The organism is Nocardia sp. NPDC049220, from assembly GCF_040647855.1.
Classification (GTDB): domain Bacteria; phylum Actinomycetota; class Actinomycetes; order Mycobacteriales; family Mycobacteriaceae; genus Nocardia.
In genome coordinates, this window is record NZ_JBEZDA010000002.1 from 460,823 (window position 1) to 517,271 (window position 56,449).

Consider the following 56,449-nt stretch of genomic DNA (forward strand, 5'->3'; position numbering starts at 1 on the left):
AAAGTTACGGCGTGTCGGCCAAGTTGAACAGCCGGGCGTGTTGGGTTAACGGAAGATGGACACGCTATGAGCTGGATCACAGTGTATCCGGGTGGTCGCGGCGGTAATCCACAGGCCGCGCCATCGAGGACTCCGCGGCGGGCGACGATTTCCGGAGGATGTCCCAGTGGGCATTCGAGCCCCAAAGCTGATAGTTGGCTAACTATTGGGCGGGTAGTTCAGCGGCGAACGAAAGCCACTCCCGTCTCGGGTACGGGAGTGGTCTTCGACGTGCTGCCGAAATCAGCTGGCAGTGACCGTCAGGTCGAACTTGGCCACCACATCCGGGTGCAGGTGCACCGCGATGTCGTGCTTGCCGGTCGACTTGATGTGTGCCTTCGGCAGATCGATACTGCGCTTGTCGACGACCGGGCCGCCCGCAGCCTTGATGGCCGCGGCGACGTCAGCCTGGGTTACCGAGCCGAACAGCTTGCCGGTACCCGCCGTCTTCACGGTCAGCGTGACAGACTCCAGGCCCTCGAGGGCCTGCTTCAGCTCATTGGCGTGGCCAAGGTCGCGAACCCGGCGGGCGTCCTGCGCCCGGCGGATGCCCTCGACCTGCTTCTGCGCACCACGGCTCGCCGTGATCGCCAAGCCGCGCGGCAGGAGGTAATTGCGGCCGTAGCCGTCCTTGACCTCCACGGTGTCGCCGGGAGCGCCGAGGTTGTCCACATCAGCAGTCAGAATCAACTTCATTGTGTGCCTCCCTTTCAGCGCGCCGTCGACACGTAAGGCAGCAGCGCCACCTCACGCGAGTTCTTCACCGCAACCGCGACATCGCGCTGGTGCTGGACGCAGTTGCCGGTGACGCGGCGAGCGCGGATCTTGCCGCGGTCACTGACGTACTTACGCAGCAGCGCCGTGTCCTTGTAGTCGATCGAGACGATTCCGGTCTTGCTCTCTTTGCAGAACGAGCAGGCCTTCTTCTTGAGCACCTTTTCGCGCGCGGGCGCTTTAGGCATGGTGTTGTACTCCGTAATCATTGATGGCCCGGATCATGCGGGCCGATGTGGCCGTTCTCAGAACGGCGGTTCGTCATCTGTGCGGCTGCCGCCCCCGAAGGAGCTCGCCGCGGGCGCATTGCCCCAAGGGTCGTCGTCGGCACCGCCGGAACGCCCACCACCACCACCGGAGGAGGCGAAGTTGCCACCGCCGCCCCCAAAGCCGCCGCTCCCACCGCCGCGGTTGGCCTTGTTGACCTTCGCGGTGGCGTAACGCAGCGAGGGGCCGACCTCATCGACCTCGAGCTCGACTACCGTGCGCTTCTCACCCTCGCGGGTTTCGTAGGAGCGCTGCTTGAGTCGTCCGCTCACGATGACACGGGAACCCCTGGTCAGGCTTTCCGCGACGTTTTCCGCAGCCTCGCGCCAGATGTTGCAGCGCAGGAAAAGCGCTTCGCCGTCTTTCCATTCGTTCGAATTACGGTCGAACACTCGAGGTGTCGACGCGACGGTGAAATTCGCCACCGCCTGTCCTGCCGGCGTAAATCGAAGCTCGGGGTCGGCCGTCAAGTTTCCGATGACGGTGATGACCGTGTCGCCTGCCATGTGGTTCCTCCTGCTCGGTGTGCAGTCCGCATCTCGCTGTCGCGCTAGAGCCTAGGCACAGGCTCCGACGCAATCGAGGTGTGCGGAACTACTTGTCGTGGCGCAGAACCTTGGTGCGCAGCACCGACTCGTTGAGACCCAGCTGGCGGTCGAGCTCGCTCACAGTGGCGGGCTCGGCGGTCAGATCGACCACGGCGTAGATGCCTTCGGCCTGCTTCGAGATCTCGTAGGCGAGCCGACGGCGGCCCCAGATGTCGACCTTGTCGATCTTGCCGCCCTCGGTGCGAACAACACTGAGCATGGTGTCCAGCGACGGACCAACAGTGCGCTCGTCCAGGCTCGGATCGAGGATGACCATCACTTCATAATGACGCACGGACCAATCACCTCCTGTGGACTAGGAAACGGCCACGGACGGTCCGTGGCAGGAGGGTCGTTGCGTCAGCAACCCGACAAGGCTACCTGACCGGTCGGCGAGCAACGAAATCACCATGCCCGTTCGCGTTTGTGCTGGTGGTCAGGTGTTTGACGTACCGTTGCCAGCTACCGTTCGGGTTCGCGGCGTGCCCGGCGTGTTGCCGATGGACGCGGAACGGCAATCGTTGCGAGCGGAGTTCGCGGGGGGAAACGGACAGCGTTTCGACGGGCCGCTTAGGGTGTCTTCATGTCGACCGGATTCGCCGCCAGCGACCTGTTCGCAGGCCGTGTGCGACGACGCGTGGCACTGACCGCGGTGGTAGTGCTGCTGTGCGGGCTCACCCTCGTGCTGGCGTATATGAACAAGGCGCGGTGCGCGGGCCCGCCGTTCGACGCGGACGGTCGCAGTACGGTTTTCGACATCGCCAAGGACTCGGACGTCTGCTATTCCGATATTCAGTTCCTCTGGCTCGGCCGCGATATCAACGAGCACGTCTTTCCCTATGTGGGGGGTGGTATCACCGACGATGGCGCGCTGGTGGGCGGCGCGGTGGAGTATCCGGTACTCAGTGGCGTTCTGATGTGGCTCGGCGCGCTCGGCGCGGACAACGATGCCGAATTTCTGCGACACTCCGCCTTACTGCTGGCGCCATTCGCGCTGCTGACCGCGTGGATGCTGGCCCGGCTCGCCGGGCCGGCCGCCCTGCTGTGGGCGGCGGGACCGCCACTGGTGCTGTACGCCTTCCACAACTGGGAGCTCCCGGTGGTGTGTATGGCGGTGGCGGCCGTCTACATAATGGGCTGCTCGACCCGATACTCGTTGCGCACCAGGGGCATCGTGGCAGCGGTGCTGCTCGGGCTCGGGTTCTGCCTCAAGCTGTATCCGGGGATTTTCCTGCTGCCACTGCTGGCTTATGTGCTCACGGGGGGCGACGAAGGCGATCGGGATCGGGATCGTGGTCTCGACGTCCGCGGCGCACTGCTCACCGCCGGCGCGGCCATCGGCACCGTAGTCGCGGTGAATCTGCCGTTCGCGTTGGCCGGCTATGAAGGCTGGCGCGCGTCGTTCACCTTCCAGCAGCTGCGTCAGGCGGATATCACCACCAATTCCATCTGGTATTGGGGTCTGCGGCCGATGTTCGGGCAGGGCGCCGAGGGGGAGACGGCATTCCAGCAGGTGGTGTCGGTTATCTCCCCGCTCTTGGTGATCGCCGCGTTCGCCCTGGCGATGTGGCTCGGCGGCAAGCGGTACCTGAGAACCGGGGTGTTTCCGTGGGTTGGGGTGAGTGGCGCGATGCTGTGTGGATTCCTTGTGTTCCACAAGGTGCATTCGCCGCAGTACACGTTATGGCTGGTGCCGTTCCTTGTGCTGCTTCAGGTGCCGTGGTGGCTGATCGGGAGCTACCTGGTGGCCGATGCGGCCATCGGAATCGGCGTGTTCCGATACTTCTACTCGATGGGGTCGGGCACCTCGGTCGCCCTGATGGAGAACGTCGTCCAATTCGGAGTGTGGGGCCGGGCCGGCCTGCTGGTGGTGCTGTTCTTTGTGTTCCTGTGGCCGCTGCCGCGCGAGTATCGCCGGGTGCCGCCGGTGCCGCGGTGGGATCCCGATGGCCTGATTCCAGTGATCTAAGGGCCGTTGTGTCTGGCGCGGAAGGCGGCGCTCTTCGCGCGGTTGCCGCACAGCGTCATGTCACACCAGCGGCGGGAGCCGCCGCGGGAGGTGTCCACGTACAGGCGGGTGCACTCGGCGCGACCGCATTCCTTGATCACGGCGGGTGCGCCCAGCAGTTCTACCGCGGAGCGGGCGATGGCGGTGAGTGCGGCGTCGGCATCGCCGGTCCGGGTGATCGTTCCGTCGGCGCGCAGGGCGACCGCGGGGAGTTCGCCGCCGGCCAGGTCGTTGATCGCCCGGCGGTCCGTGTCGGTGAACGCCGCGCCGTGCGCCGCGGCCAGCGCCATGCGGTAGGTCGCCTCGCGCAGGCGCACCGCGCGTATGAGCGTGTCCGCGTCGCAGCGCGGGGCTTCACCGAGTAGTTCGGCGGCGACGGCCCACGCGCCGAACATGGCCGGGGTGTCGAGGAGATCGTCGAATGTGGTCGATCGCGCTTGGGCGGTGCCCGCGAAGTCCAGTGCGAGGTTTCCGCTCACAAAGGTGAACATCTTGCCATGGTAACCGCCTTGACAGGTTAGTTGGGGAGATGTCACGGTGATAACCACCCAAGGCGGTTGTTTCAGGAGGGTTCGTGAAGGCTCAGGTCATGCCGGTGCTCGCGCAGCCGCTGTTCGTTCTGTTGTGGAGCAGCGCGTTCATCGCGGGGATCATCGGGGTCGGCGCCGCGCCGCCGATGCTGGTGCTGTTCACGCGCTTTTCCGTCGCGGCTGTTCTGCTCACGGCGTATGCCTGTGCCGCGCGGGTCACCTGGCCGCACCGCGACCAGCTGTGGCACGTGCTCATCGCCGGGCTGCTGATGCAAATGGTGCAGTTCGGCGCCTTTTACACGGCGATGGCCGAGCATGTCTCGGCAGCGGTGATCGCGCTGGTGCAAGGTTTGAACCCGGTGGTCATCGCACTGTTCGCCGGGGTGCTCGGCGAAACCGTCACGGCGCGACAGTGGTTCGGCTTCGGTATCGGCGGAATCGGGGTCACCCTCGCGGTGCTCGACCAGTCCCGCTTCTCGCTACCCGGTCTGCTGCTGTGCGTGGTGGGCCTGCTAGGCCTCAGCATCGGCACGGTGTACCAGAAGCGGTTCGTCCCGACGGTCGATCCACGAGCGTCCACCGCACTGCATGTGGTGGTGAGCGCGCCGATCGCGGGATTGTCGGCCTGGCTGACCGGTCAAATCCACATATCGGAGGTGAGCCGGTTCGCCGGATCGCTCACCTGGATGGTTCTGGTGAACTCGATGGCCGCGTTCCTGCTGCTGAACGCGATGCTACGGCGCTGGGACGCGACCAGGGTGGGCAAGCTGTTCTTCGCGACACCCGTGGTGACCGCGATCCTGGCCTGGATGCTGATCGATCAGCCGCTGCGGGCGTTGACGATCGCGGGACTCGGTATCGGCCTCGTCGGTCTCGTGTTCGCGGCGCGCGGGTATTCGGTGGCCGCCGGCACAGTCGTGGCGCGGCGGCCCGCGGCGATGGCGCCGCGCTGATCTACGCGCCCGTGCTGTGCCACGGCATCCCCCAGCGGTAGGTCTGGTCGATCTCGCGCTCGGCGCCGTCGATGTAGTACATCTCGCGCTGCACGATGATTCCGGCGCCCTGGTTCTGCATCAGAGCGATGGCACAGCAGCGGGCGCCTGCCACGGGGGAGTCGAGGCGGACCTCTACCTGCGGACCTGCGGTGGGATACAGCGTCACGACGCCGTCAGCGGCAGCCCAGTTCGGGACGCCCTCGCTGCTGACGGCGTAAATCAGGATGCGCCGGAACAATTCGGGGCGGGCGAGGTCGATGCGCAAATTCTCGCCATCGGACACTGACCCGGCGCCGTCCAACTCGATATAGGGTTGGTCCTCCAACGCACCGAAGTTACGCCCGGTCGCCTGGATGACGCCCTTGGCGCCGTTGGACAACTCGTAGAGGCAGCCGAGGTCCAGGTCGACGGGCTTGGTCCGGCGGAAGAATCCCTTCGGCCCGCTCGACCAGGTCAGATTCACCCGCATGATCCCCTGCTGCTCACCCGGCTTGGTGAGATTGATGGTGGGCGTCGCCTTCGACAGGGTCACCTTGGCCAGGTTGACGCCGGGGTGGTCGTTGATCGCCATGACGCGATCCCCCCTCAGGAGAAACGAGAGCGGCAGCGGCCATCCGACGGGGATGGGGCCGCTGCCGCAACGGGTCTTCGGCTGCATGCCGGGAATCAGCCTACCGGCGCCGGTTCTCGTTCGCTGTCCAGTTCTTCGTCGTTTTCGCGCCGGTTGCGGACGATGCTGGTGATGAACGCCGCACCGATGAACGCGACGCCGACCAGGCCGGTGATGATTTCGTTGATGTGCACGCCGATCGAGATCAGCAAGATCACGGCGAGCGCGCCGATCGCCCAGTGTGCGCCGTGCTCCAAGTAGACGTACTCCGACAGGGTGCCCCTGCGCACCAGGTACACCGTGATCGACCGGACGAACATGGCGCCGATCAGGCCGAGGCCGAGCGCGATGATGATCGGGTCGGAGGTGATGGCGAACGCGCCGATCACGCCATCGAAGGAGAACGACGCGTCGAGCACCTCCAGGTAGAGGAACAGGAAGAAGCCGGCCTTGCCGGTCGCCTTGACCAACGCTGACGGGCCCTCGGCCTGCTCCTCGGTGTGGAACATCGAGCCGAGTCCGTCGACCGCGATGTAGGTGATCATGCCGAGCAGTCCCGCCACCAGAACGGTCGAGCGGTGCGCCTCGTCGGCGATGTACTCCGCGGTGAGGATCAGGCCCACACCGGCGACGACCACCGAGAGCATGTCCAGCTTGCCCGCCTTGGCCAGCGGCCGCTCCAGCCAACCCAGCCAGGTGATCTCGCGCTCTTCGAAGATGAAGTTGAGGAACAGCAGCGCGAGGAACATGCCGCCGAAGGCGGCGATCTGCGGGTGTGCGTCGGTGAGCAGTTTCTCGTAACTCGCGCTGCCGTCCGGGAAGGTCAGCGCGTTGTCGGCGGGCGGGTTGAGCGCGAGGTCGAAGGCCCGCACCGGATCCAGTCCCGCGGTGATCCACACGATCGCGAGCGGGAAGACCAGGCGCATGCCGAATACGGCGATCAACACGCCGATCGTCAGGAAGATCTTCTGCCAGAACTCGCTCATCCGCTCGAGGACGGTGGCGTTGATCACGGCGTTGTCGAAGGAAAGCGATACCTCGAGGATGCCCAGAATCGCGGCGAGCGCGAGGGCGGTCGGGCCGCCGTAAAGCAGCGCCACGACGAGTGAGACCGCCGTGACGAGGAACGACATGCCGAATATGCGCAGGACCACGCTGGGACCTTTCGTAAAGTGAATAACGAGTCGGCGACAGTCCTACCAGCGTGGCTGTTGAATCGCCGGTTGTCCAACCCCGCTTTTCCGCGACGCAGGAATGCCGGTCGCACGACGAGGGGGCCCGTTGCCGAGCCCCCTCGAACCGCGAAGTGCCCTTTAGACGTTCACGCCGTAGTCACGAGCGATACCGGAAAGGCCCGAGGCGTAGCCCTGGCCGATCGCGCGGAACTTCCATTCCGCACCGTTGCGGTACAGCTCGCCGAAGACCATGGCTGTCTCGGTCGAGGCATCCTCGGACAGGTCGTAGCGGGCGAGCTCTTCGCCGTTGCTGCGGTCCACCACACGGATGTAGGCGTTGCGCACCTGACCGAACGACTGCGACCGGGAGTCGGCGTCGTAGATCGAGACGGGGAAGAAGATGCTGTCGATCGTGGGCGGGGTGCCGGCCAGGTCGACGTTGATGACCTCGTCGTCGCCCGCGCCCTCGCCGGTCCGGTTGTCGCCCGCGTGCTCGATCGAGCCCTCGGGTGAACGCAGATTGTTGAAGAACACGAAGTGCTGGTCCGACACGACCTTCTTGTCCGCGCCGGTGGCGATGGCACTCGCGTCCAGGTCGAAATCGGTGCCGGTGGTGGACCGCACATCCCACCCGAGGCCGACCGAAACGGCGGTCAGGTTAGGCGCCGCCTTGGTCAGTGAGACGTTGCCGCCCTTGGACAAACTGACACCCATGCGGGATTCCCTTTCAATAGTCCGTCATTGGTTCCCAGCATGTCCGGATCGCCGGGTACGTCATACGACAGTAGTAGGTTTCCGCGAACTTCGTAGGAACCCGCGTAGCGCCGACGAACAGGAATATCTCCTACCATCGGGGCGTGGCAGGCCGAAGGCGTGGATGGTTCCGGTCGTCCGGGAACGACGAGTGGATCGAGCAGGCCCGGACGAGTTCGGCATCGGCTTTTCTCGATATGGATCGCCGCCAGAGCGCGGCCGACGCGGCAGTGCTCGCCGCCGATCAGGTCTTCCCGGAGCGGCGGACCGGTGAACGCTGGGAACCGGTGCGCGCCAAGTGCTATGACGCCGCGGGCGGATACCTCGCGCTGAGTGCGGAATTGGAGGCCGCGCAGCGTGACGGCACGCCGCTGCCGCAGGGACGAGAGCGAACCGACGTCACGGTTCGACAGCTGACCGACGCGGCTCGCGCCGTCGACGAGTTCTATCGCGCCAACCAGGCCGAACTGGAACACGCGTTCGCCGTGCACGGTATGGTGCCTCGGCTGGTGCGGCAGGTGAAGATCGCGTCGGCGAACGTGCGCGGGCAGGCTGCCGACTCCGAGTTCGCGAACTATCCGTCGGTGCGCGACCGCGCTGCCGCGGTGGATGAGGCGCTGGCCACTCTCGAATCGGCGGATGTCGCCGCGCAGGCGGGCGCGGCGCGGGAGGCCGCGAACCGGCTGGACGCGGCGACCAAGGAACTCGCGGAGGCGCTGCGGGCGGCTCCGTCTCGAACCGGTGCCGCCACCACCGCCATCTCCTCGGTGACAACCCGCCTTTCTGCCGTCCGGACCAGGGCGGAAGGGGTCGCGCCGGCGTTCTCGGCGCTACTGCGTGAGTTCAATGCTGCGAGTTCGGCGGATCTGGCCGACAATGAGCGGGAAAGCCAGCGAGCCATCGAGGCCGCGGACGTTGCCCTCGGCAGGGCGCGCGCGGCAACAAGAGAGAACAATCCGGAGTTTGCACTTGATCTGACCACATCCGCGCGCGGATTCCTCGCCGATGCCGAGCAGAAGGTCGATGCCGTCACCAAACGGCTCGCCTTGCTGCGCGACGTCCGGTCCGATCCGCAAGAGAAGGCCAAGGCCGTACGATTCCGGCTACGGGATGCGCAAATGCTCGCGGTAAGCCGTGGCCTTGTCGCCGAATGGGGGTCGGTGCTCGACGCACAGGCCGCACGGATCGACCGAACCAGCGAAACACTGTCGGGGCGGCATCCGGACTACTTGGCCTACGTGGCGGAACTGGATGCCGTCACCGAATTCATCGCCGGGGTAGTCGATCGAATGAGAAAACAAGCAGGACCACGACAAGAATGAGGATGGGCAAGAATGACCGCTGGCGTCGCCGTCCAGCAGGAGGTTTCCCTGCGGAAGCGAATGCCGCTACGTCACTTCCGGCAGTTGCACGGCCCGGAGGCGAGGCGTCTCTTTCACCGTCAACCCGAACCGTTCGGTGATGACCATACCGACCGGGAACTGCTGGCGGTCGGGCTCGGTGCGACGCTGTACGCGCCCGCGACCAGGCCGGACCTCGCGCTGACGATCGGTAAACGCGCCGAGCGCGGCGTGTGCTCGATGGTGATCGATCTCGAGGACGCCGTCGCCGATCACGAAGTGGAGTTCGCCAAACGGCAAACGGTCGCGGCGCTCGATCTGCTCGCGGCGAGCCAGGACGCCAATCCGCTGCTGTTCGTGCGGGTGCGCGATGCGGACACCATCACCGAGATCGTCGAACAGCTCGGTCCGGGCGCCGAGGTACTGACCGGGTTCGTGTTTCCGAAGTTCGACAGCGTGTCGGGGCCGAGATACCTCAATGCCCTGAATGTGGCCGCGCAGCGATTGGACCGGCCGTTGTACGGGATGCCGGTGCTGGAATCGCCGAACCTGGTGCATCGGGAGACCCGTGACGACGAACTCACCCAGATCGCGGCGCTGCTCGCCGTGCATCGGGAGCGGGTGCTGGCGGTGCGGGTCGGCGCGACCGATATGTGTTCGACGTTCGGTATCCGGCGTGACCGCGACCTGACGATCTACGACGTGCGGGTGGTCGCCGACGTCATCGCCGACATCGTCAACTATCTGGGGCGCGCGGACGGTTCCGGGTTCGTCATCACCGGGCCGGTGTGGGAGTACTTCGCCGACCACGAGCGCATGTTCCGCCCGCTGCTGCGCACCGCACCGTTCGCGGAGTCGGACGCGGTGCCGTTCCGCCAGTACCTGGTCAGCCGGGACCTGGACGGACTGCTCCGAGAGATCACGCTGGACCGCGCGAATGGCATCCAGGGCAAGACGGTGATCCACCCGTCGCATGTGGCCGCCGTGCACGCGTTGTCGGTGGTGTCCCACGAGGAGTATTCGGACGCGCTGGACATCCTGCGTGCCGACGTCGGCGGCGTCGCGGCCTCGGGCTACGGGAACAAGATGAACGAGATGCGGCCGCACCGCAGCTGGGCGATGCAGACACTGTTGCGCGCGCGGGTGTTCGGCGTGGCCAACAAAGGCGTGTCTTTCGTGGACCTGTTGACCGCGTTGGTCACGGTATGAGCCATCCGACGGCCGAACTCGGTCATGACAAAATCCCCTGGGCTACCAGAACTCTCGGTGTGGAACTGCATCGTGACTCGGCGGGTGCGGGTGTGGCGGATCGACGGCAATCGACCGAACTGCCGATCTCGACGCTCGTGCAGCCGGGGATTCGACACAACAATCCGCGTCGTGCGCACCTGCTGGTGTCGACGGTGCTCGGCAAGCATCTCCCCACAGACCCGCGAGTGGTGCTCGGCGCCGGCAATCGGCTCGGCGATCTCGTGCTCGAGGTGCTCGGTGGTCGCGAAGCCGTGGTACTCGGGTTCGCCGAGACCGCGACGGGACTGGGGCATTGCGTGGCGGCCCGGATCGGTGCGAACTGCTACCTGCATTCGACTCGTCGCGAGGTGCCGCACGCCGAGACCCTCGCCGGGTTCGAGGAGGGGCATTCGCACGCGACCTCGCATCTGTTGCAGCCGACACCGGCGGACATCTTCGTCAACGACCTGCCGCTCGTGCTGGTCGACGACGAAATTTCCACCGGGGCGACCGCGATCGACGCGATACGCGCGCTGCATGCCTTCGCACCACGCGCGCAGTACGTGCTCGCCTCGCTGGTCGACCTGCGTACCGACGCGGACCGTGCCGCATTCGACTCGGCCGCCGCCGAACTCGGCGCACGCGTCGACACGGTCTGTCTCGCCTCCGGTCGGGCCACACTGCCCGACGGGCTGGTCGAGGCGGTCGGCGCCCTTCCCGAACCTCGGCTGAACCCCGTCGCCGCGCTGCGCGGCTGTTTCGCGCGGGTGGAACTGCCCTGGCCCGCGTCGGTGCCGGAGGGGGGCCGGCACGGGATGCTCGCCTCCGACACCGCCGCGTTCGACGCAGCGCTGCGGAACGCGACCGAGGTGCTTAGTACGCGGCTGAGCGCCGACTTCGCGGGTCGGCCCGCCATCGTGCTCGGGCACGAGGAACTGATGTACCTTCCGCTGCGGATGGCGGCGGAACTCGCGGAATCGGGCACACCGACGCGATTCCAGACCACCACGCGGTCTCCGGCGTACGTGTTGGACGAGCCGGGATATCCCTTGCGGCGTGGATTCCGGTTCGTCGCACCGGAGCCCGACGACACCGCGCCGCGCTACCTGTACAACGCGCTCTGGTCGCATGACTGCGCGGAGTCATTCGCGGGGGGAGTGCTGGCGGCCGGTCCGGCTCCCACGGGCGGTGGCGCTGAGGTCGCCGTGGCGATGGCGCCGACCGCGTCGAGCGGGCCGGATGACGTCGTGCAAAGCGGTCCGGCGGTCGATCCAGTGCTGGTCGTCGTTGTCGATTCGCCTGCCGACACCGCGGAGTTGGTGGCCGAGGGTGGGCTGGTCGACGTGCTGACCGCCTCCGGCGCCGACGTGCTGCTCGCAGCACTGCGGGAAGCCGACCCGCGGCGGCTGCACGCGCAGCGGGCCGGGTCGTCGAGAACAGAGCAGGAGCCGAATGTGACGCGTACGCCTAGGGTGGGCGAGTTACCCGCTCCGCTGTTCGGTCCGGAGTTCGGGTCCTACGCCGCCTCCGAGGTCTCCTGGTTGCTGAAGGATCTGTCCGATGTCGACCTCGAGGCCGATGTGGCCGAACGGGAACGGGAGATTCAGGCGGGGACAGCGCATTACGCGGAGTCGCTGCCGATCGAGTATCAGCCGGACGCGTCCTATCGGATGCTGTTCGACGCGGTACTCGTGGCGGGCGCCGAGCGCCTCGCGCTCGCGGTGGCGACCGTGTCGGAACTCGTCGTCGCCGAACGCGGCGAGGACATCGTGCTGGTGTCGCTGGCGCGGGCGGGCACCCCGATCGGCATCTTGATGCGCCGCTGGCTGCGGTCGCGGCGGCCGGGTCTGGACGTGCCGCACTACGCGGTGTCGATCGTGCGGGATCGAGGCATCGACGCGGTCGCGCTGGATTATTTGGCCGAGCACCACGATCCGGCTTCGGTCGTGTTCGTCGACGGATGGACCGGCAAGGGTGCGATCACCCGGGAGTTGGCCGAAGCGCTCGACGCCTATCACCAGACCGGTGGTGCGTTGTTCGACGGCGACCTCGCGGTGCTGGCCGATCCAGGACATTGTGTGCGCACCTACGGCACCCGTGATGACTTCCTGATCCCCTCGGCCTGCTTGAATTCGACCGTTTCCGGCTTGATTTCGCGCACGGTGCTGAACGACACGCTGATCGGTCCGCGCGAATTCCACGGCGCCAAGTTCTACCGCGAGCTGGCCGGTGACGACGTGTCCGGACCGATGCTCGACGTCGTGAGCGGGGCTTTCGACGCGATCCGCGACCGGGTCGACGCCGAGGTGGCCGCGGTCCGTGCGAGCGACCGAACGCCGACCTGGGCCGGTTGGGTTTCGGTGGAAAAGGTGCGCGCACGGTATGGCATCGCGAGCGTGAACTTTGTGAAACCAGGTGTCGGTGAGACCACCAGGGTGCTGCTGCGGCGGGTACCGTGGCGAGTGCTGGTCCGCGAGGCGGACGCACCGGAGCACGCGCACATCAGAATGCTCGCCGCCGCCCGAGGTGTTCCAGTGGAGGTCGTCGCCGACCTGGCCTATTCGTGCATGGGATTGATCAAGGACGTACAGCAGTGAGCCTGGCCCGAAGACCGTTACGACGGGCACTGATCGCGACCGACCTGGACCGGACGATGATCTACTCACGTAACGCCTTCAGTGCCGCCGACGAGGTGCCGATGGTCTGTGTGGAACATCTGGAGGGAGCACCGCTGTCGTTCATGACCACCGTGGCGGCGCTACGGATGGCGTCGCTGACCGAACCGGCCGCCGTCGTTCCCACGACCACCCGCACCATCAAACAGTTCGGGCGCATTCGGTTGCCCGGTGCGCCTTGGCGTTACGCGATCACCAGCAACGGCGGCAATATCCTTGTCGACGGCGTTCCGGATATGCGCTGGCGGATCGATGTGGATGCCCAGGTTCGGGCGAGCGGCGCCACACTCTCCGCCGTGAGCGCGGAACTTCGTGCGCGCGTTGATGATTCGTGGGTGACCAAGTTCCGTGTCGCTGACCATCTGTTCTGCTATCTGGTGGTGAAACCCAAGGCCGTCCCCGAGGGTTTCCTCGCCGAATGGGACGGCTGGTGCCGCCGACGTGGCTGGTCCGCGTCCCAGCAGGGCCGCAAGATCTACACCATGCCACGGGCCGTCTGCAAGAGCCGCGCGGTCGCCGAGGTGCGCCGCCGACTGTGGGAATCCGGCGAACTCGTGGGCGAGGCGGAGACGCTCGCCGCGGGCGATGGCGCCCTCGACGCCGAGATGTTGCGCGCCGCGGATTTCGCCATCCGCCCGCGCCATGGCGAACTGGAAAAACTCAACTGGACCCACCCCAACCTCACCGTCACCCGCACCAGCGGAATTCTCGCGGGCGAGGAGATCATCAACTGGTTCATCAAGGGAGCCCCGGCGACGTCCGAGTAGCCGGCATCGACGTATCCGGTTGTGTACCGCGGTCTCTTCGCGGTCGCCATGATCACACCGGTGCGGCGGACCGTTCGAACGTGGTTTTGAAGTCGGGGCATTCGACCAGCGGATCGTGGGTGCAGGTGGACGCGTGGCGGAGGCTGTCGCGCATGCGGATCAGGCGGTCGATATCGTCATCCAACTGCCGTGCCTTCTCCGCCATGCGTGCGCGCAGTTCGGCGTCGGTCGGCGAGGCGCGCAAGAACCGAGCGATCTCGGCCAGGGTGAAGCCTGCCCCGCGAGCGCAGGCGATGAGCGCGAGGCGGTCGAGGACATCGGGCCGGTAGGTACGGCGCAGGCCGTTGCGACCGGTTGAGCTGATGAGTCCGCGCTTTTCGTAGAAACGCAGGGCGGACGGCGCGAGGTCGGCATGGTCGGCCACCTCGGCGATATCGAGCAGGACGCCGGTCATCGTTCATCTCCTTGACTTGAACCGCACTTCAAGTCACAGACTAACTCCCATGACAATCCATCACCTCAATTGCGGATCGGTACGGCAGATCGAGGCCACCTACGACGGACCGCTGCCTGCGCACGCTGTCAACCACTGCCTGCTGGTCGAGACCGAATCCGACGGATTGGTTCTGGTCGAGACCGGCATCGGGCTCGACGATGTCCGCGACCCGGCGGGAACCCTCGGTGCGGACTGGGTCGCGATGGCGCAGCCGGTCCTGTCCGAGGACGAGACCGCGATTCGGCAGGTGCAGCGGCTGGGCTACGACCCAGGCGACGTGCGGCACATCATCCTCACCCACCTCGACGTCGATCACTGCGGAGGGCTTCCCGACTTTCCGCAGGCGCGGGTCCACGTGCTCGCCGCCGAACTCGAGACCGCGCTCGCCGAATCCCCGAGTTTCCGCTACCGCCCCGCGCACTGGGCACACGACCCGCGGTGGGTGACCTATCCGGCGGGAGAGACCGGAAAGTGGTTCGGCTTCACCGCGATTCAACCGAAAGACCTGCCGGCCGACTTCCAACTGATTCCATTGGGTGGGCACACCGCGGGCCACACCGGCGTCGCCGTCCGCGAGGGGGAGCGTTGGCTGCTGCACTGTGGCGACGCCTACTACTACCACCGCGAACTCGATCCTGCTCCGCAACCGCACCCGGTTCTCGATATTGTGCAGACAACCTCCGAAGTGCACCACGACCTGCGGCTGGGCACTCAGGCGCGGCTGCGTGAACTCCATCGCGATCATGGCCACGAGGTCACCCTGATCAGCGCGCACGATCCGTGGGAATTCCGGCGCGCCGGATGAGTCCGCGGCCGAATCCGTTTCCCGGCGAGGGGCGCGGCCAGCGGGTTCGGCCGAATCAGTACTGCTGGTGACCACCCAACTGCTGGGCGATCACTCCTTGCAGTCGTTGCAGGCCGCCGACGGTGATGCCGCTGTGGATCTGTCCCTCGATGGTGCGCACCAGCATCGAGTCGCTGAGCACCTTCTCACTGGACTGGATCAGCACGGTGCCCGCGCCGGTGAAGTCGAATTGGCGCTCCTCGCCGGAGTTCACGCCGAAGTGCGCCGCACCCGCGGCGAGGAAACCGGAGACCCAACGCTGGTCGTAATGGTGGCTGGGGGCGGGGCAATCCGCCCAGCCGACCAGCGATTCCGGGTCCACCCGCAGCGGCGGCTCGGCGAAGATGACCGGCCCGTTGGACGAGGCGAGGAACTTGCCGGTGCCGATGAGGGTGAGGAATCCGGGCACGATCGATTGGTTCAGCGATAATCCGGGCTCGAATGCCAGCAGGTTCGCGGCTCGGATCGTCAGATTGCCGTTGTCCTCGAGGTCATAGGAATTGATGTCGTAACCGCGGTCGCCGATGATCAGTTTGCCGTGTCCTTCCGCGACGACGTAGTCGCTGGTGAACAGCGGCGCGGAGAACTGCTGCGACACCATGTTCAGCAGACCGCCCTGTAGCCCATGGGTGAGCAACTGGAACCGCATGTCGCCGTAGTAGGCGATCATCGCGCCCTTGCGCATGAACCACGGCTTGTTCAGGTCGATGCAATAGGCGTAGTTGTTCCCCGGAATATTGTCGCTGTCACCGAGATTGCTCGGGTTGAGGATCTGGCTCATGACTCCGCCTCGACAGCGCTCGGCGCCGGCCCGGCCCGGTGCGTCGTGTTGCTCACTTGCCCGCTTCGCTCACGCATGGCTCACAACTTCTCTTCGGATGCTTGGACGTAGACGACGCCCTGCCCGACGCAATGCAACTGCATCGCCTCGCCGGAACCGCGGCCGACCGCGTCGCGCCAGCTCAGCGCCGTCTTCAGCTCGGTCTGCACCGCGCCGTACGCGGCGACGAAGGCCTGCGGGTCGACCACGATCGGATTCGGGCCGCCCACCGGTAATTCGAGGAAACCACCGTGCGCGAGCAGCACCGCGGCGCCCTGCCCGGTCAGCTGTGTGGTGAACATGCCCTGGCCGGTCAGTGCGCCGCCCGCGGCGCCGCGCAGCGCACCCATCAGTCCGCCGCCGCCTCCGCTGCCCGAACTCACCACCGAGACAACCGAACTCTGCAACCCGGCGGTATTGGCCAGCAGTCGTGACGCCTCGACGCGCAGCGTCGCGCCCGGCTGTACCGGCACAATATGCACTTCCAAGCCCGCTAACCCGTAGTGCACCTCACCGTTGCCCTGGGCCAGCATGGTGCGCTCGTGCTCGCCGGCCATCGCGCGCCCGGCCATCCGCAGCAGCCCACCCATGCCGCCCATTGCATGGGCGCCCGGAATCTGGTGTGGGGCAAAGGAAACATCGCCGGTGTAGAACAGCATCGCGCCGCTGCGGGCGACCACGCCGCCCGCCGCTGCGATGTTGATCTTGACGACTTTGCCGTTGACCTTGTCGAACATCGCTCGCCCTATCGTTCCGCCGGCTGGATCAACACCACACCCTGACCGTCCCAGCGCAGCGAGAATGCCTCGCCCGCACCGTGGCCGATGGCAGTCCGCCAGGAGATATCGGTGATGAACGACTGGGTGAGATTGCCGCGGGCGGCCACGAATGCGTCCGGGTCGACCACCAACGGGTACTGCGGCGACACCTCCAAGTGGATCAGCGGTCCGCCCGCCGAGAGCAACGCGACCTGGCCCTGCCCGGAAACGGTCGTGGTGAACAGGCCCTGCCCGCTGGACGCGCCACGCAGGCCGGCGAAGCGCACATCGGTGCGCAGGTTTCCGGCGAAGGCCAGCAGTTGTTGCGATTCCACCTGGAGCGTCTCGTTGTTCAGGTCGACCACGGTGACATGCTGGGCGTTGACCGCGAAGAAGACCCTGCCGTGACCGGAACACTCCATCAGCGACAGCTTCTCACCGGTGGCCCGCTGCTTGAGACCCGCGAGCACCCCATCGCCCCCGCCGAAGCCGGCCGCCTTGAACTGCACGTTTCCTTCGTAGGCGATCATCGAACCGGAGATCGCGCGGAGGCTGGTCCCGGCAAGGTGCGCCTCGATCACCTTGCTCGATTGTTCGAACAGTTGCGCCATGCGGGTGTTTGCCTGCTGTCTCGATAGGGAATATGGGGGTGATCGCCATATTCCAGCTGCGTGCCGTCACCTTAACCGATGCTTCGGCGGGTATCGGGCGATCGCGGCTGTTTACTACGAGCGGCGGCGCGCGCGTTTCTCGTAGAGTGTCAGGCGAACGCACCGACAAGCTGAAGGGGCGAACTTGTCCGCAACACTCGCCAAGGGCCAGAATGGTCCGCTGGCTACGAACGACGTGGTGATCTCCGTCCAGTTGACGGCGCCCGCGGATCTGTCCGCGCTGCTGGTCACCGAGCGGGGCAAGGTCCGTTCCGACGCGGACTTCGTCTTCTTCAACCAGCCGACCGGCCCGGGTGTCAACTTGCAACCCGCACCCGCCGGCCAGCCGGCGTCGCTCGCGGTGTCGCTGAACGCGGTGCCCGCTGATATCGATCAGGTCCGCGCGGTGATCACGCTGGACGATGCGAGCAGCAACTTCGGCCGGTTCCCCGCTCCCACCGCGATTGTGTCGGACTCGAGCGGTAATCGGTTGTACGAGTACCAGATCGACGGGTTGAACGCGGAGTCGATCGTGATCGCGCTCGAGTTGTATCGGCGCCAGGGCGCGTGGAAGGTGCGCGCGGTCGGGCAGGGCTACGCGGGTGGGTTCGCCGCGCTGGTCACTGACCACGGCGTGACCGTCGACGACGCGCCCGCCCAGTCGGCGCAACCTGCGCAGGCGCCGCCACCGCAGCAGCAGGCGCCGGACTTCGTGCCGCCGACCACCCCGGCCCACCCGGCGCCTCAGCAGGCGCCGCAGTACGCACCGCCCGGTGGTTACCCGCCGCCGCCCGGCCCCGGTTACCCGCCGCCGCCCGGCCCCGGTTACCCGCCGCAGGGCGGTCCCGGTTACCCGCCGCAGGGCGGTCCGGGCTACCCGCCGCCGCCAGGCCCAGGAGCTGGTTACCCGCCCCCCGCACAGCCCGCGCAGCAGCCGCCTGCCGAGGTCAGTTTGAGCAAGGATCGTCCGGTCAGTCTGACCAAAGGCCAGCGGGTCACCCTCCGCAAGGAGGGCGCCGCGCTGACCTTCGTCAAGATGGGTCTCGGCTGGGACCCAGTGCGCAGCCGAGGCATGTTCGGCAACCGCACGGTCGACATCGACCTGGACGCGTCGGTCATTCTGTTCGCTGATACGAACCCGGTCGACGTCGCCTACTATGGCCAGCTGATCTCCAAGGACGGCTCGATCAGGCACCAGGGCGACAACCTGACCGGCGAGGGCGAGGGTGATGACGAGGTGATCCTGGTCGACCTGACGCGTATCCCGGCGCACGTGACCACGCTGGTGTTCATCGTGACCTCTTACAAGGGTCACACCTTCGAACAGGTGCAGAATGCGTTCTGCCGCTTGGTCGATGGTGTCAACAACAGCGAATTGGCCAGGTACACGTTGGCGGGCGGGATGCCGTTCACCGCGATGGCGATGGCCAAACTGTTCCGGGTTGGCAACGACTGGAAACTGCAAGCGCTCGGCGAGGGCTTCCCGGCCAAGCATCCCGGTGAGGCGGTGCCGCACCTCGGCCGGTTCCTCGTGAACGGTTGACCGGAGGCGGTGCGGACAACAGGGTAGGCAAGGTGATTCAGCTGAAGGCCGGTCAGAACATTCCGCTGACTGGTGATGTCGTTCGATTCGGCGCGAAAGCCGAGGCTGCTCTCGATGTCTGCGCGCTGGTGGTCGCCGAGAACCTGACGGTGTTCTCCAGCGAGGACGTCGTCTTCTACAACCAGCTCGCCACGGCGGGGGTCGTCTTGGCCGCCGACGAGGTCACGATCACTCTCGCCGAGGTGCGCGCCGACGCCAAGGCGGTGCTGCTGGTGGTGAGCGCCGACCTGATCGCTTTCCCGGACGCGGTAAGCCTCGGACCGATAACCGCGACGCTGTCCGAAGGCGACACTGTGACAGCCGAATTCGCGATCACCCCCACGGCGGGAGAGACGGCGCTGATCTGCCTGGAGGTGTACCGGCGCGGCGCCGGTTGGAAGCTGCGCGCCGTTGGTCAGGGTTACGCGGGCGGACTCGCCGTGCTGCTCGCGGCGCACGGCGTCGATCTCGACGACGAGCCGGCACAGTCCGATCCGTCGCCGAGCTCCGCCGCACGGTCCGGCCAAGGCGTACCCGCCGTCACTGGCCCGGTGTCGGGCGACGCGCCCACCGGCGCCGGTGCTTCGCTGGAGGTCGGACACGGGCTGGAACGGCTCTGGATGGTCTTCGAGGATGCCGCGCGGTCGGCCGCCGCGCTGGTCTCCGCTCGCGACTACGCGGCCGAGCGGCTGGACCACGAATTGTCACTGGCTGTTTCCGATCCCGTGACCAGGAATACTCCGGCCGCCGAGGAAGCCCGCCGGGTCGCGCAGCAGCGCAATGACGAACTGATCGCCACCGCCGAACACCGCCACCAGCGAGACACCGAGCAGCTGATGCGCGAACTCGCCGACGCTGACCAGGCACTTCCGCCCGCGCTGGCCTCCTGGGACTCTCCTGCCTGGGACAAGCCGGTCGTGCCGAGCGACGGCATCCGACTAGGCGAGCTCTACGCGATCGACCGGGGACCGCTGCGGATTCCGTATTGTGTTCCGGTGCCGCTGAATCGGCCGCTGTGGATCGATACGGAATCGACCCGCGCGGTCGCGCCCGTGGTCGGCGCGTTGCTCGCGCGGCTGCTCGCCGCGGCGCCGCAGCGCCAGGCGTTGGTCGACATCATCGATCTGACCGGCGCGTTCAGCGGGTTCACCGGTCTGCTCGCGCCGGTGCTGAACGGACCGCTGATCGCCGACCACGCTGATATCTCGGGGCGCCTGCAGGCCATGGTCGATGCCGCCGAACTCGCCGAACTGGCGTACACGAGTGGCGCTTTGCCAGCGCCGACCGAGCATCGGGTGCTGCTGGCCGCGGATTTCCCGCACGGCTACCAGACTTCGGACGCACAGCGGATCGGTGCGCTGATCATGCGCGGCGACCTGATCGGACTCTCCACGGTGATTGTCGGGACCAACGAATCCGACTCGGCCGATACGACGGTGGCGACGCTGTCGCAGTCGTGCCGGCATCTGCCCACCGACGGGGGGACACCGCTGTTCGATCCGTGGACCGGAAGTGCGTGGCAGCTGGATCTGGACCTGTTGCCGCAGGAGCCCGAGCGGCAGGCACGCTTCATGCGCACCCGATGAGACCTCAGCCGCGCGGGAGCGCCACCCGCGGTCGCAGCGGCTCGGGCAGCCACGGGAGCAGCGGATCCGACATGCGATCGACGATGCCGCCGACCGGGTCGTCGACGTAGTCGCGACGCACCAGATCCTCGTCCGGACGATAGATCTGGCGGACGATCACGGCGCACAGGGCCACCACCGCCAGGTCACGCAGCGCGACGGTGCCGGTGAACCACTGCTCGGGCACGCCCTTGCGGTCCAGGCCGAGGTAATAGAACATCCGCGGCACCCAGACCAGGGCATCAACGGTCATCCAGGCCAGCAGGATGCGCCGGTGCGGCAGCGCGAGGACGGCGATCGGGACGAGCCAGAGCGAATACTGTGGGCTCCACACCTTGTTCGTCAGCAGGAACGCCGCGATGACGAGGAAGCATAACTGCGCGAGCCGTGGTCGCTGCGGCGCGGTGAGGCCGATGTAGCCGATCAACGCGCAGGCCGCGACGAATGCCAGCAGCGAAACCGCGTTCAGAATGGCGGGCTGCTGCGCATAGTTGAGCGCGCCGTCGAAACCCGGCCAGCCGGTGAACGACGAAATCACGTTGTAGATCGAGTCCGGATCGGCGTGCCGGGTGGTGTTGAGCCGGAAGAACTCTTGCCACCCGTTCGGGTACAGCGCCGCGATCGGCAGGTTCACCGCCACCCAGGTGGCCAGCGCCGCGGACGCTGTGACGGTCGCGGCGCCGAGTGGGCGGGCACTGAGGAATTCTACGCGATAGGGGGTCTCGCGTACCCACGCCAGGAAAGTGGACCAGCTGTCGATGTCGCGTATCCGCAGGCCGAGGTGGTTGCGCGGGGTGCGCTGCATCGGGTCGGCGCGCAGGCACAGCACGACGATGGGACCGAGCAGCAGCAGCGGATACAGCTTGGCCGCGCCGCCCAGACCGAGCAGTAGTCCGGCGACCACAGGCTTGCGCCTGGCCCAGGCGAGCAGGCCGGTCGCGGCGAAAGCTGTTGCCAGGGCGTCGAAATTGGTGAACGCGTGCACGACCACCAGGGGCGAACAAGCGACCAGCGCCGCGTCCCAGACCCGGCGGCCAGCCAGCAGGGCGCAGGCCCAGACGGTAACCAGCCACGCCATCGCGAGGCCGAACGCGACGACATTGAAATACACGACCACCTGCAGCGCACCGGGCAGCGGCGAGATGGTCCAGCTCTTGGCGATCCGCATGGACACGTATTGGTACAGGCCGGAAAGCACGGGGTATTCCATGTACCGCGTCTGCGTGCCGCCGTCCGGGGACGACTCGATCCACTGCTTCTTGTACGGGAATGCGCCCTCGTTCAGCCGTTCCGCCCCATAGAGCGGGACGGTGTCCGAATAGCACATGGCCACGTACTGACGTCCGTTGTTCCAATCGAGGGTCAGACCACCGTCCGAGCCGGTCGTCTGCTGGATGCAGCCGGCCTTGCTGAACCAGCCGAGCGCGAGGAAAACCACCGCGAATGCCATCAACACCCGCATCGGCGTCCAGAACCGCACCCGCCCGATCAGCGCATGATCACCAACCGGCCCGCCGATGACCGTGGACAGCTGCGCGGTCAGCGAATCGTTGCGGCTCGGCCGGTCGCGCGCGTCCGCGGAACGCAGATCCGGCCCGAGCGGTGCGGGCGCGACGTAATACGTCCCGCCGGTCCCCGCTCTGGCGGACCGTGGCGCTGTCTCGTTCGCTCGCTGTTCCACCAGTTGCTGGTCGGTCACGGCTCCCGAGGCTACCGGCCTCGGGTCGGTGGGGCTCCGTTCGTCCCCTCGCCGTTGCCGTTTCCACTATTGCCCGGCCGCGGCGACCCGGTGGCCGAGGGGGACGAGCCGTCGGACGGTGCGACCGGCTGACCAGGAAGCGGCCCCCCTTCCGGCTGTTCGCGCTGCTGCTGTTGCTGCGGGCGCTGTTGCTGCGGGTTGGGCTGGACGCCGGGGACCGGGATGGTGATGCCGGGGAGAATCTCCACCTGGGTCGGTGCGATCACGACCGGGGGTATGAATGGCGACTCGACGGTGGACGGCGGGGTATAGGGCGCCGACCATTCGGGTACACCGGCCTGGCCCTTGATCGGCGCCGGTTTCGGGAAGGACTGGTTGGTGGTGCCCTGCAACGCACCGTCCATCGTGGCCTTCCAGATGTCCGATGGCAGACCCGAGCCGTAGATCATGCCGCCACCGTAGTTACGCAGCGGCGAGTTGTCGATGCTGCCCACCCACACCGCGGTCGACAGCGACGGGGTGTACCCGACCATCCAGGCGTCCTTGTTCTCGCCGGTTTCGCCGAGCTGCGCGGTACCGGTCTTGGCCGCGGACTCGCGACCGCCGGACAGGCCGTGGTTGCGTGACGAGGCCGCGATCGGCTTCATCGCCGCGGTGACGTTATCGGCCACCGCGGCCGACACGCGCTGTTCGCCCGCCACCTCGCCGCGGTCCATCAGAACCTGGCCGTCGGCGGTCACCACCTTCGTCACGAAGTGCGGCGCGTGGTACATGCCGGACGCCGCGAGGGTCGCGTAGGCGGAGGCCATGTCGAGCACACGCGACTGGTATTGGCCGAGCACGATGCCGTTGTTCGGACCGGAGCCATCCGGCTCGGTGAGCGTCTTGCCCACGCCCGGGATGGTGTCCGGAATGCCGAGCTTGTGCGCCATGGCGGCGATCTTCTGCGGGCCGTTCTGCATGTCCAGCTGCATGCGGTAGAAGCTGGTGTTCAGCGACCGCTTCAGCGCCTCGGCGATGGTGCACATACCGCACTGTTCGCCTTCGACGTTGGTGATCTTGATGCCGTTCACGGTGATCGGCGAACTGTCGTACATCTGGGACAGCGGGATGCCGAGTTCCAGGTTCTCGGCGAGGCCGAAGACCTTGAACGAGGAACCGGGCTGCAGACCCGCGTTGGCGAAGTCGTAGCCTTGGCCGTCGTTGCCGCCGTAGTAGGCGCGCACGGCACCGGTGCGCGGATCCACCGAGACGACGGCGCTGCGCAGCTGCTCCGGCTCGCCCTCCATAGTTTTGGTCGCGGCGTCCACTGCTGCCTGCTGGGCTTTCGCGTCGATCGTGGTGGTGATCTGTAGACCCGCGGTGTTCAGTTGCTGCTCGCTGATGCCCGCGGCCGCCAGTTCCTTGAGCACCTGGGTCTTGATCAGGCCTTCCGGCCCGGAGTCAAGACCCTTGTCCTTGGTCGAATTGCCCGGCACGACCTGAGGGAACTGCACACCTTGCCGTTCGGCCGGGGACAGGCTGCCACCGTCGACCATGCCGTCGAGCACGTAGCCCCAACGGGTCTTCGCACCCACCGGATTGGTCTCCGGATCCAGGCCGGACGGTTGCTGGATGGTGGCGGCGAGCATCGCGCCCTCGGCGAGGGTCAGCTCCTGCACCGGTTTGCCGTAGTAGGCCTTGGCGGCGGCATCGATGCCGTAGGCGCCGCGGCCGAAGTAGATGGTGTTCAGGTAGGCGGCGAGAATGTCGTCCTTGCTCCACTGTCGCGCCATCTTGGCGGCGATGACCAGTTCGTGCATCTTGCGGGAGAGCGAGTGCTCGTTACCGACCATCGCGTTCTTCACATACTGCTGGGTGATCGTCGAACCACCGCCCGCGCTCTCCTTGCCGAGGACGTTGTCCCTGGCGGCGCGGGCGAAACCGGAGATCGAGAAGCCGGGATTGGTGTAGAAATCCCGGTCCTCGGCCGCGATCACCGCGTTGCGCACATGCGGCGGGACCTGCTCGATGGTGACATCGGTCCGGTTGCCATCGGGCGGAACGACTTTGCTGATCACGGTGTCGCCGTCGGTCGCGAGAATGGTCGCGACCTGGTTCGTCTTGAGGTCACCGGGCTGGGGCACCGCAACCGTGGTGTACGCGGCCAGGAATACGCCACTCGGCACCAGGATGGCCAGCGCGAGAAAGACATAGATGGTGCGCCGGACGATGCGCCACGGCGACTTTCCTTTCTGTGCCGGCCGTCGCCTGCCCGGCCCGCCGGGTCCGTCGCCGCTACCGCCGCCCCGGCGTGTGGGCGGGCCGGATGGCGGGCCGCCCGCGGTTTGTCTGCGCTCACCGGTGGTGGGTCCGTTGCCCCCTGCGCGACGAGCTGTTCGGTCCGCGCCGGGCCGCGGGTCGGTGACCGGACGGGAGCCGGTGGCCGGACCGCGCCGGCTTCGCTCGGCCACCGCCTCGGTCAACGAGCCGGGGCGCTGAATCTTCTGGGTCGCCTGCGGTCCGGGCGCAGCACCGTTCGGCGCGCCTCGATTCGGCTGCGGCGGACGGCCCTGCTGCGGAGGCCCTGGACGGCGCGGCGGTTGCGCTCCGCGCGGGTCACCGGGGAACGGGCCGCCGGGACGCGGACCGGGCGGTGGCCCCGGACGAGCGCCGGGCGGTGGCCCGGGACGGGGATTTCGATACGGGTCGGGACCTGGTTGTGAACTCCGTTGAGTACGGCCGCCATGCGGTTCATCGCCGTAGGGGGAAGTCTCGTAGGGCGAATTCACGGACAAGATCTCCATAACTCGTAACGGTGCGGATGGCTAACGGTCGGATGCGTCGAATCGGACGCATACTCGCTCCGCGAGTCACCCGAAGGGTAGATGACCAGGCACTTCATTCGGCGGCGGTGCGCCGGTTCGCGCGTGTCCCAGTGCGCCGGCGCGGCGGTGCGGGCGTGGTGCCGAGCACGTAGGACTGCACTAGATGATTCCAGCTGCAAGTCCGGCACACCTCCACGACATGGACCGAGAACTCTTCGCGGGTCTCGGCGAGGCGGGCGAGTTCCTCGGGTGTGCGAGCCGATCCGGCTACCGGTCCGAGGCCGTCGCCGTAGACCCACGATACGAGCGTCAGCTGTTCTTTCCGGCAGATCGGGCACGTGACCTCGCTCCCCCGACCATGGAATTTCGCTGCCCGCAGGAGGTAGGTATTCGCATCACACACCTCGGCGACATCGACACGGCCCGCATAGACGTCAGCCAGCAGCGACCGACGCCGAAGGGCGTAGTCGACCACTTGCCGCTGGATTCGCACGAGAACCAGAGTAGCGGTGTCGAGATCGCCCCGCCCCGCGCTGTGCGGATTGGCGGGTCCCGATCCGGGCTGGAACCAGGGCATCCGCCGCAACTCGGACTGCGATCCGGCCGTTTCCACCGCTGGAGTTCAGGCGGACGCGACCATCTCACCTCGGTCTCGCCGCAGTGTCCAGCCCCCTGGATGTCGGCCACGTCGAGGACAGTTCGCCCGCATGAATACCACGAACGAACAGCGCTTAAACATGATCGGCGAACTGTGTCGGCGCAACGCCGTTCCGCAAACCCCGGCCTTCGCGCGCACGTTTGGCTGCCGATGATGTGAAAAGTGTTGCGACACGGCAGATCTGCCGGGCGTTACTCTGGTCACACTCGCGAGCGTCGGCGTGCGAAGCCTGGGCCGCCGCCCGGCTGCCGGTTGCCCCGCGGACAGTCCCCAGGTCGGTCGCGGGCTGTGCGTAGATGTATCGCTCCGATATAGTGAGAAGTCGCATCCATCGGTGGAATCCGCATCCAGTCAGGAGGTGAAGCCCGGTGCTCGAGCTGGCAATCCTCGGGCTGCTCCTCGAATCGCCCATGCATGGTTACGAGCTGCGCAAGCGGCTGACCGGCCTGCTCGGCGCATTTCGGGCCTTCTCCTACGGCTCGCTGTACCCGACACTGCGCCGCATGCAGGCGGACGGGCTGATCGCCGAGGAGATCCCCGCGGGTGCGGCCACCCGCCGTGCGCGCCGGGTTTATCAACTGACTCCGGTCGGGCGGGAACGGTTCAGCGAACTACTCGCCGACACCGGACCGCAGAACTACACCGACGACGGCTTCGGCGTTCACCTCGCTTTCTTCAGCCGCACTCCCGCGGAAGCGCGGATGCGGATTCTGGAAGGCAGGCGACGCCAGGTCGAGGAGCGCCGAGAGGGGCTTCGGGACGCGATCAAGAAGGCCAGTGGGTCTTTGGATCGCTACACCCGGCAGCTCCATCAACTCGGACTCGAATCAAGCGAGCGCGAAGTGCGCTGGCTCAACGAGTTGATTGCGGCGGAGCAATCGACGAAGGCGGCACCACAGAAAGAGGGAAATATCGGCCATGAGTGACGTCAATAAGGCTGACAATGCCACGGAAGTTCGCGTCGCCATCGTAGGTGTGGGCAACTGCGCCTCTTCGCTGGTCCAGGGCGTGCAGTACTACAAGGACGCGGACGAGTCCTCGACCGTTCCCGGTCTGATGCATGTGAAGTTCGGGCGGTACCACGTGCGCGACGTCAAGTTCGTCGCCGCGTTCGACGTGGACGCGAAGAAGGTCGGCTTCGACCTGGCCGAGGCGATCTTCGCCAGTGAGAACAACACGATCAAGATTTCCGACGTGCCGCCGAGCGACGTCGTCGTGCAGCGCGGCCCGACCCTGGACGGCATCGGCAAGTACTACGCCGAGACCATCGAGCTGTCCGAGGCGGAGCCCGTCGACGTGGTGCGGGTCCTGAAGGACAACAAGGTCGACGTGCTGGTGTCCTACCTGCCGGTCGGCTCGGAAGAAGCCGACAAGTTCTACGCTCAGTGCGCCATCGACGCGGGAGTCGCCTTCGTCAACGCCCTGCCGGTGTTCATCGCCTCCGACCCGGTCTGGGCGCAGAAGTTCACCGACGCCGGTGTCCCGATCGTCGGTGACGACATCAAGAGCCAGGTCGGTGCGACCATCACCCACCGTGTCATGGCGAAACTGTTCGAAGACCGCGGCGTGCAACTCGACCGCACCATGCAACTCAATGTCGGCGGCAATATGGACTTCAAGAACATGCTCGAGCGCGAGCGCTTGGAGTCGAAGAAGATCTCCAAGACCCAGGCGGTCACGAGCAACCTGAAGAAGGAACTCGGCGCCAACGATGTGCACATCGGCCCGTCCGACCATGTGGGCTGGCTGGATGACCGCAAGTGGGCCTACGTCCGGCTGGAGGGTCGCGCGTTCGGCGACGTGCCATTGAACCTGGAGTACAAGCTCGAGGTATGGGACTCGCCGAACTCGGCGGGCATCATCATCGATGCGGTGCGCGCGGCCAAGATCGCCAAGGATCGTGGCATCGGCGGCCCGGTCATCCCGGCGTCGGCCTATCTGATGAAGTCCCCGCCGCGGCAGTTGGCCGACGACATCGCCCGCACCCAGCTCGAGGCGTTCATCATCGGCGCGGAGTAATTCACCGCACTACGCGACACTGCGTCGGCCGGCGGCGAAACGCCTTCGGCCGACGCGGCGCGACTACAGGCCGCGGTAGCGGTCCTTGCGCCAGCCGACCTTCACCACGAGGATCACCAGCACGCCATTGTCCACTCGGTAGGCGACCCGATACCTACCGACCCGCAGGCGGTACAGGTCGTCGTGGCCGGACAACTTCCTCACGTCCAATCCGGGAGCATAGGGGTCGTCGCCGAGTGCCGTGAGCGCGGTGAGAATACGCATTGCGTCCTGGCGTTCGATCGCCTTTTGTTCGCGGCGCGCCGAGTCCAGGAAATGGAAACGGTATTTCACCGCGGGTCGTTTTCGAACAGATCGGCGAGCACCTCGGCCATGGTGAATGTCGGCTCTTGGGCTGCGAGCCTGGCCTCGGCTTCGCGCGCGAGCATTTCGTCCTCGGCTGCGTCGAACGCCGCCACCACCGACAACGGCACCAGGGCCGCGGCCGGCGCGCCATCTCGCAAAATGATCACCTGCTCGCCGGATTCGGCTTCGCGGATGTGGGCGGCGAGGTTGGCGCGCAACTCGCGGATACTGATCTCCGACACAACTGCAGTGTACACGCAATTGTGTACACTGCAGTTGGTGATTCAGTCCAGCGAGACGTATACCTCTACCGAGGCCGGCCCGGTGTAGCGCTCGAGTTCGGCCGTGTGCGAGCGGGTGATGGTTCCCGCGTTTTCGGCCTTCGAGACCTGGGCCCATGCGGTGCGCAACAGGTCATAGGGTTTATCCGCGACGACGAACTTGGCGTAGCGGCCCCGGGGGATGATGGTGAGCACGTCGCCCGCGTCCATCGCCGCCATGGTTGCCACCTCGTAGCCGAGCACCGCGACGGCATGGTCGTTCTGGCCGATGTAGGCCGCCACCCTCGGCACGGTCTTCTCCCGTGCCAGATACCGATCCCAGGTGAAGTTCACCAGGTCGAGGTCACGCGCGGTCACCTCGCGGCCGGCTAGCGGAACGGTGAGTCCCGCGACCATGCTCTGGTCCAATGTGACGATCTCGAAATCCACTGTCTGTTCCTACCCGTCGACCTGATCGTCTGCCAGTGCCACGAAAACTTCCACCGTGCGGGCGTCCGGATAGTGCTCCCAATCGCCGGTATAGGCGCGCACGAGCCGGCCCGCGGCCTCGGCATCCCAGACCGCCCGCCAGATACCCACAATGGTGTCGCCGATGTCGTCGCCGCTGGCGACGAACCGGGCGAACCGGCCGGCAGGTACCCGGGCGAGCACATCGCCGGGCAACAGGTCGGCCAGGCTGTGGCAGCGATAGCCGACGATATGGGTCAGGTATGAATTGATCTCCGGCGCATGGTCGACGTACGCCGAGGTCGGCGGTCCGGGCAGTTCGCGAGCCAGATTGCGCTTCCACGCCTCTTCGGCTTTCGCGCGCCGCGGCCCTTCGACCGCGAGCGCGGGGCTGCGAAGCACTGTCCCCGCCACCAGCGTCTCGGGTTGGTCAACGACATTGAAATCCACCGGCGTAGCCCCTATGTCTAGTCTTCCGTCGTCGCTCGAGCGCATATCCTTCCGCATCGTTCTCGCGGTACCGGTGTCGGCCCAGCTCCGACACACTCGCTGGTTCGCTCTCACTCTGGCAAACGATGCTGCCATGTCATCCGTTCCCCCGGGCCGGGGAAGGTCACAGCATCATCGCTATCCCGGCACGGGAATGCTCAGCCCGGGAAAAATTTCCACTTGTCTGGGCGGCTGCGTGGTCGGCGGGACGATGACGTCGGGTTCACGAGCGGGGCTCGGTGGCGGATCGAGAATGTCGTAGTTGCCGCCGGAGGGCTTGCTCTGCAGCATGTGGCCCTGGCCCGGCGCGCCGGGGAACTGCTCGACCGGAGTGCCGTCGAGCGCGTCGTCCATCACCTGCTTCCAGATGTCGGCAGGCAACCCGGAGCCGTAGATGTTGCCGCCGCGCGCGGTGCGGATCGGCTGCGACTGTTCGGTGCCGATCCACACCGCCGTGGACAGCGAGGGGGTGAAACCGATCATCCAGGCGTCCTTGTTCAGGTCGGACTCGCCGAGCTGCGTGGTGCCGGTCTTGGCCGCCGAAGGCCGGTTGCCTGCCAGCGCATGCTCATTGGAGTAGGCCGCGATCGGGGTCATCGCCTGGGTCGTCTTCTCCGCGATCGTTCGGGGGATGCGCTGCCGGCCCGGCGGCATCTGCTTGCCGACCTGCTCGCCAGGATTGCCACGGTCCAGCAACACCCGGCCCTCGGCGGTCACCACCCGCTGCACGAAGTATGGCTGGTGGTAGACGCCGGACGCGCCCACCGTGGCATAGGCCGACACCATATCGATGGGCCGGACCAGGTACTGACCGAGGACGATGCCGTTCAACGGCCTTCCGCCGTCCTCGGACAAGGTCTTTCCCGCGACGCCGGGGATCTCCTCCGGGATGCCCGCCGCGTGCGCCGCGTCCGCGATCGCCTCGGGTCCCTTGGACATCGACATGGTCAGTCGATAGAAGCTCGTGTTCAACGAGCGCTTCAGCGCCTCGGCCATGGTGCATTTGCCGCACGACTCGTCATCCACGTTGGTGATCCTGACCTCGCGGTCGGTCACCGGGGAACTGTCCAGCACACGGCTCAACGGAATGCCTTGCTGCTGCGCGGCGATCACCGCGAAGATCTTGAATGCCGACCCGGTCTGCAACGGCGCCTGGGCGAAGTCGTAGCCGAGGCCGTCGTAGCCGCCGAAATACGCGCGTACCGCGCCCGAGCGCGGGTCGATCGACACCACCGAGGCCCGCAACTCCTGCGGCTGGGTCGACAGCCGGTCGTGCACCGCGCCGAGCGCCGCCTGCTGCGTGCGCGGGTCGATGGTGCTGGTGATCTGCAATGCGCCGGTGTTCAATGCACGCTCGCTGATACCGGCCGCGCGCAACTCGCGCACCACCTGATTGCGGATCAGGCCCTCCGGACCGCGGGCCACGTTGTCGTCGGGGATCTCGCCGATCGGCAGGATCGACGGAAACATCGTGGCGTCGCGATCCCCCGGCGCGAGCACTCCCATCTCGACCATGCCGTTGAGCACATACGCCCAGCGCGCCTTCAGATCCGCCAGATGGGTTTCCGGGTCCAAGATCGATGGCGTCCTGATCAGCGCGGCAAGCACCGCGCCATCGGCGAGCGTCAATTGGTTCACCGGCTTGTCGAAATAAGCCCTTGCCGCCGCGGCGATTCCATAGGAGCCGCGGCCGTAATAGATGCTGTTGAGATAGGCGGCCAGAATGTCGTCCTTGTTCCACTGCCGAGCCATCTTCGCCGCGATGATCAGCTCGCGCATCTTGCGTGTCACCGTGCGCTCGGAGCCGAGGAAGGCATTCTTCACATACTGCTGGGTGATCGTGGAGCCGCCACCCGCGTCCTCGCGCCCCAGCACATTGTCGCGCACAGCACGCAGAAAGCCGGAGGACGAATAACCGGGATTGGTGTAGAAGTCCCGATCCTCGGCGGAGAGCACCGCATCGCGCACCGGCTCAGGCACCTCCGACAGCAGAACCGGAGTCCGATTGCCATCCGGCGGAACGACCTTCGCGATCACGGTGCTGCCGTCAGCGGCCAGGATGGTGGCGATCTGATTGGTCTTCACCGCCGCCGCGTCCGGGATCTCCGCGCTCCAATACGCGAGGACGGACAACAGCGCGGGCACCACACCGAAAAGAATGAACAGCGCTAGGAGCAGGCGCCGGAAGCGTTCGCCCCTGCCGCGCGGCGGGCGATCCGGATCAGGTGTCGGCCGCGACCCGGAAGGTCGCGTTTTCCAGCCGGCTGCCCGCTTCTCGCGTAATGCTCGCGTGTGCCGATCCGTCGGCGGCCGCTCGCTCCAGCCCGCGATCGACGCGTACGTCGGCGCGGTAGGAGTACTCCTGGTATCGCGTTTACGCTCGCGCGGTGTGCGGAACGAGCTCACGATCATCTCCTCCCGGAGCTTTGTTTATTGCCAGCGCCTGCGGCTGTGTTGGGTTGGCAGCGCCTGCGGCGCTGCGTGTTCGCGGCCTCTTGGTGGCTCGCGGTCCCAGCGGCCGAGACTTGCGCCTGCGGCGCGGGCGCTTCGGCCGCTGGGACGCGAGCCGGGCCGCGAACGGTGCTCGTAAGTCTCGCACTCGACGGGGCGAGGAGGGGGGTGATCAGGCGGTTTGTGGTTCGGGTTTTGCGGGGGGCTATGGATTCGGAGAAGCTGAACGGTCGTGATGGGCGAGTCGTCGTAGGGTTTCGATGTCGGTTCTGTCGTAGGAGGACGGCCGTCGGTGGTTCGATACCCGCGGGTATCGCGATAGGGGGTGTCGAGGTGTGGTTCGCAGTCGACGTGGCGCCATTCGAGGCCGAATTCGGGTAGGCAGTGACCGGGCTGGATTCGATGCGCTGATGGCGGAGGTCCGGCGCAACCGCGGTGTCGAGGAGGAACACATGCCTTTCTCCATTCCAGACTGACACCGAGGAGCCGATCACCGACGAACGCGCCGACCCACGACGCGCTGTGCCGTTCCAGATGCGCTTTCCCGGGGGCAGCGCGTGGTCATCGCCGAATACATCGGCATGCGGCGGCGGTGAGAGAGCCGCTTCGTCGACAGCGAACCTATGCGGAGATCAGCGGTCATACGGCATTCGCTCAGTTCAGATCGCCATGGTGGACTCGGTCACGCCAGCGTGGCATCACGGCGATGCTGGGACCAGCGTATTCCGGTAGGACTGTTCGCTTTTGAGCATGGGACAGCGGACGTCGCAACGGCGGCGGGCCAGGCAGGTGAGGGCTGCGGTGTGTTTCTTGCCCTCGGCTCGGGTCCGGCTGTCTGGCGGTCGATCTGTGGCGGGGCTTTCGTGCGCGGTTCTGCGGGCAAGCGGAGCTTGCGTGGATGCGGGCGGTGCCGTGTGTGGTGGTGCGAATTCCTGGCCGCGGGTGTGGCCGGGATCAGCTCTTCACGCCGCCCGCGGTGAGTCCGGAGATGATTCGTCGCTGGAAGAGCAGGACCATGATGACCAGCGGGATGGTGACCAGGGTGCCTGCTGCCATGATCGCGGCGTACGGGTGCACCAGCGGGTTGTTGCCGGAGAAGCGGGCGATCGCGACGGTGACCGGCTCGGTCTTGTCGCTGGAGAGCAGGCGAGCCAACAGGTATTCGTTGACTGCCGCGATGAATGCGAGGATCGCGGTGGTGAACACGGCGGGCGCGGCCAGTGGCAGCATGACCAAACGGAATGCCTGCATCTTGGTCGCGCCGTCGATCCGCGCCGCCTCCTCCAGTTCCCACGGCAGTTCGGCGAAAAAGGACGCGAGGATGTAGACCGTCATCGGCAGCACGAACGAGATGTTCGGGATGATCATCGCCTGGTATTCGCCGATCCAGCCCAGATTGGTGAACAGTTGGAACAGCGGCGTCACCAGCACGACGACCGGAAACATCGAAGCGCTGAGGATCAGACCGGACACCACGTATTTGCCTCGGAAGGTGAGCCGGGCCAGCGCGTACGCGGCGAACACGCCGATCACCAGCGCGATCACCGTGGTGACCGCGCCGATGAGCACGCTGTTCACCAGTGCCCTGCCGAAGTCGTTGCCGCGGCTGGTGTCGAACGCATTGCGGAAATTCTCCAGCGTGATGTGCGTCGGCCACGGCGTGTTGTCGAAGGTGTAGTCGGGGTCGCGCAGCGCGGTGACCGCCATCCAGTAGAACGGCGCGAGACCCCACACGAGCACGATGAGGGCGCCGAGATACAGCCGGATCGAGCCGAGCCGCTTGCTCCACGGGAACGATTGCACACGGGAGCTTTTCGTCGTCTGCACGGACATCAGCGCGCCTCCCCGGTCGTACGGGACATCCGGTCGAGCCGGACACGCGCTGCGCAAAGGTGCCTCATCCTGCTCTCCGCTGCTCTTCCTGGGTCCGAACCGCGTTGGCGCCCAGGATTTTCACCAGCACAAACGCCACCGCGAAGATCAAAAGGAAGGTGATCGTCGACAGCGCGGCCGCGCTGTTCGGTCCCTGTCGCACCTGCTCGACCACCAGGATCGACACGGTGCGGGTGGACGGGTTGCCCAGCGTCATGATCGCGGGCAGGTCGTACATCCGCAGCGCGTCCATGGTGCGGAACAGCACCGCGACCAGCAGTGCGGGTTTCAGCAGCGGAAGCGTGATCTGGGTGAACCGTTGCCAGGCCGAGGCGCCGTCGACCCGCGCTGCCTCGTACACGTCGGCGGGGATCACCTGCAGGCCGGCGAGCAGCAACAGCGCCATGAAGGGCGTGGTCTTCCAGACATCGGCCGCGATCACGGCGATCCGCGCGGGCCATGCGTCGGAAGTCCACAGGATGTGCGTGCCGAGGACTCGGTTCACCACACCGTCGTACTGGAACATGAATTCCCACAGCCGTGCCGTGACAGCGGTCGGGATCGCCCACGGAATCAGCACGGCTGCGCGCAGCAGCGCCCTGCCGCGGAATGTCTTGCCCATCACCATGGCCATACCGAGGCCGAGCGTGGCCTCGAGTGTCACGGTCACGACCGTGAACAACAGCGTGACCCCGATGGCGAGCCAGAACTGGGCGCCGAGATTGCCGGTCGGGCAGGCTGTTGTCTCGCCGCCGGCGACCTGACACTGTTGCAGCAGCCAGTGCGAGTAGTTCGATATCCCGGCGCTGCCGCCCTCGACGAACATACCGGTCACCGGGTTGAGCCCGGAGTCTTTCTGGAACGACATCCACAGTGCCCGGACCACCGGGTACCCGATGACCACCGCGAGTGTGAGCAGCACGGGCGTGACGAAAAGCCATGCTCGGGCGGAGCGCCGCAACTCTAGGGCTACTGTCGCGCCCAGGCCGCGTCGAACCGGAAGGAACTCGTCATTCGGCACGCTGGTTACTGCTCCCGAAGGATCCGACACCGTATTCACTCCTGCGGGCTAGTCGGGTCCGTTACGCTCACCGCCTACGATCCGGCGGTTTCGATACCCTTCTGCATGCCGGTGACCGCATCGTCGACGGACTTGGTTCCGTTCAACGCAGCATAGGCGTTGTCCTGGATCGCCTTCGACACCGCTGGATAGAACGGGGTCACCGGGCGCGGCACCGCGCTGGCAATCGAATCCTTGAGTGCGGGGAGGTAGGGCATCTTCGCGATCAGGGCCGGATCGTCGTACATCGACGCCCGGACCGACGGCAGCGCGCCGGAGGCAACGATATGTTGTGCGTCCTCGCTGATCAGGAAACGTAGGAAGTCGAGCGCGGTGGCCTTGTTCTTCGAGTACGAGCTGATCGCCGCGTTGTAGCCACCGAGCGTGGAAGCGCCGACGCCGTTCTCGCCGGGCAGCGGCGCGACCGCGAACTTGTCCTTGACCGCGGAGGCCTCGCCTCCGACGTCACCGTACGTGGACGGCCATGAACGCAGGAACATCAGCTTGCCCTGTGCGAAGGCATTGCTGGACTCTGGCTCTTTGAAGGTGATGGCTTCCTTCGGAATGTCGCCGTTGTTGTACGCGTCGACCAGGACTTTCAGTCCGGCGCGTGATTGCGGGCTGTTCACCGTTGGGGTCTTGCCGTCGGCGCCGACGAAGCTGCCGCCATAGGCGTTGATCACCTCGGCGGCGTTCACGGTCAGGCCTTCGTACGGTGCGAACTGGCCGGCGTAGCAGCCGATGTTCTGGTCCCGCGCGATCTGGCACTGGGACAGCATCTCGTTCCAGGTCTTGGGCGGGTTGGGTACCAGGTCCTTGCGGTAGAACAGCAGGCCGCCATTGGTGTTGCGGGGCGCAGCGTAGAGGGTGTTGTTGTAGGTGGCGCTGGCGACCGGCGGCGACAGCAGCGCGGTGGTGTCGATCGCGAAGGAGTCCTTCAGCGGCTGAATCCACCCCTTGGCGGCGAATTCCGCGGTCCACGGCACATCGAGCGCGACCACGTCGTAGGTGGACTGCTTGGAGCGCATGTGTTCGACCAGGTCGTCGTACTGCTGCGAGGCGTCGTTCGACTGTTCCTTGAACGTCACCTGTTCGTCCGGGTGCGCGGCGTTCCATCGCTCGATCAGCTGTTTGACCGCGCCTGTCTCGGTGGTGTCCTTGCCCTCGACGTAGGTGATCGGGCCGCGTCCGGTGAGGTTCTGGCTACTCGGGCTGCCGCTGTTATCGCTGGAGCAGGCGCTCGCGAGGGCCGTGGTCAGCAGTGCGACCGACGCGATCGCGACCGCGGCCCGTGGTACGAGGGACGAACGTAGGGACGACACGTTGTGCACAGTCATCGCGGACACTCCAGGATTTTCGTGATCGGCAGCACACCCTGCAGGTGCACAAGGCAAGATACATGGTGTTGACATGGCATGCGTGATTGCGGCGCGATGTCCTGGCTAGGCTAGCCGGTGATGACTTCGCCGAACGCGGTCCCCGATCGGATGCTCACCCGCATCGGCGGCCTGCTGCGCAAGGCCGAATCCACCGATAATGAACATGAGGCCGAGGCGTTCCTCGCCGCGGCGCAGCGGTTGGCCACCAAGTCCGCGATCGATCTCGCGGTGGCGCGGGCGCATACCACGGCGCGCGAGCGCAAGGCGACGCCGGTGCAGCGGATCATCCCGATCGGGGTGCCGGGCAAACGCGGGCTGCGCACCTACGTCCAGTTGTTCGTGGCGATCGCGTCGGCTAATGACGTGCGCTGCGATGTCGCCAGGACCTCGACGCAGATCTACGCATACGGCTTCGGCTCGGACATCGATACCTGCGAGGCGTTGTACGCGAGTCTGCTCGTACAAATGGTGCGTGCGTCCGACCAGTACATCAAGTCGGGGGCATATCGGTCGGCCACCGTGGCGAAGGTGGTTGTGGAGAAGCGAAGGGGCCGACCGGTCCGGCGTACGGTGCAGGCTCCGGTTGCGGGTGTGACAGCGCGGCTGAACTTCCAGATGGCGTTCGCCGCGCGGATCGGGCGGCGACTGGCCGAGGTGAAGGCTCAGGTCGAGGCGGAGGCGATGCCCGAGGAGGCCGTCGCGACCGGTACCGCGCTGGCGCTGCGCGACAAGGAACTCGAACTCGTAGATTTCTACTCGCGAACCTCCGAGGCACGCGGCACCTGGCGCGGCCCGCAGGCATCGACGGGGCATTCTGCTGCCGCGCGGGCCGCGGGAGATCGCGCTGGCCGGGTCGCACGGCTCGGCACCGCATCCGAATTACCCACTGCCCGTGGGCAATTGACCGCGCCCGACACGGTCGGCGGGCAGGTGTGAATAGTGTCGGCCGTTTCGCGAGAGCAGGCGAATCCTGCCGCATGCGGGCCGGCGATGTCCTGGTCGGGTTCGGTGGTCGGACGGGTGTCGACGGCGCGGGCGACTCGAGCACGCGGCCGGTCGCGGGGTGGCGTCGATGACCGTGCGCGACAGTCAACGCGCCAAGGTGTATGACGCCGAACAGTTGGTGCGCGGAGTGTTCGATCGCGCGGACGAGCACAACATACGCACCGTCGAGCTCTACGGCTCACATCTCACCCTGCCGATCGAACGCCGCTTCGCATCAGTCGAGTCTGTGCAGAGCTATGTCGACAGGGTGCTGGAGCTCAACTGGATTCGGGCACAATGGGTTCGAGCCGCCGTGCCGGTTCGGGTCCGCCCTCGGGCCGGGACGACCGCGGCGCACTACGAGACGGCCGAGGGCGTCCTCGCCGTGCCGCTGTATTCCGGCGCCACCGCCTGGGCCCTGCGTGAACTGGTGATCCTGCACGAACTAGCACATCATCTCGAGTCCGATCCCGCCGCGGCAGCCCCGCACGGCCCCGAATTTTGCGGCCGGTACCTGGAATTGGTCGACGGCGTCGTCGGTCCCGAAGCGGCGTTGCTCTTGCGCGCCACCATGCTCGGCTGCGGCGCGCGGCTCGGGTGAGCATGTTCAGCGGCCGTCGGCGAAACCGTCTGCTAGCCACTCGCTTGCGAGGACTAGTAGCATCGGCTGAACCTTGCGGTCGAGTAGGGCCGTGCCCTGCTCCATACCCCCGGCGTTTGTCGTTTGGGTCGGCTGATCGCCTTCACCGCGGCGACCATGGCAAATTCCGCTCGGCCGCTCCGCCTGGAGGGTGCCCGTAGCCAACGAGAGTCGTCGACGGTAGTCAAATGGCCGTTGTGCCACGGGAGATGGTGTGGCGTTCTGTTGAACTCGAGCGAACTGGGGCGAGGGTCGGCCGACGTTCACGCGACGTCGCGGTGATGGAGTTCTTGGGGGCGCCGCCGAAAGTGGGCGACCATGGGTGCTCATCCGAGACGGGAATCATCTTGTGGGTGGGAGATTGGTGCCGCCGGTAGGACCTATGCCGTGGGGTGCGCCCGTACCGGGTGGGGAATTGTGTTGTCGGTAGCGGATCGGTGCCGCCGGTGAAACCTCGCGGTCGAACCGAAGCGTGCTGTCAGCGGGGACCGAATCTCTCGAAGGTGACCCTATCGCCAACCGGGGCTACTAGGTCGTCGGGCTTTTTCGAACAAGTGCCATGACGCGCGCCAATCGCTCCCGCCACCATGCGGTACGTGCGGCGTCGGGGTGCTGGTAGCGCTCCAGCAGTATCGGGTCCGGGCGCGGCGGGGTGCGTGGGACGGGGAGGTAGCCGTCGACCGGGCGGAGGGAATCGGGCACCACGTCACCGGTGAGCAGGCTCACAGTGCCCAGGCCGCAGGCGAAATCGAGGTCGGGGAGCGCCCCGGCCAGCGCCAACTGGGCGGCGAGACCGACGCTGGTTTCCAAAGCGGACGAGACCACACAGGGCAGGCCGGCGGCTTCGGCCACCCGGAGGGCGCGACGGACGCCACCCAGCGGCGTGCATTTGAGGACGGCGATGTCGGCGGCGCCCGCGACCGCCACCCGTAGCGGGTCTTCGGCGCGACGAATGGATTCGTCGGCGGCGATGCGGACCTCGACCCGACGGCGCACCGCGGCCAGTTCCTCGATGGTCCGGCACGGCTGTTCGACGTATTCCAGACCGCCTGCGGCGCGGTCGATCCGCGTGATGTGCGTGATGGCGGTGTCGACATCCCACACCGCGTTGGCATCGACCCGGATCGCGCCGTCCGGACCGAGCGCGTCGCGCACGGCCTCCACCCTGGCCAGATCCTCGGTGAGCGACCTGGGATGGTCGGCGACCTTCACCTTGGCGGTGCGGCATCCGGACTCGGCGACGATGGTGTGCGCCCGCTGCGGATCGACCGCGGGCACGGTGCAGTTGATCGGTATCCGATGCCGCACCGGCTCCGGCCATCGCGCAGTTGTCTGCTCCAGTGCGGTGGTCAGCCAGGCCGCGGCCTCCCGATCGTCGTACTCGGGGAACGGGCAGAATTCGCCCCAGCCGAGCGGACCCTCGATCAACATTCCCTCGCGCACCGTGATGCCACGGAACCTGGTGCGCATCGGAATGGCGTAGACAACGCTCTGTCCTGCGGAATCGCTCATCGCGGACCAGCTTATTCGAGATACTGCTCAGGCGAACTCGAGTAGTTTCCCCGAGTCGCGGGCCGGCGCGACCGAGGATCGTCGGGGACATGAACGAGATAGGCTTTTCGCGCCCCGCCCCGTGGCCGTATCACTTGATGCCTCAGCCGGGGCGTGCGCCGCGGGTTCGAGCCTGGGATCTGGCGCTCGCCGTCGTGCTGTATTGCGCTGCGGCGGTTCTCGGGATGGCGGCCGCCTACTTCACCCTCTTCTTCGCCTTCGCCGCTGATTCCTGCACACCGGACAACTGTCGCAGCGAGTACCTCACCTGGGGCTTCGCGGTGTCGTGGGGTGGAACCGCGTTCGCCTTGCTCGGCTCGCTCGCCCTGATCATCGTGGCTGTGGTCAAGCGCTGGTACCTGTGGATGTGGCCGGTGCTGGCGATGGTGCTGATCGTCGGCTCGTTCTTCGGTGGTGCCGCGCTGGCCACCCGGGTTTACACCCAATTCTGAGCGGGTTGGCCTGCTGTGCGGCGGTGTGCGAGTCATGCTGAACGCATGGCGTGGCATCCACGGCAGCGGTTGGTCGATTTTCTGCGCGCGGCGCTCGGCTCGGTGATCGCCCTCGGATTCGGCTGGCTGATCGCCTGTTTCGTTCCGCTCTACGACGTGCTCGCCCGCGATGTCGGCGACGCCACCGGCGTCGGGTACCTGGCGTGGGCCCGGGTCATCGCATGGGCCGGTATCGCGGCCTCGGTGATCGCTGCCGTTGTCTCGGTCCTGGCGAAAGTGCGCGACGGCAGGCCGATCGCATGGACTCCGTTGGTCGCGGTGCCGCTGATCATCGAATCCTGGCTGGTCGGATTCCTGATCGTGCTGGTGCTCGGCTCGGTCTGAACGCGGTACCCGCCCCCTCCGACGGGTACCGCGACCGCTCAGAGCCGTTCGAGAATGGTGGCGTTCGCCAAGCCGCCCGCCTCGCACATGGTTTGCAGCCCGTATCGTGCGCCGCGGTCCCGCATGGCATGAACCAGCGTGGTCATCAGGCGCGCGCCGGACGCGCCGAGCGGGTGCCCGATGGCGATGGCGCCGCCGTTGACGTTGACTTTGTCGAGATCGGCCCCGGTGTCGTGCGCCCACGCGAGCACCACCGGCGAGAATGCCTCGTTGATCTCGATCAGGTCGATGTCGGACAGGTGCAGTCCGGCCCGTCGCAGCACCTTTCTGGTTGCCGGGATCACCGCGGTGAGCATCAGCAGCGGGTCGTCACCGGCCACCGCGAAACTGTGCAGCCGAGCCAGCGGCTTCAGGCCGAGTTGCTCGGCGCGCTCGCTGGTCATGATCAGTACCGCCGCGCTGCCGTCGCTGACCTGGCTCGCGCTCGCCGCGGTGATCTCCCAGTTGATCTGTGGGAAGCGGTCGGCCATGGCCGGGTCGTAATAGGCGGGGCGCAGTGTGGCCAGCGTGTCCAGTGTGCTGCCCACCCGGATGCCTTCGTCGGTGCCGAGCCCGTTGATCGGCGCCAGTTCCCTGGTGAAGACACCGTTTTTGGTGGCGAGCGCGGCTTTCTCATGGCTGCCGAGCGCGAACTCGTCCAGTTGGGTGCGGGTCAGCCCCCACTTGGCCGCGATCAGTTCGGCGCTGATGCCCTGCGGCACCAAGCCCTCGGGGTACCGTTCGGCGAAGCCGACGCCGGCGATGTCATCGGAGCCGACCAGGTTGGCGCCCATCGGAACCCGTCCCATCGACTCGACGCCCGCGGCGACGACGACGTCGTAGGCGCCCGCGATCACGCCCTGCGCGGCGAAGTGGATCGCCTGCTGGCTGCTGCCGCACTGCCGGTCCACGGTGGTCGCGGGGACGGATTCGGGATATCCCGCGGCCAGCGCCGCCCGCCGGGTCATGTTGGCGCCCTGCTCACCGACCTGGGTGACGATGCCGCCGATGACGTCGTCGATCAGCGCGGGATCGATGCCGCTGCGGTCCACCACCGCACGCAGGCTATGTGCCAGCAGGTCCACCGCGTTGACGTTGTGCAGTGCGCCATTCGGCTTGCCCTTGCCGATCGGCGTGCGTACCGCCTCGACAATCACCGCGTCTCTCATGGGTGCTTCCTTCCGGACCGAGAGCCGGGCGACCTTCCCTGGCTCTATTTACACATAGCCAGGCTACACCTGGCGATAGTTGGCAGAAGTCAGCACCGCTATGATGTTCGTCATGGCAGCAGTAATGGAGGGACGATTGGCCGACTTGGGCTCGTGGACAACCGAGGAGTGCTCGATCGCGAAGGCGCTCGACATCGTCGGCACCCGCTCGGCGGTGCTCATCCTGCGCGAGGCGTACTACGGGACCCGGCGGTTCGACGGGTTCGCCCGGCGGGTCGGGATCACCGACGCGGCTGCCGCCAGTCAGCTACGCAAACTCACCGAGGCCGGGTTGCTGGCGAAACAGCCGTATCAAGAGGAGGGCAAGCGCACACGGCACGAGTATGTGCTCACCCAGATGGGCCGGGATCTGCTTCCGGCGGTGCTCGCGCTCATGCAGTGGGGTGACACCTATCTGCAAACGGGTCCCGCACCCTTACTTCTGGTAGACGGGGCAACCGGCGCCCCGGTGCGGGTGCAGGTACGTAGCGAGGCGGGACGGGAGATCGAGCTAAACGAGTTGGGCGTACGGCTCAATGAGAGCTATGTCAGGCAGGTGCGGCAGCGCTCCGGAGTGCCGGATTGACCGGGTGCGTGCCGAAGGGCCGGATCGACCGGCTGTGTTCCGAAATTCGTCGACAAGCAGAATCCTGGTGCACGCCGTGATCTCCGGATTGCGAGCGTTGCGTTCTCCGGCCGTGCGATAGTCGTCGACCGACTCAGGGCGCTCGAGCATCGCGCAGGACGCGCCGATCGGCCTCGTCCCGCCGGCGGAACCGCCGCAGATCTGGCGCGCAATCCTGAGCCGCGGCAAGCCGGACTCGTCGACCCGACCTCTCCTCCCCGTAAGTCCGCCTGCCAGGATGTACCGGGCGAGCGGGCTTCAGGCGGCCGTCAGTCGAGGCGGCGACCGTCGCTGGCGAAGAAGTAGATGTGCTCGGTGTCGGTGAACAGCCGCAGACGGGTGCCCTTCGCGGGCGGGTTGCGCCAATCCGCGCGCGCGACAATGGATTCCCCCACGCCCGTGGTTGTGTCCTCGGCGACGGTGCGGCCGTAGATATATGCGTCGGAGCCCAACTCCTCCACCACATCCACTTCCATCTCGATGCCGGAGGTGTCGCCGATCTCGAAGTGCTCGGGCCGGATGCCGACCGTCACCGTACTCCCGGCCGCATCGGCGACCGACCGTGGCAGTGGCAGCACATGCCCGCCCAGCTCGACCCCGCCGTCGGTGACCGGAAGCGTGAACAGGTTCATGGCCGGCGAGCCCATGAAGCCCGCGACGAACACGTTGGCCGGATCCCGGTACAGGTCGCGCGGCGTAGCGCACTGCTGCAACAGGCCGTCCTTGAGCACGGCGACCCGGTCGCCCATGGTCATCGCCTCGACCTGGTCGTGCGTGACATACACGGTGGTGGTGGCGAGCCTGCGTTGCAGTTGGGCGATCTGGGTGCGGGTCTGTACCCGCAACTTCGCATCCAGGTTGGACAGTGGCTCGTCCATCAGGAACACCTGCGGCTGGCGCACGATCGCGCGGCCCATGGCGACACGCTGACGCTGCCCGCCGGACAGCGCTTTCGGTTTGCGCTCCAGGAAGGGTTCCAGATCGAGCAGTTTGGCCGCCTCTAGCACCCGCTTGTGCTTCTCCGCCTTGGCGACCTTCGCCAGTTTCAGCGCGAAACCCATGTTCTCCGCGACGGTCATGTGCGGGTAGAGCGCGTAGTTCTGGAACACCATCGCGATGTCGCGTTCTTTGGGCTCGGCATGCGTCACATCGTTGGCGCCGATCAGGATGCGCCCGTCGTTGACCTCTTCCAGCCCGGCGAGCATGCGCAGTGAGGTCGATTTACCGCAGCCGGACGGCCCGACCAGAACCAGGAATTCACCGTCCTCGATTTCCAGGTTCAATTGGTCGACGGCGGGTTTTCCCGCACCAGGGTAGAGCCGTGTCGCGTGGTCGAAGGTCACAGTGGCCATGGTGAATGCACATCCCATCACCGGCAGGAACGTGCCGGACGATCCGAGTAAGGGTGCGGCAGATACTACTGGTCGGCCGATGTTTCGGCGAGCATTCGTCCCGCCGCTCGGCCACGCGGAACGTGCCGAGCGGCGGGACCTTCCCCGGATGTGGTCGGGGCGGCACGGCTGTGACCAGCCGGTCAGCGGCCTTCGAAGAAGGCGCGCGGAACCTCGACGAGCATGGCGTCGAACTGCTCTTTGGTGACGCCGCGTTCGAGCACATAGGGCAGCACATCGTCGAACACGTGGGTGTAATGCCATTGCGATAGGGCGGTCATCACGGCCGGTTCGACCCAGTCGATGTAGCAACTGGCGTCCTGGGAAAGCACCATGCGATCGGTGTAGCCGCGACGCACCATCTCGATGAGCGTGTCCGCGCGGGCCTCGAACGTGGTGTCCAGGTTGATGCCGAAGCGGTCCATGCCGAGGATGAAACCGGCGTCGGCCAGTTCGGCGAGGTGGTCGCAGTCGCTGGTGTCTCCGCTGTGCCCGAGCACGATCCGGCCGGGGTCGACGCCTTCTTCGTCACACATGACGCGCTTCACGTCGAGGCCGGTGCGGGAACCGGGGTGGGTGTGCACGGTGATCGGTGTACCGGTTTCGAGGTGGGCCTTGGCGATCGCGCGCATGACCCGCTCGACTCCGGATGTCAGTCCCTGCTGGTCGATGGCGCATTTGAGCATGCCTGCCTTGACCCCGGTGCCCGCGATTCCGTCTCGGATGTCGGTGATGAACATGTCGACCATGGGGTCGGGTACCTGTGCGCCGACCATCTCGTTCAGGGCGGGGCCGCGATAGTGGAAGAAGAACGGGACGTCGTCGTAGGTATAGACGCCGGTGGCGACCATCAGGTTGATTGGAACCTGTTCGGCGATCCGCTGAATGCGCGGGATGTAGCGCCCGAGTCCGACCACCGTCAGGTCGACCATCGTGCGTACGCCCGCGTCGTAGGCGCCGTGCAGCCGCTGCACGGCGTCGGCGATGCGGTCGTCTTCCGAGCCCCATTCGGTCGGGTAATTCTCGTGGATGTCCCCGGTGAGCACGAAGACGTGCTCATGCATCAACGTCACACCGAGATCGGCGGCGTCGATCGGTCCGCGCACGGTTTCCAGCTGTTTCACTACGTGTTTCCTTTACCTGGGCAGAGCGAACGAGGTGTTCCGGGGTCGGGTGGACAGCCGCGGCCGATGACAGGGCCGAGGATGGTGGGTCGGAGCGTGGCGGCGCAGGTGGCACTGCGTCTCGCCGTTTCGCAGCCGGCGAAGCGGTCGTACCGGGTGGTGTCGAGTACTGTGCGCGCCGACGAGTGTGTCGTCTCTCCAGCGAGGCCACACCCGATGGCAGACTGAGGATCTCGACTGCGGGCCGGCTTCAGCCGGCGCGAAGTAACTGGGTCGAATGCGTAGTTCGCTGCGTGGGGTGGTTCATGAAGTCTCCTTTGCGAATCGCTATGAACTACGCATACGGGACATGCTACGAACCGGGCTGTGAGGCGGACCATATTCGCCGCGAATGAAACTTCGCATACGTTTTGTGCGCAGCGCACAGAGGTAAGGGTGGTCGGCCACATCGGCGCACGTGGTCGAAGTCGGACTCGGCGAGCGGTCGATCAGCGCGACGTGCCTGGTCGTAGGACCGCAGGCCCCAACCAGTGGGCCGCCTGCAAGGCCAGATGGAGGTGCAGCGTGCCGTCATGGTCATGGAAGAAGTGCCCGATCAGGTCGAGCGCCTGCTGAACCCGATATTGAATGGTGTTGCGGTGCACAGCCAATTCCTGTGCGGCCGCGGCATAGCTGCGGTTATTGGCCAGAAAGACGCGCAGGGTATCGCGTAACCACAGGTTGCGCTGGTTGTCGGTGGCCAGTTCACCCAGACAGTCGGCCACGTACTCACGCAGTGCCTCGACATTGCCTGCCAGCAGCGCGATGGCCGCCACCTGGTCGTACGCGACCACCCGGGGAGCGCTGTCGCCAGCGAGGAAGACGATCTCACGAACCTGGTCGGCTTGGCGCAGGCTACGGCGGAAACCCGCGATGCCGGCATCGCATCCGCCGATGGCCAATCGCACCGGCAACGACACGGCCGAGATCGCGCGCTCGATCGCGGTCACGTCGATCGCGAACTCACGGGGGATCGAGAACCATAATCGAATCTCGCGCTCGTCGGTCGGCACCATCAACGGCCGCCGCGCATTGTCGAACAGCGGAATCAGCGTTCCGCGCACGGTATCCAGGACACCCATCGCTACCTGTGGTGAGATCTCCGGATCGGTCCAGACATTCACCGCGACGTGGCTGCCGGCCAGCGAGTAGTGCAGCACCTGTTCGGCCTGGGCGACATCGGCGACCGAGCCGTCGAGTAAGCGCGCCACCCATTCCTGCCGCAGTCCGCTGCGACTGCCCATCCACCGGTCGCGTTCCTGCTCGTAGGCGATCGCGACCTGCTCACATACCCGGTCGATATAGACGGCGGTGCGGTTGACCAGCCGGATGATCGCCGCCGCGCTGTCGTAGCCGCCCAACTCGACCGCATACCGCATCGCGATGTCGAGAAACCCGGCGTGCCCGATTCGATACCCCCGAATCAACGCGGATAGGGGGACATCACGCTGGGCGAGGGCTCGCGCGTACATCAACGCCCGGGCTGGCGCCTGCACGTCGTGCTCGGCTGCGTCGGTCTGCACGAATTCGAGAACCGCCAGGAGATTATCGGTCGTCCCCGCTTCGAACAATCCCCGCATCCGAGTATCGAGGTCCAGGGCCTCCACCTGTGCGCGCATATCCGCGGACAGGTCGCTGATCAATTGGTCGCGATTCAGCAGCATTTCCGCCGCCACTCGGCGCACTACTTCGTCGCTACTCCCGGCCACCCGGCACCTCCGTCCACCGGTTCGCGGCCATCGAGAGCGCAACCTAGTCCAGCCCGTCGGCGTACGCCGACGCATGTCGCACCCAACGAACCCGGTGTGCGGGTGGTGGGTGCGAACGGATCGTAGCGGTATGAGTGGTGCGTGCGCAGCAAGCCCTCCGGCACGCGACCACGCAGCCAGGCTTCTGCGGGAGAACAACCGCGGCGGTAGCCTCGATCGAGAAATTTACTGCGGTGAGGAGCAGGTTATGAGTCGTCCAGTTCGTATCGGAGTTCAGCTGCAGCCACAGCATGCGCCCGAGTACAAGGTCATCCGCGATGCGGTGCTGCGCTCGGAGGATGCGGGCGTGGATATCGTGTTCAACTGGGATCACTTCTTTCCGCTCACCGGCGACCCGAACGGAGCGCATTTCGAGTGCTGGACCATGCTGGCTGCCGTCGCCGAACAGACCGAGCGTGTCGAGATCGGTGCGCTGGTCACTGGCGGCGGCTACCGTAATCCGGACCTGCTCGCCGATATGGCGCGCACCGTCGACCACATCAGCGGTGGCAGGCTGATCCTCGGTATCGGCGCGGGTTGGTTCCAGCGGGACTACGACGAATACGGCTACGAGTTCGGTACGCCGGGCAGCAGGCTCACGCTGCTGAAGGAGTACTTGGCCAGGATCACCGATCGGCTGCGGAAGCTGAACCCGCAGCCGCTCCGCGAGATTCCGATCCTGATCGGCGGTGGTGGCGAGAAGAAGACGTTGCGGCTGGTTGCCGAGTACGCGGCGATGTGGCACACCTTCGCCGATTTGGACGCGCTCGCGCACAAGAACCAGGTACTGGCCGATCATTGCGCGGCAGTCGGCACCGACCAGGCGCGCATCGAGCGGTCGGTGCAGTGGCCGGGGGAGGAGAAAGCGCCCGCCTTCGTGGCCGCGGGCGTGACCACGTTCACCATCGGGGTGAGCGGACCGGACTACGACCTGAGCGAGATCGAGCGTGCCGTCCGTTGGCGCGACGAGATCAATCCGGAGCCGGTCAGCGGACTGGCCTGAGCCGGATTGCCGGTCGGCTTTCGCGCGACCGCGCGGACTTCGGCTCAGCGTGATCCGAACGCTCGACTGCCCTGGACGGCGCGGGTTCTCGGACCGCGTGCGTCGGGGGTAGCTGCAGATCAGCTGATTCGCGCGGCTAGGGTGGTCCGTCATGGCTGGTTTGCCCGTTGTTCGGTCTCGTGTGTTGATTGCCGTGATATTGCTTGCCGTCGGTCTCAGTGCCGCGGCGTGTGGTTTCGGCGCCGACGAGGCGAGCACCGAGCGCGACTTGTGCACACCGCCCGGACTCGCCGCGGCCTCGGCCGCTCCGACCAACCTGGCCTCGTCGGGGACCGCGGGCACCGACCGCTACACCACCACGACCACCGCGCCACTGGCGTCGATCGATGTCTCGAAACTCGGACTGACCACACCGGGCAAGCTCAGCGTCGGCACCCTGTCGGACGCGCCGCCGAGCATCTGCGTCAACGGGCAGGGCACCTTCACCGGCTTCGACAACGAACTGTTGAAGGCGGTCGGCGCCGAACTCGGCTTACAGGTGGAATTCTCGGGCACCGAATTCGCCGGACTGCTCGCTCAGGTGTCCGGTGGCCGCTTCGATGTCGGATCGTCGAACATCACCACCACTGACGCCCGCAGGCAGCTGGTCGGCTTCACCAACGGTTACGACTTCGGCTACTTCTCCCTGGTGGTGCCGAACGGTAGCGCTATCAAAGGTTTTTCGGATCTCCACCGGGGCACCAGGATCGCCGTCGTGCAAGGCACCGTGCAGGACGAGTTCGTGGTGAACCAGCTGCATCTGGATCCGGTGAAGTTCCCGGATTACAACACCGCCTACGCCAATCTGAAGTCCGGACAGGTAGACGCCTGGGTGGCCCCCTCTGCGCAGGCGGAGGGCGCGATCAAGCCGGGTGACGGGACGGCGGTGTCGCAGAACACCTTCAGCCTGGACAATTTCGTCGGCTGGGCGGTCGCTAAGAACAACCAGCCGCTGATCGACGCACTCAACAGCGGCCTCGATGCGGTGATCGCCGACGGCACCTACGCCAAGCTCTACCGCGACTGGGTGCCGCGGCAGCTGCCGCCCGGTTGGCAGCCGGGCTCCAAGGCCGCACCACAGCCGCAGCTGCCCGACTTCGCCGCGCTCGCCGCCGAGAAGCGCACCGGCGACACGGCGCAGAACGCGCCGAAATCCACCGTGCGGCAGTTGAAGGACACTTTCTTCGATTGGTCGCTGTACCGCAAGGCTTTTCCCGACCTGCTCCGGACCGGCCTGCCGAATACCGTGATTCTCGCGGTGGTTTCCGGTGTGCTCGGCACCGTGCTCGGCATGCTGCTCGCGGTCGCGGGAATTTCCCGGACCCGCTGGTTGCGCTGGCCCGCGCGGGTGTACACGGACATCTTCCGCGGCCTGCCCGCGGTGGTGATCATCCTGCTGATCGGCCTCGGTGTCGGTCCGGTGGTGCGCAACCTCACCGGCAACAACCCGTATTGGCTCGGCGCTGTCGCCCTTGCGCTGCTCGCCTCGGCCTATATCGGCGAGATCTTCCGTTCCGGTATCCAATCGGTCGAGGCGGGCCAACTGGAGGCGGCGCGCGCCATCGGGTTCGGTTACCGGCAGGCTATGACGCTGGTGGTGATTCCGCAGGGTGTGCGCCGGGTGCTGCCCGCGCTGATGAACCAGTTCATCGCGCTGATCAAGGATTCGTCGCTGATCTACTTCCTCGGGCTGCTCGCCACACAGCGGGAATTGTTCGCGGTCGGCCGAGATCTGAACGCGCAGACCGGAAATCTCTCGCCGCTGGTCGCCGCGGGTCTGGTCTACCTGCTGTTGACCATCCCACTCACCCACTTGGTGAATTACATCGACCGACGTATGCGCACCGGCCGTCCTGACCGACCCATCGACCCGGTCGACGCGGCCACGATCACGGAAGGGCGCGGATAGATGAGTGCCTCTCTCACCGGAACCGGATTGCATCTGACGCTCGGGCACAACCGGGTGCTGCGCGGTATCGACATCCATGTCGACGCGGGCAGGACCGCCACCGTCATCGGCCCGTCCGGCTCCGGCAAGTCGACGCTGCTGCGTGTGCTGAACCGACTCTACGAGCCGGACCGGGGTGATGTGCTGCTGGATGGCGCGTCCGTGCTCGCCGAGGACCCAGACATGTTGCGTCAGCGCATCGGCATGGTTTTCCAGCATTTCAATCTTTTCCCGCACAAGACCGTCGCGGAGAATGTCGCGCTCGGTCCGCGCAAACTGCGCGGCCTGTCCAAGGACGCCGCGCGGGCTCTCGCGCTCGAGCAGTTGGAGATCGTCGGATTGGCGGAGAAGGCCGACGCCAGGCCCGCCAATCTCTCCGGCGGTCAGCAGCAGCGCGTCGCCATCGCGCGGGCGTTGGCCATGAAACCGGAGATCATGTTCTTCGACGAGGCCACCTCGGCGCTGGACCCGGAGCTGGTCAAGGGCGTGCTCGCGCTGATCGCCGACCTCGCCTCCGGCGGTATGTCGATGATCGTGGTGACGCACGAGATGGGCTTCGCCCGCACGGTGTCCGACAGCGTGGTGTTCATGGACGAGGGACAGGTCGTCGAGACCGGCACGCCCGACGCCCTGTTCGATGACGCGCAGACGCCGCGGTTGCAGAGGTTTCTTTCCCAGGTGCTCTGACCTTGCTTCCCAGTCGGACAGCGCATCTTCAGCGATCTGCACAGATGCGCATCTGATAATGTGTCATCAATCACAGATCCAGCTGTCCGTGCAGGAGGGAAATCTGAGATGACCACAGCACATCAACAGCACACCGGCCATGACCACACGCACGGCCCGGACTGCGGCCACATGGCGGTCCAGCACGGCGACCATGTCGACTACGCGCACGATGGTCACCTGCACCGCGAACATGAGGGTCACTACGACGAATGCGAGCGGTCCGGGCACACGGAGTGCGGCGACCACCCGCACCAGCACGGCCCGGACTGCGGCCACGACTCCGTTCAGCACGGTGACCACGTCGACTATCTGCATGACGGTCACCGGCACGCCGCCCACGACGGTCACTACGACGAGCACTGAGTCGTCGGTGGGCGGTTCTAGAGTTTGGTAGGTGATCGAAGAACTCGAGATTCGCACGGCGGCGGGAACGTTCGACGCGCTGTCGGGTGGCGCGCCCGGGGGGCGAGAAGTGCTCCTGCTGCACGGGTTTCCACAGGGCGCGATCGAGTGGGAGTTCCAACTGGCCGCGCTCGGCGGCGGTGGGTGCCATGCGGTGGCGCCCGATCAGCGTGGGTACTCGCCCGGGGTGCGGCCCCAGCGGGCTGCCGATTATCGGCTGGCGGACCTGGTCGGCGACGTGGTGGCGATCGCTGACGGCTTGGGCTGGGAACGGTTCGACCTGGTCGGCCACGACTGTGGCGCCCGGGTGGGGTGGGCGGTGGCTGCCCAGTTGCCAGCGCGGGTCCGTACCTTCAGCGCGGTATCACACCCACATCCCGCCGCGCTCGAGCAGGCGGTTGCCGAGGACGAGGACCAAGCGCAGCGCTCGCATCACCTGACGACGTTGCGGCGACCGCGCACCGCCGAGCAGGCCATGCTCGCGGACGACGCCGCCGGACTGAGGCGAATCTTCGAGTGGAAGGTGCCCGAGGAGCGGGTCGAGGACTATGTGCGCCGGCTCGAACTGCCAGACGCGCTCACGGGAGCGCTGAACTGGTATCGCGCCTCGTCCGTCGGGGATGGGATCGGCCAGGTAGAGGTTCCGACCCTGTACGTGTGGAGCACCGAGGACGCGACGATCGGGTCCACCGCGGCGCTGGCCACGCAGAAGTATGTGTCCGGCCCATACCGCTTCGAGATGCTCGAGGACGTCTCGCACTGGGTCCCCGAGGAGGCGCCCGAGGCGCTGACCAGGCTGCTCATCCGCCATCTGCTCGCGCACCGCGAATAGCTCCGCAGGTCGCGCGGCAAATCCGGGCATTTCGGGGACACGGTGTTCAACCAGGGTGAAAGCTGGGATCAGGTCAGACCCATCGGAGTGAGGTGAACCATGGACGTCCAAGACATCAACCGAACAACGATCGCTCAGTTCCGAGCGGGCGGTGACATCGAGGGGATGCGCCGCGACCGTCTGGTTCTGCTGACTACGACAGGCCGCCGATCCGGCGCCGCGCACACCACCCCGATGATGTTTCACCGCGACGGCCACCGCCTTCTGGTGGTCGCTTCCAACGTCGGTGCGTCCTCCCACCCCGACTGGTACCTCAACCTGGAGAAGCACCGGCACGTCACCGTCGAGGTAGGGGCCGAGAGTTACGAGGCGCTGGCGACTCCGCTCACCGGCGAAGACCGAGGTCGCACCTGGGCCCTGCTCAAGCGGTCCTACCCGTTCTTCGCCGAGTACGAGATGCGAACCGCCCGCATCATCCCGGTGGTAGCGCTCACACGAGCATGACTTGCCGCGTGCGATGACCTAGGCGCAGCGACCCAGCTGCCACAGCGCATGCCGTGTCGAGACAAGATCGTCGAATCGCACGGTGTTCGCTGTGCGCCGTCCACCGATCCGGCAATCTGAGGGTTACCTAATTGGTCGGCTGTTCACCTCGTCTTTTGTTCCGGATTGTTCGAATGGTTTAGCGTGCGGCCGTCAGCTCAACCCAGGAGTAACCGTGAGTCTTCAGCCACTCGCTCTTTTCGTGCAGCACGACGGCCGGTCGTCACGTGCCGCTGTGACGTGCGAATACAAGTGCGCGAACGCGTGCTTTCACGAGGCACCGAATACTTCGGCCGGCGCCTACTTCGGTGACATCGTCAGCTCCCTGAACCGGCGCGGGTTGATCAAGGGCGGCGCGGCGGCGGTACTGGCGGTGGGGGCGGGCAGCGTCCTGGCGGCCTGCGGCGACGAGGAGCCGGCCAGCGCTGAGTCGGCCGCCCCCGGGGACTCGCCCGGGACCGGTACCGACTTCACCGCGGTCACGCCGAACACCGAAGACGCCGTGGTGATCCCGGACGGCTACGAGCAGTCCGTCGTGATTCGTTGGGGCGATCCCCTATTCCGGGACGCGCCCGCTTTCGACTTCGACAACCAGACGGCCGCCGCGCAGGCGAAGCAGTTCGGTTACAACAACGACTTCGCTGCCCTGCTGCCGCTCGAAGGCCAGGCGAATAACTATCTGCTGGTAGTCAATCACGAGTACACCACATCCCCACATATGTTCCGCGGCTATGACAAGGAAGCACCGACTGGCGAACAGATCGCGGTCACCATGGCCGCGCACGGCCTGACCGTGGTGGAGGTGCATGGCGAGTCCGGTTCGGGCAAGCTGGTTCCCGCCTTCGGCAAGTACAACCGCAGGATCACCGCGACCACCGAGTTCACGCTGACCGGCCCCGCCGCGGGCAGCGACTTCGTCAAGACCTCGGCCGATCCGAGCGGCACCAAGGTGCTGGGCACCTTCGCGAACTGTTCCGGCGGGCTTACGCCATGGGGCACGGTCCTTTCCGGCGAAGAGAACTTCAACGGCTACTTCGCCAACAGCGACAAGGTGACCGACTCGGCGGCCGCGGCGAGGCTGAAGCGGTACGGCCTGGCCGCGGGTAAGACCGTCAACCAGTGGGAGCGCGCGGACAAGCGCTTCGATCTGGCGCAGGAACCCAACGAGGTCAACCGATTCGGCTATGTGATCGAGGTAGATCCATGGGATCCGGCTTCGACGCCGATCAAGCACACCGCGATGGGGCGGCTCAAGCACGAGGCAGCCACCATCTACGTCACAAACAATGGTGACGTCGTCTCCTACACCGGCGATGACGAGAAGTTCGACTACATGTACAAGTTCGTGTCTTCGCGCAAAGTCCAGTCCGGCACCGGCGTCGCGAGTATGCGGCACAACCTGACCATCCTGGACGCGGGCACCCTGTATGTCGCGAAACTCAGCGGCGACCACGCGGACAAGATCGACGGCACCGGCGCCGAGCCGTCCGACCACGGCTTCACCGGTACCGGACAGTGGATTCCGTTGCTGGAGACCGGTTCCGACGGCAAGGGTAAGTCATTGGTCGAGGGCATGAGCGCCGAAGAGGTCGCCGTGTTCACCCGCCTGGCCGCGGACAAGGTCGGCGCCACCAAGATGGACCGCCCGGAGGACTTCGAGGCCAACCCCTACACCGGCAGGGTGTATGTCGCGCTGACCAACAACGACAACCGCGGTGCGGCAGGCAAGCAAGGCCCGGACGAGGCGAATCCACGCAATCTGAACAAGAACGGGCAGATCCTGGAGATCGACGACAACCACACCGGCACGACCTTCACCTGGTCGCTCCTGTTGGTCTGCGGTGATCCCGCGGCCGCGGACACCTACTTCGCCGGATACGACAAGACCAAGGTCAGCCCGATCTCCTGCCCGGACAACCTGGCGTTCGATCCGTACGGCAACCTGTGGATTTCGACTGACGGTAACGCGTTGAAGTCCAACGACGGACTGTTCTCGGTGGTGCTCGACGGCCCGAACCGCGGGCAGACCAAGCAGTTCCTCACGGTGCCCCGGGGCGCGGAGACCTGTGGGCCGGTCGTTACCGAGTCGCGGGTCATGGTGTGTGTGCAGCATCCCGGCGAGGCCGACAACGCGAGCCCGGAGAATCCGCTGTCGCACTGGCCGGACGGCGGCTCGGCGCAGCCGCGTCCTTCGGTGGCGGTGGTGTGGAAGAAGAATGGCGGCCGGATCGGCGCCTGAGTCCACCGGCCGCGGCGGCCCGGTCGGCTGGTCCTGCAACCGGCTGCCGATTGTCGCCTGTGACCGTTCCTTGGTGGAACCGCTACTCGACTGGGCGAGTAGCGGTTCCATCCCTCTTGTCGCTGCGGTTACCCGCTTCCGGTCAGCCCGACCATGTTGGCATATCGGGCGAGATCGCCTTGGGCGCCGCTGTAAACGTTCAGGTCCGTACGGCCGGCTATGCCAGGAATGCTGCCGCTGTCGGTGGTCTGCCAGAACGTCCAGGTGTTCCAGCCGCCGGGGACCTCGGGCTGGGCGTTGCCGCGGTAGTCGGCGATCCACAGTGGGTACCGGGTGAACTCGGTGGTGTCGGCCATCGCGGTCCGCCAGAAGTTTGGGTAGGTGTAGACGATCGGAACGCGACCGGTCAGAGCCTGCACGGTGTTCAGATACCGGTGTGTCCAGTCGATGAGTCCGGCCGGGTTCAGCCCGCCGGAGTTCTCCAGGTCGAGCACCGGCGGGAGATCCAGCGGGCCGTTCTGGCCGAGCACTACCGCGGCATAGAGCGCTGCCTGCGGTTCCGGTGGCAGATTCGGGCGCGCGTAATGGTAGGTCCCGCGGGCCAGGCCCGCAGCCCGCATCAGCAGGCTGTCGGGCACGAAGTAGGGGTTGATGTAGTTCAGTCCCTCGGTGGCCTTGACCATGGCGAAGTTGTGCCCGGCACGCTTGACCGAGAACCAGTCGATCAGCCGCCCGTCGCCGTGCTGCCACGACGAGACATCGGGGCCGGTCGGTGCCGCCGCCGTGGACGGAGAGGTAGCTACAAGGATGCCAAGTGGTGCGAGGAGCGATAGCGCAGAACCGAGGCGGCGAGTGTATGCGCCAAATCGGGAGGTCTCCATGCCGATTACGATAGCCATCTGCTACTGATGTGGCCAGTGGGGCGTATGGGAAAGTTGCTAACAATTTTCCATCCGTCTGTGGCCGGTACAGGTCGAAAGACCGCGGTGGCGGATCAGCCCAGCCAGTCCAGGACGGAGGCCGCTGTCCAGGACTGCTGCATGCTGCCGAGCGGTTCGCCGGTGAACGGTTCGTAGTACTCGGCGAAACTTCCGTCGCTGGCCTGGCGCAATCCCTCCGCACGCAGCATGAACGAGCGTTCTGCCCAACCGCGCCTGGCGAAAACCCAAGAAAACAGCCAGCTCATCACCGGCCACACCGGGCCACGCCAGTATTCGCGGGGGCGGAAGTCCTTGGACACGGGTGAGGTGGATGGTGGAAGCGCGTAGCGCAGGTCGGGATGGCCGCAAAAGTGTGGCCCCTCGAACAGCCGCAGCAGGCTGCGTTCGGTGTCGCGTGGCAGGCCGCCGCACAGCAGCGGCGCGAACATCGCGAGCGTCTCGGTGCGGATCCAGCGTTGCAATCGCACATCGAAGTCGCGTGCCGCGCCGGTGCGCGGGTCGGTCGTCGCGACGACACCGGCGCGGAATCGGTCGGCCCACGAGTACAGATCGCGTACATCGGCGTTGGGCTGTCTGTACTCCTCACCGATATTGGCGAGAACCTCGCAGGCCAGCGCGAAAATCCCGGTGACGAAGACGTCCTCGACGGCGAAGCTCATGGTCGAGGCGAGCTGGTAGTCGTCGTAGCCCGCGCGGCGCATCTGCTCGACCAACCACAGATAACGGTGGTACTCGCGGTCGGTCGGACGCTGGGTCGGATCGGCGACCACGAGCAGGTCCTCGCGGCGGAAGGGCGGCAAGTCGCCCGGGATGACGTTCTCGTAGGCGCGGTCCCAGCGGGGCGAGTTGTCCATGCCGGACTCCCACCCGTGATACAGCGTGATCCGGCCGGTCTCCTTGGGGTCGCGGGCGTGTGCCAGCCACCGGTGCCAGCGCACCAGGTCCGGCCAGCGCCGGTTGAGGAACTCCTCGGCGACCGACCTGGTGCTGCGGCCGTGTCGGCGCGAATGGTCCAGAATGCGCTGCACCGCGATCGCGTGCACCGGAGGCTGGGTGATCCCCGAGGTGTCTGGGCCGTCCGGCGCGTCGGCGGCCAGCTTGCGGCATTCCCAGCGGGACGGGCCCGGAAAATAGCCGTCTACGCCATTGGCGAAGACGATGTGCGGGATCATGCCGTTCTTCCATTGCGCGGACAGCAGGGTATCCAGTTCGATCACCGCCCGCTCCACGCTGAGTGGAGCCAGGCCGACCGCGACGAAGGCCGCATCCCAGCTCCACATGTGCGGATACAGTCGTGGCGCCGCGGTGGTCATCGTGCCCAGGTCATTGCCCCGCAGCAGGTAGGAAGCGCGGGCCGCGAGTTGGGTTGGGGTGAAACCCGGGTGTGCCATGCCCCTATTCTGCGATGCCACCCGCAGATATGCCCGCTCGGCGGTGTCCGACTCACCGTCGTCCCACCGGCCGACGGTCGGCTCGTGTTCGGCGATTGTCACTCTCGAATGCCCCATCCGTGATCAGCTCGAGATCGTCAGTCGATTTATGCCTGCCTCGCCAGG

General features: G+C 66.3%; 53 protein-coding genes and 1 pseudogene. 23 read left to right on the forward strand and 31 right to left on the reverse strand.

Translation table 11 applies throughout. From position 1 onward, the window contains the following. Positions 1-282: 282 nt before the first annotated feature. From rplI to rpsF, 4 genes are all read right to left on the reverse strand, one after another. The gene (rplI, locus tag AB0C34_RS09185; RefSeq protein ID WP_357069176.1) at positions 283-735 is read right to left on the reverse strand and encodes a 50S ribosomal protein L9; all 453 of its coding nucleotides are present in this window, start codon (positions 733-735) and stop codon (positions 283-285) included. A 14-nt stretch (positions 736-749) separates the two neighbouring features. Beyond that, positions 750-1,001 (reverse strand): 30S ribosomal protein S18, encoded by a 252-nt coding sequence (rpsR, locus tag AB0C34_RS09190; protein WP_357070089.1) that lies wholly within the window; start codon positions 999-1,001, stop codon positions 750-752. A 57-nt stretch (positions 1,002-1,058) separates the two neighbouring features. Then, entirely contained in the window at positions 1,059-1,586 is a 528-nt protein-coding gene (locus AB0C34_RS09195) for a single-stranded DNA-binding protein (protein ID WP_357069178.1), read from the reverse strand. Positions 1,587-1,674: 88 nt separating this feature from the next. After that, entirely contained in the window at positions 1,675-1,962 is a 288-nt protein-coding gene (gene rpsF, locus AB0C34_RS09200; RefSeq protein ID WP_357069180.1) for a 30S ribosomal protein S6, read from the reverse strand. Positions 1,963-2,250: 288 nt separating this feature from the next. Between rpsF and AB0C34_RS09205 the strand changes: the two genes are divergently transcribed. Beyond that, complete coding sequence (locus tag AB0C34_RS09205) at positions 2,251-3,636, forward strand: hypothetical protein (protein WP_357069182.1); 1,386 nt, start codon at positions 2,251-2,253, stop codon at positions 3,634-3,636. Here AB0C34_RS09205 and AB0C34_RS09210 read toward each other — a convergent pair. Then, positions 3,633-4,166: a CGNR zinc finger domain-containing protein gene (locus tag AB0C34_RS09210; protein WP_357069184.1), complete on the reverse strand. Its 534-nt coding sequence runs from the start codon at positions 4,164-4,166 to the stop codon at positions 3,633-3,635. The genes AB0C34_RS09205 and AB0C34_RS09210 overlap by 4 nt on opposite strands. Before the next feature lie 83 nt (positions 4,167-4,249). On the opposite strand from AB0C34_RS09210, the gene AB0C34_RS09215 reads away from it, so the two are divergent. Next, positions 4,250-5,158, forward strand: coding sequence for a DMT family transporter (locus tag AB0C34_RS09215; protein WP_357069186.1), 909 nt, complete (start codon positions 4,250-4,252; stop codon positions 5,156-5,158). 1 nt (position 5,159) lies between these two features. Here the strand turns inward: AB0C34_RS09215 and AB0C34_RS09220 are convergent, their stop codons facing one another. The 3 genes from AB0C34_RS09220 to AB0C34_RS09230 all read right to left on the reverse strand — a co-directional run bounded on the left by AB0C34_RS09220 (position 5,160) and on the right by AB0C34_RS09230 (position 7,699). After that, on the reverse strand, positions 5,160-5,771 hold the full coding sequence (locus AB0C34_RS09220) for a Tellurium resistance (RefSeq protein ID WP_357069188.1): 612 nt from the start codon (positions 5,769-5,771) through the stop codon (positions 5,160-5,162). Positions 5,772-5,866: 95 nt separating this feature from the next. Beyond that, entirely contained in the window at positions 5,867-6,964 is a 1,098-nt protein-coding gene (locus tag AB0C34_RS09225; RefSeq protein ID WP_357069190.1) for a DUF475 domain-containing protein, read from the reverse strand. 159 nt (positions 6,965-7,123) lie between these two features. Then, positions 7,124-7,699 (reverse strand): TerD family protein, encoded by a 576-nt coding sequence (locus tag AB0C34_RS09230; protein ID WP_357069192.1) that lies wholly within the window; start codon positions 7,697-7,699, stop codon positions 7,124-7,126. Between the two features lie 143 nt (positions 7,700-7,842). Between AB0C34_RS09230 and AB0C34_RS09235 the strand changes: the two genes are divergently transcribed. The 4 genes from AB0C34_RS09235 to AB0C34_RS09250 are packed head-to-tail and all read left to right on the forward strand — an operon-like array spanning position 7,843 to position 13,750. Then, a complete protein-coding gene (locus AB0C34_RS09235; protein WP_357069194.1) occupies positions 7,843-9,060 on the forward strand; it encodes a hypothetical protein in 1,218 nt (405 codons plus the stop codon). 12 nt (positions 9,061-9,072) lie between these two features. Continuing rightward, complete coding sequence (locus AB0C34_RS09240; RefSeq protein ID WP_357069196.1) at positions 9,073-10,287, forward strand: HpcH/HpaI aldolase/citrate lyase family protein; 1,215 nt, start codon at positions 9,073-9,075, stop codon at positions 10,285-10,287. Further along, the gene (locus AB0C34_RS09245) at positions 10,284-12,905 is read left to right on the forward strand and encodes a phosphoribosyltransferase (RefSeq protein ID WP_357069198.1); all 2,622 of its coding nucleotides are present in this window, start codon (positions 10,284-10,286) and stop codon (positions 12,903-12,905) included. The genes AB0C34_RS09240 and AB0C34_RS09245 overlap by 4 nt, the downstream gene beginning before the upstream one ends. 56 nt (positions 12,906-12,961) lie before the next feature. After that, positions 12,962-13,750 (forward strand): HAD family hydrolase, encoded by a 789-nt coding sequence (locus tag AB0C34_RS09250; protein WP_357070091.1) that lies wholly within the window; start codon positions 12,962-12,964, stop codon positions 13,748-13,750. Positions 13,751-13,802: 52 nt separating this feature from the next. Here the strand turns inward: AB0C34_RS09250 and AB0C34_RS09255 are convergent, their stop codons facing one another. After that, complete coding sequence (locus AB0C34_RS09255; RefSeq protein ID WP_357069200.1) at positions 13,803-14,204, reverse strand: MerR family transcriptional regulator; 402 nt, start codon at positions 14,202-14,204, stop codon at positions 13,803-13,805. A gap of 49 nt (positions 14,205-14,253) precedes the next feature. Here AB0C34_RS09255 and AB0C34_RS09260 point away from each other — a divergent pair, with 49 nt between their 5' ends. Beyond that, a complete protein-coding gene (locus AB0C34_RS09260; RefSeq protein ID WP_357069202.1) occupies positions 14,254-15,051 on the forward strand; it encodes an MBL fold metallo-hydrolase in 798 nt (265 codons plus the stop codon). Positions 15,052-15,106: 55 nt separating this feature from the next. Here AB0C34_RS09260 and AB0C34_RS09265 read toward each other — a convergent pair whose 3' ends face one another. From AB0C34_RS09265 to AB0C34_RS09275, 3 genes are all read right to left on the reverse strand, one after another. Further along, positions 15,107-15,871: an AIM24 family protein gene (locus AB0C34_RS09265; RefSeq protein ID WP_357069204.1), complete on the reverse strand. Its 765-nt coding sequence runs from the start codon at positions 15,869-15,871 to the stop codon at positions 15,107-15,109. A gap of 80 nt (positions 15,872-15,951) precedes the next feature. Continuing rightward, positions 15,952-16,647, reverse strand: a complete 696-nt coding sequence (locus tag AB0C34_RS09270; protein WP_357069206.1) for an AIM24 family protein — start codon at positions 16,645-16,647, stop codon at positions 15,952-15,954. Between the two features lie 8 nt (positions 16,648-16,655). Further along, positions 16,656-17,279: an AIM24 family protein gene (locus AB0C34_RS09275; protein WP_357069208.1), complete on the reverse strand. Its 624-nt coding sequence runs from the start codon at positions 17,277-17,279 to the stop codon at positions 16,656-16,658. Positions 17,280-17,463: 184 nt separating this feature from the next. Here AB0C34_RS09275 and AB0C34_RS09280 point away from each other — a divergent pair, with 184 nt between their 5' ends. Both AB0C34_RS09280 and AB0C34_RS09285 read left to right on the forward strand, forming a co-directional pair. Beyond that, positions 17,464-18,861 carry a TerD family protein gene (locus AB0C34_RS09280; RefSeq protein ID WP_357069210.1) on the forward strand — a complete coding sequence of 466 codons (1,398 nt, stop codon included), beginning with the start codon at positions 17,464-17,466 and terminating at the stop codon, positions 18,859-18,861. 32 nt (positions 18,862-18,893) lie between these two features. Beyond that, a complete protein-coding gene (locus AB0C34_RS09285) occupies positions 18,894-20,486 on the forward strand; it encodes a TerD family protein (RefSeq protein ID WP_357069212.1) in 1,593 nt (530 codons plus the stop codon). A 4-nt stretch (positions 20,487-20,490) separates the two neighbouring features. On the opposite strand, the gene AB0C34_RS09290 is transcribed toward AB0C34_RS09285, so the two are convergent. The 3 genes from AB0C34_RS09290 to AB0C34_RS09300 form a co-directional block, all read right to left on the reverse strand. Beyond that, complete coding sequence (locus tag AB0C34_RS09290) at positions 20,491-22,113, reverse strand: glycosyltransferase 87 family protein (RefSeq protein ID WP_357070093.1); 1,623 nt, start codon at positions 22,111-22,113, stop codon at positions 20,491-20,493. 122 nt (positions 22,114-22,235) lie between these two features. Beyond that, on the reverse strand, positions 22,236-24,437 hold the full coding sequence (locus AB0C34_RS09295) for a transglycosylase domain-containing protein (RefSeq protein ID WP_357070095.1): 2,202 nt from the start codon (positions 24,435-24,437) through the stop codon (positions 22,236-22,238). Between the two features lie 667 nt (positions 24,438-25,104). Beyond that, positions 25,105-25,524, reverse strand: a complete 420-nt coding sequence (locus AB0C34_RS09300; protein ID WP_357069214.1) for a DUF5318 domain-containing protein — start codon at positions 25,522-25,524, stop codon at positions 25,105-25,107. Positions 25,525-26,057: 533 nt separating this feature from the next. Between AB0C34_RS09300 and AB0C34_RS09305 the strand changes: the two genes are divergently transcribed. Beyond that, the gene (locus AB0C34_RS09305) at positions 26,058-26,615 is read left to right on the forward strand and encodes a PadR family transcriptional regulator (RefSeq protein ID WP_357069216.1); all 558 of its coding nucleotides are present in this window, start codon (positions 26,058-26,060) and stop codon (positions 26,613-26,615) included. Continuing rightward, a complete protein-coding gene (locus AB0C34_RS09310; RefSeq protein ID WP_357069218.1) occupies positions 26,608-27,708 on the forward strand; it encodes an inositol-3-phosphate synthase in 1,101 nt (366 codons plus the stop codon). Before AB0C34_RS09305 ends, AB0C34_RS09310 begins: the two co-directional genes overlap by 8 nt. 63 nt (positions 27,709-27,771) lie before the next feature. Here the strand turns inward: AB0C34_RS09310 and AB0C34_RS09315 are convergent, their stop codons facing one another. From AB0C34_RS09315 to AB0C34_RS09355, 9 genes and pseudogenes are all read right to left on the reverse strand, one after another. Continuing rightward, on the reverse strand, positions 27,772-28,041 hold the full coding sequence (locus AB0C34_RS09315) for a type II toxin-antitoxin system RelE/ParE family toxin (protein WP_357069220.1): 270 nt from the start codon (positions 28,039-28,041) through the stop codon (positions 27,772-27,774). Further along, on the reverse strand, positions 28,038-28,295 hold the full coding sequence (locus AB0C34_RS09320; protein ID WP_357069222.1) for a type II toxin-antitoxin system prevent-host-death family antitoxin: 258 nt from the start codon (positions 28,293-28,295) through the stop codon (positions 28,038-28,040). Before AB0C34_RS09320 ends, AB0C34_RS09315 begins: the two co-directional genes overlap by 4 nt. 42 nt (positions 28,296-28,337) lie before the next feature. Then, positions 28,338-28,763, reverse strand: coding sequence for a GyrI-like domain-containing protein (locus tag AB0C34_RS09325; protein WP_357069224.1), 426 nt, complete (start codon positions 28,761-28,763; stop codon positions 28,338-28,340). A 9-nt stretch (positions 28,764-28,772) separates the two neighbouring features. Next, positions 28,773-29,231 carry an effector binding domain-containing protein gene (locus AB0C34_RS09330; RefSeq protein ID WP_357069226.1) on the reverse strand — a complete coding sequence of 153 codons (459 nt, stop codon included), beginning with the start codon at positions 29,229-29,231 and terminating at the stop codon, positions 28,773-28,775. 177 nt (positions 29,232-29,408) lie between these two features. Next, entirely contained in the window at positions 29,409-31,682 is a 2,274-nt protein-coding gene (locus AB0C34_RS09335; RefSeq protein ID WP_357069228.1) for a transglycosylase domain-containing protein, read from the reverse strand. Positions 31,683-32,419: 737 nt separating this feature from the next. Then, a pseudogene (locus tag AB0C34_RS09340) lies at positions 32,420-32,551 on the reverse strand (IS110 family transposase); the annotation flags it as partial. 124 nt (positions 32,552-32,675) lie between these two features. Beyond that, on the reverse strand, positions 32,676-33,554 hold the full coding sequence (locus AB0C34_RS09345; RefSeq protein WP_357069230.1) for a carbohydrate ABC transporter permease: 879 nt from the start codon (positions 33,552-33,554) through the stop codon (positions 32,676-32,678). 64 nt (positions 33,555-33,618) lie between these two features. Then, complete coding sequence (locus tag AB0C34_RS09350) at positions 33,619-34,578, reverse strand: sugar ABC transporter permease (protein WP_357070097.1); 960 nt, start codon at positions 34,576-34,578, stop codon at positions 33,619-33,621. 110 nt (positions 34,579-34,688) lie between these two features. After that, positions 34,689-35,990 (reverse strand): ABC transporter substrate-binding protein, encoded by a 1,302-nt coding sequence (locus AB0C34_RS09355; protein WP_357069232.1) that lies wholly within the window; start codon positions 35,988-35,990, stop codon positions 34,689-34,691. A 120-nt stretch (positions 35,991-36,110) separates the two neighbouring features. Here AB0C34_RS09355 and AB0C34_RS09360 point away from each other — a divergent pair, with 120 nt between their 5' ends. Both AB0C34_RS09360 and AB0C34_RS09365 read left to right on the forward strand, forming a co-directional pair. Then, positions 36,111-36,968: a DUF2786 domain-containing protein gene (locus AB0C34_RS09360; protein ID WP_357069234.1), complete on the forward strand. Its 858-nt coding sequence runs from the start codon at positions 36,111-36,113 to the stop codon at positions 36,966-36,968. 136 nt (positions 36,969-37,104) lie between these two features. Continuing rightward, entirely contained in the window at positions 37,105-37,617 is a 513-nt protein-coding gene (locus AB0C34_RS09365) for a TIGR04338 family metallohydrolase (protein WP_357069236.1), read from the forward strand. Between the two features lie 567 nt (positions 37,618-38,184). On the opposite strand, the gene AB0C34_RS09370 is transcribed toward AB0C34_RS09365, so the two are convergent. Then, positions 38,185-39,168 carry an o-succinylbenzoate synthase gene (locus tag AB0C34_RS09370; protein WP_357069238.1) on the reverse strand — a complete coding sequence of 328 codons (984 nt, stop codon included), beginning with the start codon at positions 39,166-39,168 and terminating at the stop codon, positions 38,185-38,187. A gap of 89 nt (positions 39,169-39,257) precedes the next feature. Here AB0C34_RS09370 and AB0C34_RS09375 point away from each other — a divergent pair, with 89 nt between their 5' ends. Further along, positions 39,258-39,659 carry a hypothetical protein gene (locus AB0C34_RS09375; RefSeq protein ID WP_357069240.1) on the forward strand — a complete coding sequence of 134 codons (402 nt, stop codon included), beginning with the start codon at positions 39,258-39,260 and terminating at the stop codon, positions 39,657-39,659. Positions 39,660-39,704: 45 nt separating this feature from the next. Further along, entirely contained in the window at positions 39,705-40,043 is a 339-nt protein-coding gene (locus AB0C34_RS09380) for a hypothetical protein (RefSeq protein WP_357069242.1), read from the forward strand. 38 nt (positions 40,044-40,081) lie between these two features. On the opposite strand, the gene AB0C34_RS09385 is transcribed toward AB0C34_RS09380, so the two are convergent. After that, positions 40,082-41,251 (reverse strand): thiolase family protein, encoded by a 1,170-nt coding sequence (locus AB0C34_RS09385; protein WP_357069244.1) that lies wholly within the window; start codon positions 41,249-41,251, stop codon positions 40,082-40,084. Positions 41,252-41,363: 112 nt separating this feature from the next. On the opposite strand from AB0C34_RS09385, the gene AB0C34_RS09390 reads away from it, so the two are divergent. Next, positions 41,364-41,876 carry a helix-turn-helix domain-containing protein gene (locus AB0C34_RS09390; protein ID WP_357069246.1) on the forward strand — a complete coding sequence of 171 codons (513 nt, stop codon included), beginning with the start codon at positions 41,364-41,366 and terminating at the stop codon, positions 41,874-41,876. Between the two features lie 308 nt (positions 41,877-42,184). Here AB0C34_RS09390 and ugpC read toward each other — a convergent pair whose 3' ends face one another. From ugpC to AB0C34_RS09405, 3 genes are all read right to left on the reverse strand, one after another. Continuing rightward, entirely contained in the window at positions 42,185-43,267 is a 1,083-nt protein-coding gene (gene ugpC / locus AB0C34_RS09395; protein ID WP_357069248.1) for a sn-glycerol-3-phosphate ABC transporter ATP-binding protein UgpC, read from the reverse strand. A gap of 182 nt (positions 43,268-43,449) precedes the next feature. Further along, positions 43,450-44,430, reverse strand: a complete 981-nt coding sequence (locus AB0C34_RS09400) for a phosphotriesterase-related protein (RefSeq protein WP_357069250.1) — start codon at positions 44,428-44,430, stop codon at positions 43,450-43,452. 488 nt (positions 44,431-44,918) lie between these two features. Continuing rightward, a complete protein-coding gene (locus AB0C34_RS09405; RefSeq protein WP_357069252.1) occupies positions 44,919-46,178 on the reverse strand; it encodes a helix-turn-helix domain-containing protein in 1,260 nt (419 codons plus the stop codon). Positions 46,179-46,425: 247 nt separating this feature from the next. Here AB0C34_RS09405 and AB0C34_RS09410 point away from each other — a divergent pair, with 247 nt between their 5' ends. The 7 genes from AB0C34_RS09410 to AB0C34_RS09440 all read left to right on the forward strand — a co-directional run bounded on the left by AB0C34_RS09410 (position 46,426) and on the right by AB0C34_RS09440 (position 53,952). Continuing rightward, on the forward strand, positions 46,426-47,220 hold the full coding sequence (locus tag AB0C34_RS09410) for an LLM class F420-dependent oxidoreductase (RefSeq protein WP_357069254.1): 795 nt from the start codon (positions 46,426-46,428) through the stop codon (positions 47,218-47,220). Between the two features lie 151 nt (positions 47,221-47,371). Next, positions 47,372-49,168, forward strand: a complete 1,797-nt coding sequence (locus AB0C34_RS09415; protein ID WP_357069256.1) for an ABC transporter substrate-binding protein/permease — start codon at positions 47,372-47,374, stop codon at positions 49,166-49,168. Then, positions 49,169-49,894: an amino acid ABC transporter ATP-binding protein gene (locus AB0C34_RS09420; protein ID WP_357069258.1), complete on the forward strand. Its 726-nt coding sequence runs from the start codon at positions 49,169-49,171 to the stop codon at positions 49,892-49,894. 108 nt (positions 49,895-50,002) lie between these two features. Then, the gene (locus tag AB0C34_RS09425) at positions 50,003-50,299 is read left to right on the forward strand and encodes a hypothetical protein (RefSeq protein WP_357069260.1); all 297 of its coding nucleotides are present in this window, start codon (positions 50,003-50,005) and stop codon (positions 50,297-50,299) included. Between the two features lie 31 nt (positions 50,300-50,330). Then, a complete protein-coding gene (locus tag AB0C34_RS09430) occupies positions 50,331-51,170 on the forward strand; it encodes an alpha/beta hydrolase (RefSeq protein WP_357069262.1) in 840 nt (279 codons plus the stop codon). Between the two features lie 99 nt (positions 51,171-51,269). Continuing rightward, positions 51,270-51,674, forward strand: a complete 405-nt coding sequence (locus tag AB0C34_RS09435) for a nitroreductase/quinone reductase family protein (RefSeq protein ID WP_357069264.1) — start codon at positions 51,270-51,272, stop codon at positions 51,672-51,674. Positions 51,675-51,888: 214 nt separating this feature from the next. Continuing rightward, positions 51,889-53,952: a PhoX family phosphatase gene (locus tag AB0C34_RS09440; RefSeq protein ID WP_357069266.1), complete on the forward strand. Its 2,064-nt coding sequence runs from the start codon at positions 51,889-51,891 to the stop codon at positions 53,950-53,952. Between the two features lie 128 nt (positions 53,953-54,080). Here AB0C34_RS09440 and AB0C34_RS09445 read toward each other — a convergent pair whose 3' ends face one another. Continuing rightward, on the reverse strand, positions 54,081-54,833 hold the full coding sequence (locus AB0C34_RS09445) for a glycoside hydrolase family 25 protein (protein WP_357070099.1): 753 nt from the start codon (positions 54,831-54,833) through the stop codon (positions 54,081-54,083). A gap of 113 nt (positions 54,834-54,946) precedes the next feature. Beyond that, positions 54,947-56,284, reverse strand: a complete 1,338-nt coding sequence (locus AB0C34_RS09450) for a glycogen debranching protein (protein WP_357070101.1) — start codon at positions 56,282-56,284, stop codon at positions 54,947-54,949. Positions 56,285-56,449 lie beyond the last annotated feature (165 nt).

Bases quoted from the DNA above. Each gene is read 5' to 3' on its own strand.
- rplI (WP_357069176.1), bottom strand. From the start codon at position 735: ATGAAGTTGATTCTGACTGCTGATGTGGACAACCTCGGCGCTCCCGGC.
- rpsR (WP_357070089.1), bottom strand. From the start codon at position 1,001: ATGCCTAAAGCGCCCGCGCGCGAAAAGGTGCTCAAGAAGAAGGCCTGC.
- AB0C34_RS09195 (WP_357069178.1), bottom strand. From the start codon at position 1,586: ATGGCAGGCGACACGGTCATCACCGTCATCGGAAACTTGACGGCCGAC.
- AB0C34_RS09205 (WP_357069182.1), top strand. From the start codon at position 2,251: ATGTCGACCGGATTCGCCGCCAGCGACCTGTTCGCAGGCCGTGTGCGA.
- AB0C34_RS09210 (WP_357069184.1), bottom strand. From the start codon at position 4,166: ATGTTCACCTTTGTGAGCGGAAACCTCGCACTGGACTTCGCGGGCACC.
- AB0C34_RS09220 (WP_357069188.1), bottom strand. From the start codon at position 5,771: ATGGCGATCAACGACCACCCCGGCGTCAACCTGGCCAAGGTGACCCTG.
- AB0C34_RS09230 (WP_357069192.1), bottom strand. From the start codon at position 7,699: ATGGGTGTCAGTTTGTCCAAGGGCGGCAACGTCTCACTGACCAAGGCG.
- AB0C34_RS09240 (WP_357069196.1), top strand. From the start codon at position 9,073: ATGACCGCTGGCGTCGCCGTCCAGCAGGAGGTTTCCCTGCGGAAGCGA.
- AB0C34_RS09245 (WP_357069198.1), top strand. From the start codon at position 10,284: ATGAGCCATCCGACGGCCGAACTCGGTCATGACAAAATCCCCTGGGCT.
- AB0C34_RS09250 (WP_357070091.1), top strand. From the start codon at position 12,962: ATGATCTACTCACGTAACGCCTTCAGTGCCGCCGACGAGGTGCCGATG.
- AB0C34_RS09255 (WP_357069200.1), bottom strand. From the start codon at position 14,204: ATGACCGGCGTCCTGCTCGATATCGCCGAGGTGGCCGACCATGCCGAC.
- AB0C34_RS09260 (WP_357069202.1), top strand. From the start codon at position 14,254: ATGACAATCCATCACCTCAATTGCGGATCGGTACGGCAGATCGAGGCC.
- AB0C34_RS09265 (WP_357069204.1), bottom strand. From the start codon at position 15,871: ATGAGCCAGATCCTCAACCCGAGCAATCTCGGTGACAGCGACAATATT.
- AB0C34_RS09270 (WP_357069206.1), bottom strand. From the start codon at position 16,647: ATGTTCGACAAGGTCAACGGCAAAGTCGTCAAGATCAACATCGCAGCG.
- AB0C34_RS09275 (WP_357069208.1), bottom strand. From the start codon at position 17,279: ATGGCGCAACTGTTCGAACAATCGAGCAAGGTGATCGAGGCGCACCTT.
- AB0C34_RS09310 (WP_357069218.1), top strand. From the start codon at position 26,608: ATGAGTGACGTCAATAAGGCTGACAATGCCACGGAAGTTCGCGTCGCC.
- AB0C34_RS09335 (WP_357069228.1), bottom strand. From the start codon at position 31,682: ATGATCGTGAGCTCGTTCCGCACACCGCGCGAGCGTAAACGCGATACC.
- AB0C34_RS09345 (WP_357069230.1), bottom strand. From the start codon at position 33,554: ATGTCCGTGCAGACGACGAAAAGCTCCCGTGTGCAATCGTTCCCGTGG.
- AB0C34_RS09355 (WP_357069232.1), bottom strand. From the start codon at position 35,990: ATGACTGTGCACAACGTGTCGTCCCTACGTTCGTCCCTCGTACCACGG.
- AB0C34_RS09360 (WP_357069234.1), top strand. From the start codon at position 36,111: ATGACTTCGCCGAACGCGGTCCCCGATCGGATGCTCACCCGCATCGGC.
- AB0C34_RS09365 (WP_357069236.1), top strand. From the start codon at position 37,105: ATGACCGTGCGCGACAGTCAACGCGCCAAGGTGTATGACGCCGAACAG.
- AB0C34_RS09370 (WP_357069238.1), bottom strand. From the start codon at position 39,168: ATGAGCGATTCCGCAGGACAGAGCGTTGTCTACGCCATTCCGATGCGC.
- AB0C34_RS09375 (WP_357069240.1), top strand. From the start codon at position 39,258: ATGAACGAGATAGGCTTTTCGCGCCCCGCCCCGTGGCCGTATCACTTG.
- AB0C34_RS09380 (WP_357069242.1), top strand. From the start codon at position 39,705: ATGGCGTGGCATCCACGGCAGCGGTTGGTCGATTTTCTGCGCGCGGCG.
- AB0C34_RS09385 (WP_357069244.1), bottom strand. From the start codon at position 41,251: ATGAGAGACGCGGTGATTGTCGAGGCGGTACGCACGCCGATCGGCAAG.
- AB0C34_RS09390 (WP_357069246.1), top strand. From the start codon at position 41,364: ATGGCAGCAGTAATGGAGGGACGATTGGCCGACTTGGGCTCGTGGACA.
- ugpC (WP_357069248.1), bottom strand. From the start codon at position 43,267: ATGGCCACTGTGACCTTCGACCACGCGACACGGCTCTACCCTGGTGCG.
- AB0C34_RS09410 (WP_357069254.1), top strand. From the start codon at position 46,426: ATGAGTCGTCCAGTTCGTATCGGAGTTCAGCTGCAGCCACAGCATGCG.
- AB0C34_RS09415 (WP_357069256.1), top strand. From the start codon at position 47,372: ATGGCTGGTTTGCCCGTTGTTCGGTCTCGTGTGTTGATTGCCGTGATA.
- AB0C34_RS09420 (WP_357069258.1), top strand. From the start codon at position 49,169: ATGAGTGCCTCTCTCACCGGAACCGGATTGCATCTGACGCTCGGGCAC.
- AB0C34_RS09425 (WP_357069260.1), top strand. From the start codon at position 50,003: ATGACCACAGCACATCAACAGCACACCGGCCATGACCACACGCACGGC.
- AB0C34_RS09435 (WP_357069264.1), top strand. From the start codon at position 51,270: ATGGACGTCCAAGACATCAACCGAACAACGATCGCTCAGTTCCGAGCG.
- AB0C34_RS09445 (WP_357070099.1), bottom strand. From the start codon at position 54,833: ATGGAGACCTCCCGATTTGGCGCATACACTCGCCGCCTCGGTTCTGCG.
- AB0C34_RS09450 (WP_357070101.1), bottom strand. From the start codon at position 56,284: ATGGCACACCCGGGTTTCACCCCAACCCAACTCGCGGCCCGCGCTTCC.